Annotated in this window: 57 protein-coding genes (2 of these 57 running past the window's edge); 28 read left to right on the top strand and 29 right to left on the bottom strand. The window is 63.8% G+C overall.

What is annotated here, in order from left to right; genetic code table 11:
- The 3 genes in view from AC5Y7E_RS09470 to AC5Y7E_RS09460 are tightly spaced (each overlapping or abutting the next) and all read right to left on the bottom strand, a layout consistent with a single transcriptional unit that may run on beyond the window.
- Positions 1 to 843, bottom strand: partial view of an enoyl-CoA hydratase/isomerase family protein gene (locus tag AC5Y7E_RS09470; RefSeq protein ID WP_499919919.1) — the 5' portion only. The gene continues 9 nt to the left of window position 1, outside the view; the window shows 843 of its 852 coding nt (coding positions 1–843); the start codon lies at positions 841 to 843; the stop codon falls past the left edge of the window.
- Positions 840 to 1,073 carry a biotin/lipoyl-containing protein gene (locus AC5Y7E_RS09465; protein ID WP_499948620.1) on the bottom strand — a complete coding sequence of 78 codons (234 nt, stop codon included), beginning with the start codon at positions 1,071 to 1,073 and terminating at the stop codon, positions 840 to 842. The genes AC5Y7E_RS09470 and AC5Y7E_RS09465 overlap by 4 nt, the downstream gene beginning before the upstream one ends.
- The gene (locus tag AC5Y7E_RS09460; protein WP_499948618.1) at positions 1,070 to 3,088 is read right to left on the bottom strand and encodes an alpha-ketoacid dehydrogenase subunit alpha/beta; all 2,019 of its coding nucleotides are present in this window, start codon (positions 3,086 to 3,088) and stop codon (positions 1,070 to 1,072) included. Before AC5Y7E_RS09460 ends, AC5Y7E_RS09465 begins: the two co-directional genes overlap by 4 nt.
- A 115-nt stretch (positions 3,089 to 3,203) precedes the next feature.
- Between AC5Y7E_RS09460 and lipL the strand changes: the two genes are divergently transcribed.
- Genes lipL through AC5Y7E_RS09445 form a run of 3 tightly spaced genes read left to right on the top strand, consistent with a single transcriptional unit; the run spans position 3,204 to position 5,920 of the window.
- Positions 3,204 to 4,478: an esterase/beta-lactamase LipL gene (gene lipL, locus AC5Y7E_RS09455; protein WP_499948617.1), complete on the top strand. Its 1,275-nt coding sequence runs from the start codon at positions 3,204 to 3,206 to the stop codon at positions 4,476 to 4,478.
- A 57-nt stretch (positions 4,479 to 4,535) separates the two neighbouring features.
- Entirely contained in the window at positions 4,536 to 4,988 is a 453-nt protein-coding gene (locus tag AC5Y7E_RS09450) for a nuclear transport factor 2 family protein (protein WP_499948615.1), read from the top strand.
- The gene (locus AC5Y7E_RS09445) at positions 4,988 to 5,920 is read left to right on the top strand and encodes a TIGR03619 family F420-dependent LLM class oxidoreductase (protein ID WP_499948614.1); all 933 of its coding nucleotides are present in this window, start codon (positions 4,988 to 4,990) and stop codon (positions 5,918 to 5,920) included. The genes AC5Y7E_RS09450 and AC5Y7E_RS09445 overlap by 1 nt, the downstream gene beginning before the upstream one ends.
- Here the strand turns inward: AC5Y7E_RS09445 and AC5Y7E_RS09440 are convergent.
- The 5 genes from AC5Y7E_RS09440 to AC5Y7E_RS09420 are packed head-to-tail and all read right to left on the bottom strand — an operon-like array spanning position 5,917 to position 10,436.
- On the bottom strand, positions 5,917 to 6,315 hold the full coding sequence (locus AC5Y7E_RS09440; RefSeq protein ID WP_499948613.1) for a nuclear transport factor 2 family protein: 399 nt from the start codon (positions 6,313 to 6,315) through the stop codon (positions 5,917 to 5,919). The two genes, AC5Y7E_RS09445 and AC5Y7E_RS09440, sit on opposite strands and share 4 nt — an antisense overlap.
- The gene (locus AC5Y7E_RS09435; protein WP_499919926.1) at positions 6,312 to 6,707 is read right to left on the bottom strand and encodes a Zn-ribbon domain-containing OB-fold protein; all 396 of its coding nucleotides are present in this window, start codon (positions 6,705 to 6,707) and stop codon (positions 6,312 to 6,314) included. The genes AC5Y7E_RS09440 and AC5Y7E_RS09435 overlap by 4 nt, the downstream gene beginning before the upstream one ends.
- A complete protein-coding gene (locus AC5Y7E_RS09430; protein ID WP_499948611.1) occupies positions 6,704 to 7,876 on the bottom strand; it encodes an acetyl-CoA acetyltransferase in 1,173 nt (390 codons plus the stop codon). The genes AC5Y7E_RS09435 and AC5Y7E_RS09430 overlap by 4 nt, the downstream gene beginning before the upstream one ends.
- Positions 7,873 to 9,366 (bottom strand): class I adenylate-forming enzyme family protein, encoded by a 1,494-nt coding sequence (locus tag AC5Y7E_RS09425; RefSeq protein ID WP_499948609.1) that lies wholly within the window; start codon positions 9,364 to 9,366, stop codon positions 7,873 to 7,875. The genes AC5Y7E_RS09430 and AC5Y7E_RS09425 overlap by 4 nt, the downstream gene beginning before the upstream one ends.
- Positions 9,363 to 10,436, bottom strand: a complete 1,074-nt coding sequence (locus tag AC5Y7E_RS09420; RefSeq protein WP_499948607.1) for an LLM class flavin-dependent oxidoreductase — start codon at positions 10,434 to 10,436, stop codon at positions 9,363 to 9,365. Before AC5Y7E_RS09420 ends, AC5Y7E_RS09425 begins: the two co-directional genes overlap by 4 nt.
- 101 nt (positions 10,437 to 10,537) lie before the next feature.
- Here AC5Y7E_RS09420 and AC5Y7E_RS09415 point away from each other — a divergent pair, with 101 nt between their 5' ends.
- The 7 genes from AC5Y7E_RS09415 to AC5Y7E_RS09385 all read left to right on the top strand — a co-directional run bounded on the left by AC5Y7E_RS09415 (position 10,538) and on the right by AC5Y7E_RS09385 (position 16,989).
- Positions 10,538 to 11,365, top strand: a complete 828-nt coding sequence (locus AC5Y7E_RS09415; RefSeq protein ID WP_499948606.1) for a MaoC/PaaZ C-terminal domain-containing protein — start codon at positions 10,538 to 10,540, stop codon at positions 11,363 to 11,365.
- On the top strand, positions 11,362 to 11,991 hold the full coding sequence (locus tag AC5Y7E_RS09410) for a TetR/AcrR family transcriptional regulator (RefSeq protein WP_499919931.1): 630 nt from the start codon (positions 11,362 to 11,364) through the stop codon (positions 11,989 to 11,991). Before AC5Y7E_RS09415 ends, AC5Y7E_RS09410 begins: the two co-directional genes overlap by 4 nt.
- Positions 11,981 to 12,730 (top strand): SDR family NAD(P)-dependent oxidoreductase, encoded by a 750-nt coding sequence (locus tag AC5Y7E_RS09405; RefSeq protein WP_499919932.1) that lies wholly within the window; start codon positions 11,981 to 11,983, stop codon positions 12,728 to 12,730. Before AC5Y7E_RS09410 ends, AC5Y7E_RS09405 begins: the two co-directional genes overlap by 11 nt.
- Positions 12,731 to 12,803: 73 nt before the next feature.
- A complete protein-coding gene (locus tag AC5Y7E_RS09400) occupies positions 12,804 to 13,571 on the top strand; it encodes an enoyl-CoA hydratase-related protein (RefSeq protein WP_499919933.1) in 768 nt (255 codons plus the stop codon).
- A gap of 10 nt (positions 13,572 to 13,581) precedes the next feature.
- On the top strand, positions 13,582 to 15,222 hold the full coding sequence (locus tag AC5Y7E_RS09395) for a class I adenylate-forming enzyme family protein (RefSeq protein WP_499919934.1): 1,641 nt from the start codon (positions 13,582 to 13,584) through the stop codon (positions 15,220 to 15,222).
- A complete protein-coding gene (locus AC5Y7E_RS09390; RefSeq protein ID WP_499919935.1) occupies positions 15,219 to 15,860 on the top strand; it encodes a nuclear transport factor 2 family protein in 642 nt (213 codons plus the stop codon). The genes AC5Y7E_RS09395 and AC5Y7E_RS09390 overlap by 4 nt, the downstream gene beginning before the upstream one ends.
- A 1-nt stretch (position 15,861) precedes the next feature.
- Positions 15,862 to 16,989 carry an acyl-CoA dehydrogenase family protein gene (locus AC5Y7E_RS09385; protein ID WP_499919936.1) on the top strand — a complete coding sequence of 376 codons (1,128 nt, stop codon included), beginning with the start codon at positions 15,862 to 15,864 and terminating at the stop codon, positions 16,987 to 16,989.
- 20 nt (positions 16,990 to 17,009) lie between these two features.
- Here AC5Y7E_RS09385 and AC5Y7E_RS09380 read toward each other — a convergent pair whose 3' ends face one another.
- Positions 17,010 to 17,945, bottom strand: coding sequence for an SDR family NAD(P)-dependent oxidoreductase (locus tag AC5Y7E_RS09380; RefSeq protein WP_499948604.1), 936 nt, complete (start codon positions 17,943 to 17,945; stop codon positions 17,010 to 17,012).
- Between the two features lie 77 nt (positions 17,946 to 18,022).
- Here AC5Y7E_RS09380 and AC5Y7E_RS09375 point away from each other — a divergent pair, with 77 nt between their 5' ends.
- From AC5Y7E_RS09375 to AC5Y7E_RS09365, 3 genes are all read left to right on the top strand, one after another.
- Entirely contained in the window at positions 18,023 to 18,634 is a 612-nt protein-coding gene (locus AC5Y7E_RS09375) for a TetR/AcrR family transcriptional regulator (RefSeq protein WP_068268263.1), read from the top strand.
- Between the two features lie 119 nt (positions 18,635 to 18,753).
- A complete protein-coding gene (locus tag AC5Y7E_RS09370; protein ID WP_499919938.1) occupies positions 18,754 to 19,506 on the top strand; it encodes an SDR family oxidoreductase in 753 nt (250 codons plus the stop codon).
- Entirely contained in the window at positions 19,503 to 20,783 is a 1,281-nt protein-coding gene (locus AC5Y7E_RS09365; RefSeq protein WP_499948603.1) for a DUF427 domain-containing protein, read from the top strand. The genes AC5Y7E_RS09370 and AC5Y7E_RS09365 overlap by 4 nt, the downstream gene beginning before the upstream one ends.
- 98 nt (positions 20,784 to 20,881) lie before the next feature.
- Here the strand turns inward: AC5Y7E_RS09365 and AC5Y7E_RS09360 are convergent, their stop codons facing one another.
- Together AC5Y7E_RS09360 and AC5Y7E_RS09355 are read right to left on the bottom strand one after the other, a co-directional pair.
- Complete coding sequence (locus AC5Y7E_RS09360; RefSeq protein ID WP_499919940.1) at positions 20,882 to 21,493, bottom strand: TetR/AcrR family transcriptional regulator; 612 nt, start codon at positions 21,491 to 21,493, stop codon at positions 20,882 to 20,884.
- Between the two features lie 109 nt (positions 21,494 to 21,602).
- On the bottom strand, positions 21,603 to 23,093 hold the full coding sequence (locus AC5Y7E_RS09355) for an aldehyde dehydrogenase family protein (RefSeq protein WP_499919941.1): 1,491 nt from the start codon (positions 23,091 to 23,093) through the stop codon (positions 21,603 to 21,605).
- A gap of 439 nt (positions 23,094 to 23,532) precedes the next feature.
- Between AC5Y7E_RS09355 and AC5Y7E_RS09350 the strand changes: the two genes are divergently transcribed.
- From AC5Y7E_RS09350 to AC5Y7E_RS09335, 4 genes are read left to right on the top strand one after another with little or no spacing between them, the layout of a single operon-like run.
- Entirely contained in the window at positions 23,533 to 24,330 is a 798-nt protein-coding gene (locus tag AC5Y7E_RS09350) for an SDR family NAD(P)-dependent oxidoreductase (RefSeq protein ID WP_499919942.1), read from the top strand.
- A 32-nt stretch (positions 24,331 to 24,362) separates the two neighbouring features.
- Complete coding sequence (locus tag AC5Y7E_RS09345) at positions 24,363 to 24,779, top strand: Zn-ribbon domain-containing OB-fold protein (RefSeq protein ID WP_499919943.1); 417 nt, start codon at positions 24,363 to 24,365, stop codon at positions 24,777 to 24,779.
- Positions 24,779 to 25,954, top strand: a complete 1,176-nt coding sequence (locus AC5Y7E_RS09340; RefSeq protein ID WP_499919944.1) for a thiolase family protein — start codon at positions 24,779 to 24,781, stop codon at positions 25,952 to 25,954. The genes AC5Y7E_RS09345 and AC5Y7E_RS09340 overlap by 1 nt, the downstream gene beginning before the upstream one ends.
- Positions 25,955 to 25,999: 45 nt before the next feature.
- A complete protein-coding gene (locus AC5Y7E_RS09335; protein ID WP_499919945.1) occupies positions 26,000 to 26,872 on the top strand; it encodes an NAD(P)-dependent oxidoreductase in 873 nt (290 codons plus the stop codon).
- 164 nt (positions 26,873 to 27,036) lie between these two features.
- Here AC5Y7E_RS09335 and AC5Y7E_RS09330 read toward each other — a convergent pair whose 3' ends face one another.
- Positions 27,037 to 27,591 carry a TetR/AcrR family transcriptional regulator gene (locus AC5Y7E_RS09330; RefSeq protein ID WP_499948602.1) on the bottom strand — a complete coding sequence of 185 codons (555 nt, stop codon included), beginning with the start codon at positions 27,589 to 27,591 and terminating at the stop codon, positions 27,037 to 27,039.
- A 248-nt stretch (positions 27,592 to 27,839) separates the two neighbouring features.
- Between AC5Y7E_RS09330 and AC5Y7E_RS09325 the strand changes: the two genes are divergently transcribed.
- Positions 27,840 to 28,694, top strand: coding sequence for an SDR family oxidoreductase (locus AC5Y7E_RS09325; RefSeq protein WP_499919947.1), 855 nt, complete (start codon positions 27,840 to 27,842; stop codon positions 28,692 to 28,694).
- Here AC5Y7E_RS09325 and AC5Y7E_RS09320 read toward each other — a convergent pair.
- Complete coding sequence (locus AC5Y7E_RS09320) at positions 28,688 to 28,984, bottom strand: hypothetical protein (protein WP_499919948.1); 297 nt, start codon at positions 28,982 to 28,984, stop codon at positions 28,688 to 28,690. The genes AC5Y7E_RS09325 and AC5Y7E_RS09320 overlap by 7 nt on opposite strands.
- Positions 28,985 to 29,027: 43 nt before the next feature.
- Here AC5Y7E_RS09320 and AC5Y7E_RS09315 point away from each other — a divergent pair, with 43 nt between their 5' ends.
- Positions 29,028 to 30,326 carry a cytochrome P450 gene (locus tag AC5Y7E_RS09315; RefSeq protein ID WP_499919949.1) on the top strand — a complete coding sequence of 433 codons (1,299 nt, stop codon included), beginning with the start codon at positions 29,028 to 29,030 and terminating at the stop codon, positions 30,324 to 30,326.
- Between the two features lie 328 nt (positions 30,327 to 30,654).
- Here AC5Y7E_RS09315 and AC5Y7E_RS09310 read toward each other — a convergent pair whose 3' ends face one another.
- The 4 genes from AC5Y7E_RS09310 to AC5Y7E_RS09295 form a co-directional block, all read right to left on the bottom strand.
- Positions 30,655 to 31,647, bottom strand: a complete 993-nt coding sequence (locus AC5Y7E_RS09310; protein WP_499948601.1) for a hypothetical protein — start codon at positions 31,645 to 31,647, stop codon at positions 30,655 to 30,657.
- A gap of 32 nt (positions 31,648 to 31,679) precedes the next feature.
- Positions 31,680 to 32,858, bottom strand: coding sequence for an NDMA-dependent alcohol dehydrogenase (locus AC5Y7E_RS09305; protein ID WP_499948600.1), 1,179 nt, complete (start codon positions 32,856 to 32,858; stop codon positions 31,680 to 31,682).
- Positions 32,859 to 32,880: 22 nt separating this feature from the next.
- Positions 32,881 to 33,669, bottom strand: a complete 789-nt coding sequence (locus AC5Y7E_RS09300; protein WP_499919952.1) for an SDR family oxidoreductase — start codon at positions 33,667 to 33,669, stop codon at positions 32,881 to 32,883.
- A gap of 73 nt (positions 33,670 to 33,742) precedes the next feature.
- Positions 33,743 to 34,375 carry a TetR/AcrR family transcriptional regulator gene (locus AC5Y7E_RS09295; protein ID WP_499919953.1) on the bottom strand — a complete coding sequence of 211 codons (633 nt, stop codon included), beginning with the start codon at positions 34,373 to 34,375 and terminating at the stop codon, positions 33,743 to 33,745.
- Positions 34,376 to 34,414: 39 nt separating this feature from the next.
- Here AC5Y7E_RS09295 and AC5Y7E_RS09290 point away from each other — a divergent pair, with 39 nt between their 5' ends.
- The gene (locus tag AC5Y7E_RS09290; protein WP_499919954.1) at positions 34,415 to 35,560 is read left to right on the top strand and encodes an ABC transporter substrate-binding protein; all 1,146 of its coding nucleotides are present in this window, start codon (positions 34,415 to 34,417) and stop codon (positions 35,558 to 35,560) included.
- On the opposite strand, the gene AC5Y7E_RS09285 is transcribed toward AC5Y7E_RS09290, so the two are convergent.
- Positions 35,531 to 36,610: a dihydrodipicolinate synthase gene (locus tag AC5Y7E_RS09285; RefSeq protein WP_499920207.1), complete on the bottom strand. Its 1,080-nt coding sequence runs from the start codon at positions 36,608 to 36,610 to the stop codon at positions 35,531 to 35,533. The genes AC5Y7E_RS09290 and AC5Y7E_RS09285 overlap by 30 nt on opposite strands.
- A 139-nt stretch (positions 36,611 to 36,749) precedes the next feature.
- Between AC5Y7E_RS09285 and AC5Y7E_RS09280 the strand changes: the two genes are divergently transcribed.
- Together AC5Y7E_RS09280 and AC5Y7E_RS09275 are read left to right on the top strand one after the other, a co-directional pair.
- A complete protein-coding gene (locus AC5Y7E_RS09280) occupies positions 36,750 to 37,988 on the top strand; it encodes a cytochrome P450 (RefSeq protein WP_499919955.1) in 1,239 nt (412 codons plus the stop codon).
- A 12-nt stretch (positions 37,989 to 38,000) separates the two neighbouring features.
- The gene (locus tag AC5Y7E_RS09275; RefSeq protein ID WP_499919956.1) at positions 38,001 to 39,047 is read left to right on the top strand and encodes an NAD(P)H-dependent amine dehydrogenase family protein; all 1,047 of its coding nucleotides are present in this window, start codon (positions 38,001 to 38,003) and stop codon (positions 39,045 to 39,047) included.
- On the opposite strand, the gene AC5Y7E_RS09270 is transcribed toward AC5Y7E_RS09275, so the two are convergent.
- Positions 39,044 to 40,078, bottom strand: coding sequence for an NAD(P)H-dependent amine dehydrogenase family protein (locus AC5Y7E_RS09270; protein WP_499920208.1), 1,035 nt, complete (start codon positions 40,076 to 40,078; stop codon positions 39,044 to 39,046). The two genes, AC5Y7E_RS09275 and AC5Y7E_RS09270, sit on opposite strands and share 4 nt — an antisense overlap.
- Before the next feature lie 170 nt (positions 40,079 to 40,248).
- Between AC5Y7E_RS09270 and AC5Y7E_RS09265 the strand changes: the two genes are divergently transcribed.
- From AC5Y7E_RS09265 to AC5Y7E_RS09255, 3 genes are read left to right on the top strand one after another with little or no spacing between them, the layout of a single operon-like run.
- Complete coding sequence (locus AC5Y7E_RS09265) at positions 40,249 to 41,445, top strand: cytochrome P450 (protein ID WP_499919957.1); 1,197 nt, start codon at positions 40,249 to 40,251, stop codon at positions 41,443 to 41,445.
- Between the two features lies 1 nt (position 41,446).
- Positions 41,447 to 42,523, top strand: a complete 1,077-nt coding sequence (locus tag AC5Y7E_RS09260; protein WP_499919958.1) for a hypothetical protein — start codon at positions 41,447 to 41,449, stop codon at positions 42,521 to 42,523.
- A gap of 10 nt (positions 42,524 to 42,533) precedes the next feature.
- Entirely contained in the window at positions 42,534 to 43,628 is a 1,095-nt protein-coding gene (locus AC5Y7E_RS09255; protein WP_499919959.1) for a dihydrodipicolinate reductase, read from the top strand.
- Here the strand turns inward: AC5Y7E_RS09255 and AC5Y7E_RS09250 are convergent.
- From AC5Y7E_RS09250 to AC5Y7E_RS09240, 3 genes are all read right to left on the bottom strand, one after another.
- Positions 43,625 to 44,659, bottom strand: a complete 1,035-nt coding sequence (locus tag AC5Y7E_RS09250; protein ID WP_499920209.1) for an NAD(P)H-dependent amine dehydrogenase family protein — start codon at positions 44,657 to 44,659, stop codon at positions 43,625 to 43,627. The two genes, AC5Y7E_RS09255 and AC5Y7E_RS09250, sit on opposite strands and share 4 nt — an antisense overlap.
- 115 nt (positions 44,660 to 44,774) lie before the next feature.
- On the bottom strand, positions 44,775 to 45,569 hold the full coding sequence (locus tag AC5Y7E_RS09245) for an SDR family oxidoreductase (RefSeq protein ID WP_499919960.1): 795 nt from the start codon (positions 45,567 to 45,569) through the stop codon (positions 44,775 to 44,777).
- A gap of 88 nt (positions 45,570 to 45,657) precedes the next feature.
- Entirely contained in the window at positions 45,658 to 47,271 is a 1,614-nt protein-coding gene (locus AC5Y7E_RS09240) for a class I adenylate-forming enzyme family protein (RefSeq protein WP_499919961.1), read from the bottom strand.
- A 122-nt stretch (positions 47,272 to 47,393) separates the two neighbouring features.
- Between AC5Y7E_RS09240 and AC5Y7E_RS09235 the strand changes: the two genes are divergently transcribed.
- From AC5Y7E_RS09235 to AC5Y7E_RS09225, 3 genes are all read left to right on the top strand, one after another.
- Entirely contained in the window at positions 47,394 to 47,924 is a 531-nt protein-coding gene (locus tag AC5Y7E_RS09235) for a nuclear transport factor 2 family protein (protein ID WP_499948835.1), read from the top strand.
- A gap of 75 nt (positions 47,925 to 47,999) precedes the next feature.
- Entirely contained in the window at positions 48,000 to 49,220 is a 1,221-nt protein-coding gene (locus AC5Y7E_RS09230) for a CaiB/BaiF CoA transferase family protein (RefSeq protein WP_499920211.1), read from the top strand.
- Positions 49,217 to 50,428, top strand: coding sequence for a cytochrome P450 (locus tag AC5Y7E_RS09225; RefSeq protein WP_499919962.1), 1,212 nt, complete (start codon positions 49,217 to 49,219; stop codon positions 50,426 to 50,428). The genes AC5Y7E_RS09230 and AC5Y7E_RS09225 overlap by 4 nt, the downstream gene beginning before the upstream one ends.
- Positions 50,429 to 50,438: 10 nt before the next feature.
- On the opposite strand, the gene AC5Y7E_RS09220 is transcribed toward AC5Y7E_RS09225, so the two are convergent.
- The 7 genes in view from AC5Y7E_RS09220 to AC5Y7E_RS09190 are tightly spaced (at most 45 nt apart) and all read right to left on the bottom strand, a layout consistent with a single transcriptional unit that may run on beyond the window.
- Positions 50,439 to 51,041 (bottom strand): TetR/AcrR family transcriptional regulator, encoded by a 603-nt coding sequence (locus AC5Y7E_RS09220; protein WP_499919963.1) that lies wholly within the window; start codon positions 51,039 to 51,041, stop codon positions 50,439 to 50,441.
- A 45-nt stretch (positions 51,042 to 51,086) separates the two neighbouring features.
- Positions 51,087 to 52,256, bottom strand: a complete 1,170-nt coding sequence (locus tag AC5Y7E_RS09215; protein WP_499919964.1) for a lipid-transfer protein — start codon at positions 52,254 to 52,256, stop codon at positions 51,087 to 51,089.
- The gene (locus AC5Y7E_RS09210) at positions 52,253 to 52,705 is read right to left on the bottom strand and encodes a MaoC family dehydratase (RefSeq protein ID WP_499919965.1); all 453 of its coding nucleotides are present in this window, start codon (positions 52,703 to 52,705) and stop codon (positions 52,253 to 52,255) included. Before AC5Y7E_RS09210 ends, AC5Y7E_RS09215 begins: the two co-directional genes overlap by 4 nt.
- Positions 52,702 to 53,814: an acyl-CoA dehydrogenase family protein gene (locus tag AC5Y7E_RS09205; RefSeq protein WP_499919966.1), complete on the bottom strand. Its 1,113-nt coding sequence runs from the start codon at positions 53,812 to 53,814 to the stop codon at positions 52,702 to 52,704. The genes AC5Y7E_RS09210 and AC5Y7E_RS09205 overlap by 4 nt, the downstream gene beginning before the upstream one ends.
- Positions 53,814 to 54,248, bottom strand: a complete 435-nt coding sequence (locus tag AC5Y7E_RS09200) for a Zn-ribbon domain-containing OB-fold protein (protein ID WP_499919967.1) — start codon at positions 54,246 to 54,248, stop codon at positions 53,814 to 53,816. Before AC5Y7E_RS09200 ends, AC5Y7E_RS09205 begins: the two co-directional genes overlap by 1 nt.
- Positions 54,248 to 54,823, bottom strand: coding sequence for an FAS1-like dehydratase domain-containing protein (locus tag AC5Y7E_RS09195; protein WP_499919968.1), 576 nt, complete (start codon positions 54,821 to 54,823; stop codon positions 54,248 to 54,250). The genes AC5Y7E_RS09200 and AC5Y7E_RS09195 overlap by 1 nt, the downstream gene beginning before the upstream one ends.
- 17 nt (positions 54,824 to 54,840) lie before the next feature.
- Positions 54,841 to 55,953, bottom strand: the 3' portion of a protein-coding gene (locus tag AC5Y7E_RS09190) for an acyl-CoA dehydrogenase family protein (RefSeq protein ID WP_499919969.1). Its footprint extends 69 nt past the window's final position; only the last 1,113 of its 1,182 coding nucleotides appear in the window; its start codon lies off the right edge, out of view — the gene reads right to left on this strand; the stop codon is at positions 54,841 to 54,843.

The raw sequence follows: 55,953 nt of genomic DNA, 5'->3' as shown, positions 1-55,953 counted from the left end.
GTCTCTTGCAGTCAGCCATTCCGGCCGACGAGTCTCCACGAAGGCCTCGCGGTCGTGGCTGACAGGCCATTCCGGGGATCGCTTCTGCAGGAACGCGGTGAAGGCCTCGATCTGCTCGGTGGTGCCGATGGACGACCAGTAGCCCGTGACGTCCACGGGCGGCAGCGCACGCGCCATCTCACGTTTCATCGCGGCGCGAGCGACCGGGCCGGTCTTTCGGACTCGTTCTAGCAGGGCGTCGACTTCCAACAGCAAGGAGTCGTGCGGCACGACTTTACCGACCAGGCCGAGGCGCTCGGCCTCGGGTGCGTCGATCCAATCGTTGCCGTAGATAAGGTGATTGGCCCTCAGTGTGCCCAGCCGTTGCGGCAGCCGAGCGGCGACGAACGCTTCGTATACGCCGCGGGTGAGGTCGGGGACGCGGAATCGGGCTCGATCGGATGCGACGACCAGATCCGCGAACAGGGTCATCACCAAACCACCGCCAAGGGCAATCCCGTTAACCGCGCAGACAACGATTTTCGGTATCTTGCCGAGCGTTTCGAACGGCGTCCCGTCGTATGATTCGGTGAATGCATCCCACGTCCGGTCCGGGTTGCCCACCGCGTTCATGTCCCCACCCGCGCAGAATGCCTCGCCGGATCCGGTGATTACCAGGAAGCTCAAACGCGGCTCGTCGGCGACAATCATCGCTGCCCGCTTGATGCCGTGATAGCCGTCTGCGGTGACGGCATTCTTCTTCTCGGGACGGCTGATCGTGACGGTCAATGTGTCGCCCTGGATACGCCCGATTAGCTCTGGGGTGCCGAGGTCGACGTCGACCGATTCGGGGAGCGCGGTCACTGTTCCCCGATCACTGCGAGAAGTTCACCGACACTGAAGGTTTCGCCCGCACTGACCTTCCAGGCGACCACTCCGCTGGCCGGCGCTTCGATGTCCATTTCGATCTTGTCCGTGGCGATCTGATAAAGCGGGTCACCCTCGGAAACGTGGTCACCGTCCGCTACATAGAACTCGATCAATTCCGCTTCGGTGATCGCATCACCAGGTTTGGGCATCCGCACCTCGATCACACGATTCTCCTGACGGTTTCGACGAGTTGCGCGGCGTCCGGACGGCAAGCCGCTTCGAGGGTGGCCGCGCGCGGCACCGGCGTATACGTGCCGGCCACGCGTTGAATGGGGCTCACCAGCACACCGAACAGCTCGGTGCCCACGGCGGCGGCGATTTCGGCCCCCGGTCCGCAGAATCCGACCGACTCGTGGGCCACCACCAGGCGCCGGGTCTTGCGGACCGATTCGATCACCGCCGCCAGATCCAGCGGCACCAGCGTCCGCAGATCTACGACTTCAACCGAAACGCCCTCAATGTCAAGCTGGTTGGCTGCATCGAGCGCGGCATGGACCATGGTGCCGTACGTACAGATCGTCACATCGGTGCCGACCCGTTTGATGTCGGCCTGCCCGAGCGGGATCACATAGTCGGCGGTGGGCACGGGCCCCTTACCGCCGCCGTAGAAGAGCTTCATCGACTCGACGAACAGGCACGGATCGTCTTCTGCCAGGCATGCATTGAGCAGGCCCACGGCGTCGGCTGCGGTGCTGGGCCAGACGACCTTGATTCCGGGTGTGTGCATCGCCCAGGCCTCGAACGCTTGCGAGTGTTGCGGGCCTGCGGCTGTGCCCACCATGGCGCGGATGACGATCGGTGCGCCCTGCCGGCCGCCTGACATGTAGCGGATCTTCGCGGCGTGGTTGGCGATCTGATCCATGGCCACACCCAGGAAGTCCATGAACATGAGTTCCGCCACCGGCCGCAGCCCGCCTAGTGCCGCACCGACGGCGGCGCCGATGATGGACGACTCGGCGATCGGGGTGTCGCGCACCCGGTCGGTGCCGTACTTGGTGGAAAGTCCCGCGGTGATCTTGAACATGCCGCCCGCCGGATCGGCGATGTCCTCGCCGAGCAGCACGATTGAATCATCGGCGGCCATGGCGCGATCCAGCGTGCGGTGAATCGCCTGCACGAGACCGAGATTCTCGGTTTCTCCTTCGGGCGCCTTCGCACGCTGCGTTACGGGTGCCGCTAGTTCGGTGCCATGCGCGGCGAACACGTCGCGAGTGAGTTCCGTTACGGCGGGTGGCTCGGCCTCGCGGGCTGAGGCGAAGGCCGAGTCGATTTCTGCCATCAGTTCGGCGTCAATGCGGTCGAGCTCGTCCTCAGTGGCCAGACCGTCGTCGATGAGGCGCTGCCGGTACCGCGCGAAGGGTGGGTCGGCGCGCTTGGCCGCCAGCTCGTCAGGGTCCGCGTAGGGCATCTGGTCGCCAAAGTAGTGGCCCTGCAGGCGATATGCCACCGCTTCGACGAACGATGGGCCGCCGCCGGACCGCGCACGCTCGACGGCCTCGGCCACGGCGTGAAACACCGCGTGCGGATCCGTGCCGTCGACAGTGATCCCGGGCATCGCGTAGCCGGCGGCCCGGTCGGACAACCGGGTCGAGCGGGTGTAGCCCGCCACGGGCGTGCATTCGGCCCATGCATTGTTCTGGCAGAAGAACACCACTGTAAGCGACCACAGCGTCGCCATGTTCATGGCCTCGTGGACGTAGCCGATGCTCGTCGCACCGTCGCCGAAGCTCACCAGCACCACGCGATCACTGCCCTTGACGGCCTCTGCCAGCGCGATCCCGTTCGCGATCAGGGGGCCGGCACCCACGATGCCGGTGGTCCACGCGACCCCGTGCTCGGGGTCGAAAATGCCCATTGCCCCGGCTTTGCCCTTTGACAAACCGGTGCTTCGGCCGAGGATTTCGGCGAAGTACTTGGGTAGGTCGATGCCCTTGGCCACCACATCACCGAGACCGCGATAGGTGGTGACCAGCTGATCGTTATCGGAGAGGGCAAGGGCCGCGCCGGCCGACATCGCCTCCTGTCCCTCGACTGGCCAATAGCTCATGGCGATCTCGCCGGAGGACAGGCCTTTTCGGACGCGCTGGTCGCTGTGGTGCACCTTGCTCATCAAGCGGTATAACTCGACGGCACGGTCGCTGCTCAGGACCCGGGTTCCCATGTCTACTTGCGTGGCCATCACCACTCCTTCGCGATGCGCACTCCGTCGACGAGCATACAATACAATATGACGATATTTGTTTAGTCGTCCGATGGGCGGCTCAGACGCCCAGTTGAGGAGAACTTCGACCGCGATGCCCGAGCGACTAGCCCTGCGAGCCGGTGAGGGTCTGCCGACCCATGTGCACGGTGCCGCCGACCCTCGATTTGCCTGCGCAGTGAGAACCTTCGCCGCGCTCTTTCCCGGCCCACGGTATGGCGGTGGGGCGCTGTCTGTGTATGTCGACGGGGAACCCGTCGTCGACGTGTGGACCGGCTGGTCCGATCGCGAGGGGCGCGTGCCCTGGTCCGCGGACACCGGCGCGATGGTCTTCTCCGCGGGTAAGGGCGTGGCATCGACGGTCCTGCACCGCCTCGCCGACCGTGGGTTGCTGTCCTACGACGACCGCATCGCGCAGTACTGGCCCGAGTTCGGCGCCAACGGTAAGTCCGACATCACCGTGCGTGACATGTTGCGTCACACGACGGGCCTGTCCCGGCTCGGGACCATCACCACCGAACAGTTGCTCGATCACCGGTTCATGGAAGAGCGGCTGGCCGCCGCGCCCGTTGACCGCCTCGCCGGCCGGGCGGCATATCACGCGTTCACATTCGGATGGTTGGCATCCGGATTGGCCCGCGCGATCACCGGCAAGGGTATGCGGGAGCTATTCCGCACGGAGATCGCGCGACCACTGGACACCGACGGTATCCACCTAGGGCGGCCGCCGGCCGACGGGTCCACGAAGGCCGCACAGACCATGTTCCCGCAACGCTTTTCGGGCGGGCCGGGGGTCGGCCAGCTGATCTCGCTGATGGCCAAACTGCCGATTCCAGGCCCGCTCGGTGCGACCTACGTACCCGGTATCACCTCCCTGGTCCAGGACGACATGGCGCTGCTGGACAGCGAGATTCCCGCGGTGAATGCGGTGGTGACCGCGCGGGGGCTCGCCAAGATGTACGGAGCGCTCGCCAACGGCGGAAGTATCGATGGGCAGCGATTCCTCTCGGAGGAATTGGTCGGGTCGTTGACAGGCAGGCGCAGCTTTCGGCCGGACCTGAACGTCTTCTTCCCGATGTCATTTCACCTGGGCTACCACGGATCACCGGTGCCGGGCCTACTGCGGGGCTTCGGGCATGCCGGACTGGGCGGGACCATCGGCTGGGCCGACCCGATCACCAAAAGCTCATTCGGCTTCGTACACAACCGGCTGCTGACACCGATGGTCGCCGACCAACTGCTCTTCGTGCCGCTGCTGATACCGCTGCAGCGTGGCGTCAACGAGACACACGACAGTGACCTCGTCACCGTGCCAAGCTTCGGCGCACGAACCTCCGACGAGGCGCGCACCGAAACCGCCGGGCGCTGACCCGACAAGCTCAGGCGGTATCGTCTACGGGTCTCTATCGGCCGGCACGGGAAGCAGATGGATATCTCGCGGGCACTTCCCCATGCGGAACTTGAAGCGCTGTCCCGCAGGTATGCGGCGGCGGTCGATCGCCGAGATCGCGACGCGCTTCTGGCGGTGTTCGCCCCCGACGCGTCCATGCTCGTCGAAAGACCCGGGCGCGAACCGGGAACGCTGACCGGTCACGGCGAGATTCAACGGATAATCGGCATCGTCGCGCGGTGGCCACGCACCGCTCACCTCATTGCACAGGGCCTGTATGTCGTCGAGGGGGAGTCGGCGGTCGGCGAAATCTACTGCACTGCCAATCACTTTCGTGGTGGCGAGCCGGACGGGCAGAACCACGTCATGCACATCCGCTACCTGGACAAGTATTCGCTCGACGGCGGTCTGCGGTGGCGGATCGCGCACCGCAGGGTCGTCGTCGATGCCACCGAGGACCGGGCCGCGTCGATCGGAGGACTCAGTTGATGGCCCCGCTACAGCTCTCGATGGGGATTCCGTCGTTTTCCGCAGCGGCACCGCCGGATTGGGAACACCTGACGGATTGGGCGCAACTGTTGGAGGGCGCTGGATTCGACCGCCTGCTGGTCTCGGAACACGTCGCGTTCGGCATGAACATGGACGCGTACGCGGATCCACGGACGGGCGGAACAATAGGTGGTCGCCAACCGACCGGTCCGGACGGGCACTGGCTGGAACCGCTCACGACGCTGACCTACCTGGCGGCAAAGACCGAGCGAATCCGGCTGGGCACAAACATTTTGCTCGCCGCGCTGCGTCCGGCCGCGGTCCTTGCGAAAACCCTTGCGACCATGGACGTTCTGTCCGGTGGCCGCGTCGATGTCGGGGTGGGCGTCGGCTGGCAGCGTGAGGAATACGACGCGGCTGGAGTGGACTTCGACCGACGCGGGGCGATCCTGGACCAGACGCTCGAAGTATGCCAGCGGCTATGGCGGGAGAACGAGGTGAGCTATCACTCAGCCGGTTTGAGTTTTGAGCGGATTCACCAGATGCCCAAACCAGTGCAGCCCGGCGGAGTACCGGTCTGGGTGAGCGGGACGGTGAACCGAGCGGTCGCTCGCCGGCTCGCTCGCTTTGGACGGGGGTGGATCCCGTGGGGTCCGGATGCGCGGGATGTCGCCGCGGGAATTAGTCGAATGCGCGCCGCGGTCGAGCGCGCCGGCGGCGACCCGGACGGGTTCGGTGTTGCCGGGACGCTGCGCATGCAGACGAGTGCCGATGGCCGGCTCGACCTCACCGCGGTCGCCGCGGGAGCGACCTCGCTGGCGAACGCCGGCGTGACCGACCTGCGAATGACGCACTGGCCCTTGCCTGGCGCGAATCGGGATCGCGACATCCCCGCACTCGTCCAGGCGGTCCGTGACGCTGTCGATGACTAGGGCGTCCGGATCGACTCGAGTTGCGCAGCGAGCAGCATCCGGTCGAAATAACAACGTTCCAGGACGAGATCGGGCCCGCGGAAGCCGAAGAGGTTGACGCTCAACATGTCGAGCGGTGTGCCGGGTGCGGTCGTTCGGGTCTCCACGACCAGACCGTTGTCCCCGTGGTAGATCGCCTCCGCGGCATATCGCAGCATGGGGAGATCCACCCACTGCTGCAACAACATTGCGCGGACCGCCTCGCCACCATCGAAAACGGTTCCCGTAGGGATGATCTCGTAGCGCGGATGGGTGAAGGTGGCCATCGCCGCGTCCAGGTCGCGCGCATTCTCGGCCGCGACGTGCCGGAGCACGACCTCTTCGCGGACGCGCCGCAGCGCGGTATCAGGACTCACTTCGTTTCGAAGACAGCGAGATTGCGGCCGTCCTCGAGCGGCACCCACGCCACGGTGACACGGTCACCAACCGTCGGAGGGGGACCGAACACGTTCGACATCATGCGGACACCTTCGTCCAGATCGACGAGCACCACGGAGTACGGCACCTTGTCGGCAAGGGCGGGGAGCGCGGCGCGGTGGTGCACGCTGACCGCGTAAACGACCCCGTCGCCGCTCAACTTCTCCCACTGCAGCGACGACCCGCCGCAGTGCGGACAGACGAACCGCGGGTACCAGACGAGCCGCGAGCACGATTCGCATCGTTGGACCGTCAGCTCGCGACGCCGGGTCGCGTCCCAGAAGGGCGCGGATGCCGGGCTGGGCGGGGGGACGGGCAGCGTATCGGTCACAGCGTCGCCTCCGTTCCCAGAATCACCGTCGAGGTGGCTGAGAGCACCCCGCCGGTGCCGTGTGCGACAGCCGTTTTCGCTTCTGGGACCTGGCGTTCGCCACATTCACCGCGCAACTGGCGCGTGGCCTCGACGAGCAGGAAGGCCCCGAACGCCCCGGGGTGGGTGTAGGCGAGCCCGCCGCCGGAGGTCTGACCGGGCAGCGTACCTCCGGGTCCCAACGCGCCGTCCGCGACAAACGAACCCCCTTCGCCCTTCGGGCAGAAGCCCAAGTCTTCGAGCGCCAGCAGCACCGTGATGGTGAACGAGTCGTAGAGCTCGACCACATCGATGTCGGCCGGGTTGAGGCCAGCTGCACGGAAGGCGGCTGGCCCCGAAAGGCCACCTGGGGAGACGGTGAGGTCGGGCATTTGGGAGATCATCGCGTGCGAGGCCGCCGACGCCGCACCCAGGACGAAGGCCGGCGGTTTGGCCAGGTTGCGGGCGCGCTCGGCGCTCGTGACCACCAGTGCCGCGGCGCCGTCGGTGACTAGGCAGCACTCGAGCTTGTGTAGCGGTTCGGCAATGAAGCCGGAGTCCAGGACGTCATTCACGGTGATCGCCTCGCGCAGGTGAGCGCGCGGATTCATTACCGCCCAACGCCGGGTGTCGACGGCGATCTGAGCGAGCTGAGCGGCGGTGGTCCCGAAAGTGGCCATGTGGCGGTTGGCGGCCAGCGCGTAGGCACTGATCGGGAGCATCACGCCAAACGGGTTCTCCCACTCGAGCCGCTCGGGGGTGGCGAAGACGCCAAGACCTTTTTCGCCTCGCTTTCGGGCGGCACGCGGTGTGGATGCATAGACGACCACTACCGTCTCGGCTTCACCGGCGGCGATCGCCGCGGCGGCATGCTCGACGTACAGCCCGTAGCTGGCGCCCCCGGTTTGAGTGGCATCGGTGAATCGTGGTGTTATTCCCAGGTATTCGGCCAGTTCGACCGAATGCATGAGCGCTCCGCCGGTACAGGTGCACAGGCCATCGACGTCCCGCAGCGACAACCCGGCATCGGCCAACGCCGCGGTGATGACGCGCGCTTCCAATTCCCGCAGCGGAACGTCAATCACACCGGTCGGCGAAACCTCGTCGGCTACACCGACGACGGCCGCCGCCCCTCGGATGTCGATTGTCAACTCCGCACCTCTTCGAATAATTCACGCACGCCGGGCTGGCTGACCTTGAGCGAGGGCGTCCGTGGCAACTCATCGACGATGACCAGACGGGCCGGAACCTGGTAGCGACTGACTCGTTCGCGCACATAGGCCAGAAGATCCTCCGATGTGACCTGACCACCGTGGACCAACTCGACTGCTGCGACCGGCACGTGGCCGAGCCGCTCGTCGGGCAGACCGGCCACACCGGCGTCGCGCACCGCCGGATGGCTGCGCAGGACCTCGACGATTTCGGCGGGCGTGACCTTGAAGCCACCGCGGATGATGACGTCGTCGATGCGCCCATCGATGAACACGAAGCCGTCGTCATCGACACGGCCGAGGTCGGTGGTCCGCACCCAGGCGCCCCCGGAGGTACGGACCTCGATGCGACCCTGTTCACCGGCCGGCATCTCGCTGTCGTCTTCTATGGACATGACGCGGATTTCCCGGCCCTGCTGGGGCCGTCCTACGCTGCCGCGTTTGGCTGCGGCCCACTCCCGATGTAAGGCAAGGTTCCAGCCCGCCACTCCGCCCGCGAATTCCGTTGCGCCGTAGGATGGCAAGACCGCAACGCCGTAGCGCTGCTCGAACTCCTCTTGTATATCGACGGGCAGATGCGCGGTGCCCGAGGTCACCACCTCCACGCTGGAGAACACCTCAGGCGCCACTCCGGCGTCGAGCACCATTGACAGCGCCGACGGCACCAGGCTCACGGCGCGTGGCCGATGCCGGACCACCAATTCCACGAAATCGGGCACCCGGAATCGCTCCATTAGTGCGATCTTTCGGCCCTCGCAGACATTGAGCAGCGTGCGAAACAGTCCCGACATGTGCACCAGCGGCGAGCCGACGATCGCGACGCCGGAACGCAGTCTGAGTTCCGGCCGGTGCCCCGAACTGTAATGTGCGCTTGCCGCGGCGACTGTGTGCTCGAACGTGCTGTAGGACAGCGGGATTCGCTTCGGGGGACCGGTAGTGCCGCTCGTCAGCATCTCGACGGCGATACCAGCGGTCTTGTTTCGGAACGGGCCGGATCCAGGATCTTCGAGGCCGGCAACGGTAGCGCAGTCGGCGGGCTCGGTCATCACCTGCAGCCCCATCGCCCCAGCGGCGGCGCGGATGACTCCGGTGCGCTGCCAGTCGGTCGGCACTGCGACCAACGCAGGCAACCTCAACCCACGGATGTCCGATGCGAGTCCGGCGTCGCCGTGTGACGGGTTGATCGTGACGATGCAACCGTTGGCCAATAACACGCCCAGCATCGCCCCGACCATCGCGGGGTGGTTACGCAGCACCAGGCCGACAGCAGACCCCTCGTCCAAACCTACTGCTGTCAGCTGGCTTTCAACTCCAGAAGCGATGTCTGCCAGCGCCTGCCAAGTCGTCCAAGAACCCTGGTACTCGATGGCGGGTGCCCCGGGGTCGATCGCCAGAACCGCCCGGATGCGGTCGGTCAGCTGCTGGCTCAAGCCGCCGCTGCCGCGAGCTCGGTGGCCGCTGGGATCACCTCTTGGGCGAACAGCTTCATCGACTCATAAACCTTTGCGCGATCCATCGCCCCGCCTCGCGACATGCGCAATATGATGTTGCGCCAACCCATGTCGATGACAGTACGCATCTTCTCCACGATGCGCTCCGGATTACCCATCAGCGTCAGGTGTGAATTCAGCACCTGCTCGTAGCTCTGCTTGTCGTGCTTCTCGAACCAGTCCGAGTAGGCCTTATAGTCGGCCGGTATCTCGCCGCCCCGCTCGAAGGGGCTTGAATACTTGCGGTGCGTCTGGATGGACAGTTCGACACTCTCGCGCGGATAGCTGCGTGCGAATGCGTCATCCTCGTGGCAGAACGCGTTGAGCAGCGCCCACACGTTACCGGTGGCTGCTTCGAGTCCCTTCTCGGACTGCACCTTCAAGTAAATATCCAGCGCCCCCTGTAGGTCCGGGTCGACCTGGTAGGGGTTACCGATGATCGCACCGAAGCCCTTCTCGGCGAGCCACTCGAAGCTTGACGGCGTCTTCATCACCGTGCCCCACACCGGAATCGTTTGCTGCGCCGGTCGCGGATAGATGGTCACGTCCTCGAGCTGGAAGTACTTGCCGTCATAGCTGACGTTTTCCTCCGTCAACAGCCGGCTGACGATGTCCACGCACTCCTGGTAGCGGCTGGTGGCCTCGTCCATCGAGAGGCCGAAACCCTTGAACTCGTGCGCCTGGTAGCCGCGGCCGAAGCCGGCGTCGAAGCGTCCGCCGGACAAAACGTCGACCATCGCTATGCGTTCTGCCAGTTGGATCGGATTGTGGAAGGGCGCGACCATGCAAGCGGTTCCGATGCGGATGCGTTCGGTCTGCGCAGCGATCGCCGTAGCCACCTGCGGAAGGTCGGGAAGCATCCCGTATGGCGAGAAGTGGTGCTCGGCCAGCCAGACCTCGTCGTAGCCGAGCTCCTCTGCCCAGCGCGCTTCCTCCAGCACGTTGGCCAGCACCTCTCGCTCGCTGAGGTGGTTGGGCTTGTCGCCGAGGATGAACACGCCGAACTTCATATCGGTCCTTCCTTCTGACCCCATTAATATAGTTGCAGTTACTGCCACTATATTGCACGATTGAACATATATCGTCAATCCGTTCAATCCAAGGAGGTGCCGTGACCCTCTCCGACTCCGTGGTCGGAACCGCTCTGAGGCCGGCGTCATTCACGTGGGATCAGACCGACGTGATCCTCTACGCGTTGGGGGTTGGCGCCCGCCCACCCGCCGAGTTGGCACTGCTCAATGAGGCTTGCGGTCCTGCGGTGTTGCCCACCTTTGCCCTCATCGCCAACTGGTGGGCAGTCAAGGATCTCCGCAGTGTTCTCGACCTCGGTACGTTTCCGATCGTCCACTCGGCCCAGTCGCTGGAGTTGCATCGGCCGATCACCGCCAGCGGCGACCTGTCAGTGCAGGCTCGGGTGTCGTCGGTATGGGACAAGGGCAAACACGCCGCCGTCGAATTGACCAGCCGCGGGGTCGACGCGGACGGAACCGTCTTTGTGGCCCGGTCGCAGACCATGGTCCTTGGAGCCGGGGGATTCGGTGGCGAGCGGGGACCCTCGGCCGAGCCAGATCCGGATGGGCCGCCGGACGAAGTCTTCGACGACGTGATCCGGCCGGAACAGGCCGCGATCTATCGACTGTCTGGCGACCGCAACCAGCTCCACATCGACCCGGCTGCGGCCCGCAAGTTTGGCTTCGGCGACGTGTTCCTGCACGGGCTGTGCACCCTCGGATTCGCCGCACGCGCGGTGATCAACGGAATCGGCCACGGCGATCCACAGTCGTTGACATCCTTGAGTTGCCGCTTTGCCAAGCCGGTCGGACTCGATGCTTCGCTGCGCACTGAGATGTGGCGAACTGGAGATTCCGTGCGTTTCCGGACACTGCAAGGTGACATCGTCGCGTTGAGTTCGGGAACTGCGACGCTGGCAGGGGGATGACCATGGACCAACGGCGGGCCCGCGGATTGCGTAACCGACACGCACTCATCAACGCGGCGATCGAGCTCTTCGCCACCCAGAGCTACGAAACGACCACAATCGAGCAGATCTCGACCGCTGCAGGTGTCGCGCCGCGCACGTTCTTTCACCACTTCGCCACCAAGGACGACATACTGTTCGACGGCTACGCCGATCGGCTCCAGGAGGCCGCCCGCCGGTTTCGTGCCGCACGGTCGAACTCCTTGTGGGACGCACTTGCCGAAACCTCGTCCGCGGTGGCGGAGGCGATCATCGAACAGCCCGAGATCTTCCTGGTCCGCGCCACCATGTACCACAACGTGCCATCGCTGCGCGCAACGATGTTGCGGATCAACGAAGATTGGATCGATCAGCTCACCGCCGAAGTGGCGCGGTGGCTGAACAGCAATAAAGAGATGGACTTGAGGCCTCGCCTCGCCGCCACGCTGACCAACAGCGCCAACCGCGCGGCCATCGATGTGTGGGTGGCCGGCGGTGGTCGGGGAAATCTGCCAGAGCTGATGGCCGAAGCCGTTGAATTCGTGCGGCCATCCATCGTTGCGATCGAGCGCGCGGCAGCGACGAGAGGGGGACAGCGTGTCGGTTGAATCTCGTCCGCTGGCGGTCGTTACGGGGGGAGTGCGTGGCATCGGTGAGGCCATCGTCGCCGAGTTGATTTCCGCCGGTCATCGCGTGGCCGCGGTTGACATCAACACGAAAGCCATTGCCCGAGCCCAGGTTTGCGACGCGGCGCACTCGGGCGATCTTATCCCCATGAACCTCTCGATTACGGATCGTGGCGCCGTGGAGGATGCGCTGGGCAACCTCGCCGAGGAGTACGGACCCATTCGTGCATTGGTGAACAACGCCGGGATGACGCTGCCCGGAACGTTTCTCGAGCAGAGCGACGAGGACTGGGATCGCATCGTGGAAGTCAACCTCAAGGGTACGTTCATCATGGCGCAGGTTGCGGCCCGGCAGATGGTAGCCGAAGGCGGCGGGGCGATCGTCAACATCAGCTCGGTCTCGGCCCACGGCGTGCGCACCGGTCCGCCGGCCTATGCCGCCGCAAAGGCGGGCGTGGAGGGACTGAGCCGGCTGATGGCCGTCCAGTTGGGCGAGCACGGGGTGCGGGTCAACACGGTTGTTGTCGGCACCACGGCGACGCCCTGGCTAGTCGGGCGCAAGACCGAGGAAGAGCTGGCACAGATGCGCCGGAGCACTGTGACCGGGCAGTTGGGCGAACCGGCGGACGTTGCCGGTGTGGTCGCATTCCTGTGCTCGCCGGCAGCCAAACACCTGACAGGCCAGCTGATTTCGGTGTCCGGGGGCCAGTGGATGCCATAAAAGTCTCGGATGAGACGATAAGACAAATACTGCTATAGTGTTTAGCTGCTACAGATCGATGCCAGGGGACGCCGTGGAACTGAAGAGAATCCTGTTCGAGGTCAGCGAGCACGTCGCCACGATCACCATCAACCGCCCGGAGCGGCTCAACGCTACCGACGATCTGACCCGCACCGAGCTCGGCAATGCGTGGGCGCGCGTCCGCGACGATCCCAACGTTCGAGTGGCCATCATCACCGGAGCGGGGGACCGCGCGTTTTCCGCGGGCCAGGACATTCGGGCAACGGCAGAGGGCGGCATCCGCAACAAGATTCCCGGTTCTCGGCTTCACCACAACGTATGGAAGCCGGTCATCTGCGCTCTCAACGGGATGGCGGTCGGAGGCGCTCTGCATCAGGTCGCCGACTCCGACCTGATCATCGCAGCCGAACATGCCGAACTGATCGACACACACTTGGCAGTCGGCAACGTGTTCGCGCTCGAACCCGCGGTGCTATTGCGCCGAATGCCACTGTCGATGGTGATGCAGTTGGGGCTGATGACCAAGCAAGGGCGTATCAGCGCACAACGAGGTTACGAGATCGGCTTGATAAATGAGGTGGTACCCGCTGACCGACTGCAGCAGCGCGCCAGGGAAATCGCTTTGGAAATCGCGAAACTCTCCCCGGCAACTGTGCAGGCGTCCATCAAGGCGATGTGGGCCAGCCTGGATGTCGGGCTGCGCGCGGCCAATGACGTTGCCTACCGCTACGTGCTGCAACACCAGCTGACCCATCCTGACTACCGGGAAGGGATGCTCGCGTTCGCCGAAAAGCGTGAACCGCGCTGGGTGGTGGAATGACTGTCGCGCCATGAGTCAGTCCGCACGGAAGTTCAGCTATGACCCGTTGCCGTACGCACCGGTGCTGCCGGCGATGCTGGCCAGTCTGGTTGCTGACTATGGCGACAGCGACTTCATCGTTTCCTCGGTCGGTGACGGCATCGTCGAGCGGATTACCTACGCGGAAGCCGATTCCAGGTCGGCTGAGATGGCCCGGCGACTGGTTGCGGCGGGAGTGACCAAAGGTGTCCGCGTCGGAGTGATCGCACCGAATGGGCCCGATTTCGTGGTCGCGTTCCTGGCAGCCACCCGCATCGGTGCGGTCGCGGTGCCCATCAACACTTTCTTTCAGCCGCCGGAGTTGAGGTGGCTGCTTCGCGACGCCGACATCCACACCCTGTTATCGGTCGACTCACTGCTCGGCAAGGACATGCTGGCGCGGGTCACCGAGGCCACGGCTGAGGTCGCGGTCATGGGCGCGCCGCTGACTCTGGAACGGCTGCCACAGTTGCGCAACATTTTTGGGCTCGGCGGCACCGAGCGCTCCTGGCCTAGTGAGTGGCCGGACCCGGTGCCCGAAGCGTTTCTGCGCGCGTGCGAATCTACCGTCCGCCCATCCGACGATTTGGTCGTCATCTACACATCGGGAAGCACCTCGGACCCCAAGGGCGTCATCCATACGCACGGCACCGCGATCACACACTCTCGCTTCGTCTCCACTCAGCACGAGTGGAAGCCCGACGACCGGGTCTACATCCCGATGGTGTTCTTCTGGGTTGCCGGGTTGGTATTCGGTCTGCTCGGTCCGATGCAGACCGGCGCCACCATTCTCACCGAACACAAGTTCGACGCCGGCGACGTGCTGCGCCTGCTCGAATCCGAACGAGCCACTTACGCAACGGGATTCCCACATGTGGGCCGCGCACTGGCGAATCATCCCGAATTTGCGTCGATCGATCTGTCAAGTCTGCGCGCGGGGTACCACCAGGTCCTGCTACCGCCGGAACTGCGCGCGGCTGATCCATCACTGCTGGTCACACAGTTGGGAATGACCGAAACGTGCAGTTCCCACACCTGGTGGCCACCGCACGAACCGGTGCCCGATAGCAAGCGCGGTTCGCTCGGGGTCTCCGCACCCGGCTACGAGCACAAAATCGTCGATGAATCCGGAGCGGAGGTCCCCAACGGCACCATCGGGGAAATCTGTGTGCGGGGAGTGGCGATGATGCGCGGCATGGTAGGACGGCAGCACAGCGACCTGTTCGACGCCGACGGCTGGTATCACACCAAGGACGCCGGATACCTGGACGACGACGGATTCCTGTTCTTCACCGGACGCACCGACGACATGATCAAGACCTCGGGCGCCAACGTCGCGCCCGTTGAGGTCGAAGCGGTGATCACTAGCGTCGACGGCGTCCGAATCGCCTATGTCGTCGGCGTTCCGGACGCGGAAAAAGGCGCGGTCGTCTGCGCCGTGGTCGTGCTCAATCAAGGGCGCCGCATGTCGCAAGACGAACTCGTCGCCGCATGCCGAACAGAACTCGCGGCCTACAAGATCCCGAAGAGATGGGTGATCCTTCCCGACGCCGATCGGCTGCCGTACACCACCACCAACAAGATCGACAAGAACCGGTTGGCGCAGCTACTGGAGTCCGGGGAGTTGGCGTGACGGACTTAGAAACGCGCGTCGCCCGGTTGGAGGCCATCGACGAGATCCGGCAACTAGCCGCCAAGTATGCGGTGGCTTTGGACATGCGCGACTTCGATTCCTTGGCAAACCTTTTCGTGGACGACATCGGCGTGCCGGGCAAGGGTCGCGGCCGCGCGGCGATGCGGGAGTGGTACGACGCCCAGATCCGGCGCTCGTTGTTGGGCAGCGCACATGGTGTTCTCGGCCACATCATCGACGTGCACGACGCCGACAACGCCAGTGGACTCGTCTATTCACGCAACGACTTAGAGACGGAGTCGAACTGGGTCATCGAGCTGCTGGCCTATCTGGACAGCTATGAACGGCGGGACGGCCATTGGTATTTCGCCCGCCGGACACCGCTGTTCTGGTATCAGAGCGACATAACCGACCCGCCGGTCGGGCCACGCAAGATGCGCTGGCCCGGTACCCCGCATCACGACGGCGCATTCCACGACGCCTTCCCATCGTGGGAGGCGTTCTGGACCGCCGATCCCGGACGCTTCGACGCGCCGGTCCCGGCCCCGGCCGTCGTCGGCGAGTGGTTGCGCACCCTGCGCCGAGGTGTTGCCGTCCCTCGCGTCGACCCCACCGGCCGTGGCGCAACGGAGACTTGAAATGCCCGGCAATCCTACGAGTTTCGCGTTCACCGATGAGCAGAACGAACTGCGCAATACCGTGCGCTCATTCCTAATGAGCAAGGCCAACGAGGCCGAGGTGCGTCGGCAGATGGAATCGCCGAGGGGCTACGACTCGAATGTGTGGGCTCAGATGTCTGACCAGATGGGCCTGGTGGGGCTGGCCATCCCCGAGGAATTCGGCGGCCAGGGCTTCAGCTTCGTCGAACTCGGAATTGTCACCGAGGAAATGGGCCGGGCACTGCTTCCTTCGCCCTATTTCGCGTCGGTCGTGCTGGCGGGCAACCTGATCATGCATTCCGGCGACGACGCCGCCAAGAAGCGATATCTGCCAAACATCGCGTCCGGCGGCACCGTCGCGACGGTGGCGGTCACCGAAGAGTCGGGCCGCTGGGAAGTCGGCGCGATCCGGACGCGGGCACGCAGCACAGACGACGGTTGGGTGTTGGACGGAACCAAAGCGTATGTGCTCGACGGTAGTAGTGCCGATGTAATTTTCGTTGCGGCCCACACCGATGCGGGCTTGTCGCTCTTCGCAGTTGACCGCTTTGACAGTGTTGTTCGCCGGCCGCTGTCGACCTTGGACCAGACCCGCAAGCAGGCGCGCATCGAGTTCAACGCAGCGCCGGCGTCGCTGATCGGCCGCGAAGGTGAGGCGTGGCCGGTGCTGATGCGGACCCTGGCGCTCGGCTGTGCCGCGCTGGCGACCGAACAGGTCGGGGGCGCACAGCGCTGCCTCGAACTGGCCGTCGACTACGCCAAGATGCGCAGACAATTCGGCAAGCCGATCGGATCTTTTCAAGCCATCCGCCACAAGTGCGCCGACGTCTTGCTAGACGTCGAATGTGCCCGCGGCGTAGCACATTACGCGGTGCGCGCAGCAGCGCAACTCTCCGACGAGCTGTCGGCGGTGGCATCGTTGGCCAAGGCGTGCAGCTCAGATGCGTATGCACGCGCCGCCGCGGTCAACATCCAGATTCACGGGGGGATCGGCTTTACCTGGGAGCACCCCGCGCACCTGTACTACAAGAGAGCAAAATCCTCCGGCCACCTGCTGGGCGATCCCACATTCCACCGGGGACTGCTCGCCGGTGAGATCGGAATCTGAGGTCGGCAAGCGCGAGCGCCTCAGAAGTCCGTGCCCCCGTCGATGTTGATGGCCGCGCCAGTCATGAAGGCTGCGCGCTCGCCGAGCAGGAAGGCGATCAGCTCGCCCGCCTCGGCGGGGCGGCCTCCTCGGCGAAGGGCGACCCGCATATTCCAGTCCGGATTGCTCGCCAAGTGCGTGTAGATCGCGTCCTCGAGTGGCACGTCGTATTCCGCCGCGCGCTGCGCGCGAATGAAGTCGTTCACCTCGGTGTCGAACAGCCCCGGGCATACGGTGTTCACTCTGATGCCGTCGGGACCGTGCGTTTTGGCCAGGATTTTTGACAAGGTCAGCACCGCCGCTTTCAGCGCGTTGTAGGGCGGTATCAGGATCTTAGGCGCCCGTACCGAGTACGCGGCGGTGGTCACTATCGTCCCGCCGCCGTTGCGCTGCAGGTGGGGGATGGCAGCGCGGCAAGAGCGGACGGTAGCCATCAGGATCAGCTGGTAGTAGCAGTCCCACGAGTCGTCGCCGTGTTCGAGGAACGGTCCCTGCTGGTTCATCGGGCCCGCCGTAATGGCCAAACCACGAAGGGGGCCCAGGCTTGCGGCCGCGTGATCGATAGCCTGGTCGACGCCGTCGCCGGTTGCGGCGGCGTCAACGGCGATTCCGACCGCACGGACGCCATGCTCGGCGCTCAGTTGCTCGGCGCGATCGCGGGCCCGGTTACCGTCGCGAGCCAAAAGCGCGACGTTGGCTCCGTTTTCGGCGAGTTGCTGGGCGGTGGCGAAACCCATCCCGGTGGTCCCGCCGACGAGAACGAAATTGCGCCCCGCCACGCCTAGGTCCAAGCCCCCGCCCCTTCCGTGCGATCGAACCCTGACGCAAGGCGTCCGGCAAAGGCCCATACTAAACAAAAGTACGGGAAATGTAGAAATGACCACTAATCTGCTTGCCAGAAGCGCGATCATGGGCATGGATTGAACATAAAGGGCAAATTTGTCGCGTAAGATGGCTGTTTCGGGTGGGGCGGCTATCACGGCAGAGGAGCGAAATGTCGACGGAACGGGCCACTGCCGAGCTGGACTCGGCCGAGGAGTTCGATCGCCGGGACCAAATTCTGGGGGCGGCGAACGAATGCTTCACCCAGCTCGGGATCGCGCGCACCAGCGTGCAGGATGTCGCGCGGACGGCCAATGTGTCGCGGGGCACGGTGTACCGCTACTTTGAGGACCGCAACGTGCTCATCGAGGCCGCCATCGAGTTCGGGGCACAGCGGTTCTATCGCGAAGTCGCGGTGGCGATGGCCGCGAAGGCGACGCTGGCCGAACAGGTTGGCGCGATGGCCGAAACCCACGCGAAGATACTGATTGACCACCGCACTCGAAACCGATTGATGGCCGACGACGCCGAGCTGATGCGACACATGATCTCCGATGGAGACACCGCAGTGCGCCGCACGACGGCATTTCTGATGCCATACGTTCGCGACGCCCGGGAACGCGGCGAGATCGGCGCCGGTGTCGATGTGACGGCCGCCAGCGAATGGCTGGCGCGCATCATCTACTCGTTCTCCACAGTCAACGAGGCGCAGACATTCGACATGTCCAAGCCGGCGACTGTGCGGCGCTACGTCGAAACTTTCGCGATCAACGGTCTCCGCTGATCTACGTCCTGCGCAGACGGGCTTTGGCGCAAGTGAACAACATATGTACTAGTGTTCCCCGAAGGCGGATGCGGCCTGACCCGCGAACGTGAGAAGAGGGCGCCATGAGTGAGCGGACTTTGGCCGGCAAGCGCGTCGTGGTCGTGGGCGCATCGGCCGGGATTGGGCGGGCTTTCGCGGTGCGTGCGGGTAAGGAGGGCGCGGAGCTGCTCATCGCCGCACGCCGACGGGATCGGTTGGAAGAGGTTGCCACCGAGGCCGGCTGCGGCAGCGCCGTGATCGCAGATGTGCGCAGCACGGAGGATTGCGCGCGTCTCGCCGATGTCGCGCGAGACGCCCTGGGGGGCATCGACTTGCTTTTCATATCGGTGGGTTATGCCCCGCTGCGCATGTTCGCCGATACCTCCGCCGATGACTGGCTGGACGTAATGCGTACCAACGTCATCAGCGTTCATCAAGTGATCAAGTCATGCGTGCCGGTGCTTGCGCCCTCTGCAATCGTCAGCGCCCTGTCCTCCGAAACAGTGGGTCAGCCGAGGACCGCCCTCGGTGCCTATTCATCCAGTAAGGCCGCGCTGTCGGAGAGCCTTAACGCTTGGCGCACCGAGCATCCGAGTTTCCGGTTCTGCTGCATTACGGTGGGAGGAACCGTGCCCACGGAGTTCACCGCGGCCTTTGACCCCGATCTACTGGGGGTTGTCGTCCAGGATTGGATCGCGCGCGGTCTGCTTCAGGAGGAGCTGATGACGCCCGAAGACGTTGCCGACGTGCTGGCAGGCGTTTTCGCGAGTGCACTGAACTCTCCCGCCGTGGGCCTCGAGCAGCTCGTCGTCCGTCCGCCGTCGTCGATGCGTAGGGCCGTGACGGCATGACAGCGCAAGTCCAATCAGCGTGGCCCGATCACCCCGAATACCGAATCGAAGCAATCCCGTGCCCTCATACCGGTCAGGTGTGGTTCGGCGATGTACTTGTCGCCGAAAGTGACCGTTGCCTCGTGGTCACCGAGACCGACCACGACGACCGGCTGTACTTCCCCGAAGCTGATGTGCGGTGGGAACTCTTCGCGCCGTCGGACCACACTACCGTGTGCCCCTTCAAAGGCCGAGCAAGTTACTGGACGTTGTCAAGTGCTGACCCCGCAATCGAAAACGTGGTGTGGACATACCGCACCCCGTTGCCTGAAGTGGCCGCGATCGCGGGGCACGTCTCCTTCTATGACGACGGATTGCGTGTCGTCGTCGTCGAACACTGGCCTGACGGCTCGAAGGTTCCTGTCACGTTCCCACTTTGGGGAGACGCAATTGAGCTGCAGAGGCTGATCGATGTTCAGCCTGTGCAGAACGGCTGTTTCGTTGGGGCGGCTCACGGACCCACCCGCCGCAACGTTGTCGAGGGTGGACAACTCCTCGCCGAGGCCATCGTCGCCGCATCGAAAGTGCTTCCAGAGCAGAGAGTTACGTCGGCATCGATGGTCTTCACCAAGGCGGCGTCGTTCGATGCACCGGTGGACCTGACCGTCGATGTTCTCCGCCGCGGCAGAACATTCTCGTCGGCCGAAGTGCGGGTGTGTCAACACAGCGTGCTACGCAGTGCAGGAATCATTCTCGCGGACTCTGGTGCCGGCGAGGTAATGCGGGACACTGAGCGGATGCCGGACGTGCCGGGACCCGATGCGGCGGTGGCTTTTCCGGGCTTCGGGATGACCGGGCGCGAAATCCGTGTGGTCGACGGGGCCTATGATCCCGACCCCGAGCGGGTCGGACCGCCGGTGATCAATGCGTGGCTCCGATTTCGCGAGGCGCCGCGTGAACGCTATTTAATGGCCGCGTTGCTTGCTCAGTCGACGACGCATTGGACCATCGCGGCCGGCATGCTTCCCCACCGGGGACTAGGTGAAGCTCGCGCGCACGTCAGCCTTTCGACGGGGATCATCAAGGCCACCATCGCGTTTCACGACGAGTTCGATATTGACGACTGGTTGCTGTACACCAACCACGCTTTCTGGTCGGGGCGCGGGCTGGTGCAGGGCGACGGGCGGGTGTTCAGCCAAGACGGTCGGCTGGCCGCGTCGTACACGATCCAGGCGATGGTCCGTGAATTCGCGGCCGATCCCGCCGCCATGGGGCACGACAGCCGAACGGCTATGTGATCGGCATAGGGATCGTCGCCCGTAGGCGTCCGGGTACGCGTCAATGCACCACAGCCGTTTTGGTGCGTGGCGAGGTGAGCTGCGAGTAATGCCTTCCCTCAGCGCAGGCCGTTGATGGCAAATTTCTCTACATAGTCGCGGACCGTTTTTGGCTTCGTCATATCGAAGCTCAGTCCCTGATTGACCGTCGAAAAGGAATAAATGATGCGCGCGAGCCACTCGCTGGCCGCCGTGATGTTAATTCCTGATCCGACCTCACCTCGTTTTTGCGCGTCGCGCACGTAGGGTTCGAGAAACTTTGTCGTGCGCCGGACCGCACTGTCGCCGTCGGAGACCATGTGTCGCATGAGCTCGGCGTCATCGGCCATGAGTCGATTGCGGGTTCGGTGTTCCAGGAGGATCTTTGCGTTCGTTTCGGCCATAGCGCCGAGCTTTTCAGCGAGCGTGGTTTTCTTTTCCATCGCCGCGGCGACCTCACGGTAAAAGCGTTGAGCTCCATGCTCGATCGCCGCCTCGATGAGCACGTCGCGGTCGACGAAGTACCGATAGATGGTGCCCCGGGAGACCCTGGCCATCCGCGCTACGTCCTGCACGCTGGTGCGCTGGATGCCCAGTTGTGTAAAGCACTCATTGGCGGCGTCGAGAATCTGTTCGCGTCGATCGAACTCGTCGGCGACCTCTGTTTCGGCAATTGCTCGGTCAGTCGACATGTCGTTCCTCCGCGTGCGGTGCCTATATTCCCAGCTCTTTATGCTACGTGACACCCGGTGTCGGGCTCCTGAAGCGCGCCAATCGCGCTAACGACACGCAGAGCAAAACTCACCCAAGAAAGGTGGTCTTGGTGTCGAGGTACTCCATAATTCCTGCGCGCCCGTTTTCGCGGCCCAAACCCGACTGCTTCATCCCCCCAAACGGGGCGTGCGGTTGCAGCGTCCAGGTGTTGACACCGACGTTGCCTGCCCGCAGGGCGCGGCTCACTCGAAGCGCTCGGCCGACGTCGCGGGTGTAGACCGCGGCTGCCAGTCCGTATGTGGTGTCGTTCGCCAGCCGAATGGCCTCGTCCTCGTCGCCGAACGGGATCACGCACAACACGGGTCCGAAGATTTCGTCTCGGGCCACGGCCATCGAGTTTTCCACATTGACCAGCACCGTTGGGGCGACGAAATTGCCGGCCGTTGGGGCGCCTTCGGCGCGGCCCCCGCCTGCCGCGACTTCAGCGCCCTCACTGATTGCGCTGTGGATGTGGCCGAGCACCCGGTCCATGTGCTGAGGGCTGATCATCGGTGCCGCCGAGACCGCGGGGTCGAACGGGTCACCGAATGTCGCGGCCGACGCGAAGCCGATTAGCGTGTTCACGACGTCGTCGTACACGTCGCGGTGCACCAAGATCCGAGACTGACACACGCACACCTGGCCCGACAGTCCGAGAAATGCGTTGCCCGCGGCGATCCCGACAGCCATGCCCAGGTCCGCGTCGGGGAAGATCACTGCCGGGCTTTTACCACCCAGCTCTAACGAGACTCGCCCAATTCGGGCGGCCACGGTGGCCGCGATCGCACCACCCACTGCCCGGCTGCCGGTGAATGACACCTTGTCAACTCGAGGATCGTTGACCAGCGCCGTACCTACTGGGTCGCCGGGACCGGTCACCACGTTGAACACTCCCGCCGGGAGATCGGCTTGAGCAATCAGTTCCGCAATGCGCAAGCTGACCAGCGGGGACAGCTCCGAGGGCTTGGCGACCAACGTGCAGCCCGCCGCCAATGCCGGGGCCACCTTCTGGGCGAACAGGCTCATCGGGGCATTCCACGGTGTGACGATCCCAGCGACTCCGATGGGTTCGTGCGTTGTGAAAGTGAACGGTTGAGTGGGTTCCCATTGTGGGTACGTTTCGCCGGTGACCTTGTCCACCCATCCCGCGTAAGTGTCGAACAGGTCTGCCGGATACTCGGCTCCCATTTGGTAGAAGCCAGAGAACGAACTCGGCGTCGCATTGTCCAGGGAGAGCAGGGTATTCAAGTTCGCGGCGTCAGTACGGATGAGGTCGGCGATCTTACGCAAATACCGCGCGCGATCCTTGCCCATCATTCGCGGCCAGACACCGTCGTCGAACGCCGAACGCGCTGCCGTCACCGCCGCGTTAACCGCGGACCTGTCGGCGTGTGGTGCCTGGAAGACCATCTCGCCGGTCGCCGGGTGAATGTGGGGGATCGGATCGGCGGCTCCGTCCAGCCACGAACCGTTGACGAACATTTGGGATGGCGGCAGCGTCGCGGAAGACAGATATGGCAGGACGGAGATTGCGGTCACAGAACTAAACAGTAATACATCATATGTATTGTTGTATATTCCCGAAAACCAGGTGGCCGCATGGGGTCCGCCGCGGCCGCGAACTTGCGCTCTTGGCGGTGGAGGCTCTGGTGCGCCGATGCGGCGGCGTCGCCGACGCAAATCGGTAATCAGCGCTGTTACAAGCGAACTGGCCGCTAGTCAGTGTGTAGCGCCAACGCCATCTTGGGGCAGATGGCGGCCGCTTCACGAACAGCGGCTTCGCGGGCAGGTGGAACTCTCCTACGGGAACCTGGGCCAGAACGTCATCACTCATGTCCCTCCTGCTACGGGTTCCGTGATCGCACCAACTACGACAGCCGCTTGGACCCAGCCCCACTAGGCACGGCGGCGAGGATCTGCAATTATTGAATAATAGAACGTCTGATGTTCCATTGTTACATAGCGGCAAGGAGTGGTTTTGTCTCGTTTGGAGGACAGATACGCGCTGGTCACGGGCGGGGCTCAGGGGTTGGGAGGAGCGATTGCTGAGGAGCTTGCCGGTCTGGGCGCCCATGTCACTATCGTCGATTTGAACGAAGAGAAGGGTCAGGAGCGCGTAGAGCGGATTCGTGCCGACCAGGGGCGGGCCTCCTTCATCAAGGCCAATGTGGCCCACCGGGAAGCGATTGAAGCCGCGGTGCATCAGGTGGCTGATACCGGGGACGGCCGGATCGACGTCTTGGTCAACGCGGCCCAGTTCTTCGCCATGCCCAAGGCGCTGGAACTTGTTACCGATAAGGATTGGGAACTCTCAGAGGCCACCGGGCCCAAGGCGACCTTCCGGTTCATGCAGCTCTGCTTTCCGTTCCTCCGTGAGTCCGGACGGGCTTCAGTGATCAACTTCGTGTCAGGGTCTGCTCTGGCCGGCATTGCCTACACCGCCCCCTACTCGGCGGCCAAAGGCGCGGTAGCCGCGCTGACCAAGGTCGCCGCGAACGAGTGGGCTCGCCACCGCATCCGAGTAAATGCGGTGTGCCCGTTTGCCCTGACCGAGGCCCAGCAAAAGATGATCGGCACCGAATGGGACAACTACACGCGGACGGCAGCCGCCTCGCCGATGAAACGCGGCGCTGATCCCGTTGAGATTGCGCCGGCCGTGGCTTTTTTGGCGGGAGACGACGCAGCATTCGTGACAGGCACGATACTGCAGGTCGATGGTGGCATGACCGAGCTATCCACGGTGGACTACTCGCAATCGCCGGGAGTCTTTGGTTAACAGGCTGATTCGCCCGACAACACATGACGCACATGCCAGAAGCTCACCGTCCCGCTCCTGCGCTTACCGCGCTGAATCGGCCCTTCTGGACCTCGGGCGCGGACGGAGTGCTGCGCATGCAACGCTGCACCTCCTGCAGGCGGCTCTGTCAGCCGCCCTCGCTGTTGTGCCCTCATGACCATGCGGCGACCGAATACGTCGAACTCAGCGGCCGGGGGTTTGTCGAATCCTGGACGGTGAATCGTCATCAATGGTTCCCCGGGTTCCCGCCGCCATACCTCATCGCGTTCGTAAATCCGGTCGAGGACGAACGGGTGCGGCTGCTGACCAACCTGGTGCACGTCGAACCTGACGACGTCACCCAGAACATGCCGGTGCGCGTCATCTTCGATCGATGTGTAGATGGTGACGACGAGGTGTTCATTCCGTTGTTCGAACCGGAGCGCTGATGACTAAGGCGTTGACCGAGCGGACCGTCATCAGCGGCATCGGTCAGTCGGCAATCGGTCGTCGACTGGGGCGGGATCCGCTGGAGCTCACCGCCGAAGCATGTCTGGCCGCAGTTGCCGACGCCGGTCTGACGTTGGCCGACATCGATGGCCTTACAACGTATCCCGGTAGTTCCCAACCGGGCCTCGGGTTCTCTGGGGCGTCACTGCGTGACATCCATGACGCATTGGGAATCGAGCCGAATTGGGTCGCAGGGGGGGTGGAGTCCCCGGGTCAGCTCGGCGCGGTGGTCGACGCCATGCTCGCTGTGGCGGGCGGGTTGGCCAACCATGTGCTCTGCTGGCGCAGCATCTGGGAGGGCACCGCGCAAGGCGCCGGCCGACGCAAAGGATACGGTTCCGGGGGCGGCCGTCCAGGCGGAATGCTGGCCTGGCAGATTCCTTTTGGTGCCACGGCGGCTAACTTGGCGGCCCTGCAGATCCGCGCGCGGATGCTGCGATACGGGCTTACTCGCGAGCAGCTCGCGTCGATCGCCATAACGCAACGGAGTCACGCCGCTCGCAACCCGTCGGCGGTCTACCGCGATCCGCTCGACCTCGAGACCTATCTCAACGCGCGAATGGTCTCCGACCCGCTGTGCATGTTCGACTGCGACATCGCCTGTGACGGCGCCACCGCATTCGTCGTCTCTTGCGCCGAGCATGCTGAGGGGCTGGACCACCCGGCGGTGACCGTCGAGGCGGTCGACTGTGCTCACCACGACCGCTTCACGTGGGAGGGCGGTCAAGACATCACCCGGATCAGCTCACGATGGTCCACGATCTGGGAGCGGACCGACTTCACCGCCGCCGATGTCGACGTCGCCTCGCTGTATGACGGGTTCAGTGTCTTCGTGCTCTGCTGGCTCGAGGACTTTGGTTTCTGTCCCGTCGGAGAATCCGGCGAATGGGTTTCGGACCCTCACCGCATTTCGCTCGGCGGAGAGTTGCCCCTTAACACCGGCGGAGGGCAGCTATCGGGAGGACGCCTGCACGGCTTCGGGCATCTGCACGAAGCGTGTTTGCAGATTCGTGGCCAGGCTGGAGAGCGACAGGTCCACGGTGCCAAGCTGGCTGCGGTAGGCGTGGGAGCAGCCAACAGCGGCACGACGGCGATGTTGCTGCGCCAGGTGTAAGAATGCGAATAGCCACACGGTCATCAAGTCCGAGGAGGAATGTCGATGGCTGAGACTCATGCACCCAAGTTGGGGTTCATCGGCCTAGGGAATTTGGGTGCGCCGATGGCCAGGCGGCTCGTCGAGTGGCCCGGCGGCCTGGTTGTTTTCGACGTAAGAGCCGACGCCACAACGCCGTTCGCCGAAGCCGGTGCCGAGGTGGCCCGGACCACGAGCGACGTGGCGGTCGCCGACATCATCAGTGTCATGGTGCTCAACGACGAGCAAGTCCGCGACGTGGTGGCCGACCTCACCGCTCACGCTCAACCGGATACCGTCATCGCGATACATTCTACGATCAACCACAACACCGCGTCCGAATTGGCAGAAGAACTCCAAGTCAAGGGCATTCAGCTCATCGACGCACCGGTCAGCGGTGGTGTGGAGGCCGTCAAGACGGGTGAACTCGCTGTCATGGTGGGCGCAGACCGGGAGACCTACGAGCGCGTCAAGCCGGCGTTCAAACAGTGGGCGTCGATGGTCGTCCATGCCGGCGAGCCGGGCGCCGGCACGCGAATGAAACTGGCGCGCAACATGCTGACCTTCACTTCCTTCGCGGCCGCTTGCGAGGCGATGCAACTGGCCGAACGTGCAGGCCTCGATGTTCAAGCGTTGGGCCGAATTGTGCGTCATACAGACACACATAGCGGTGGCGCCGGCGCCATGATGTTTCGCGACGACATGAGCCGCCCACTCGACCCGGATCATTTCCTCTACCAACCGTTCACCCACACCTGCGCGCTGGGCGAGAAGGATCTCAGTCTGGCGCTGCGGCTTGGCAGGGAACTGGACGTCGATCTACCCCTGGCCGAAATCGCCTTACAGAATTTGGCGGAAGGACTCGGAGTTCCACACTCGACTGTCGCGGATTCTCCCTGAACCGGTGACGCGCTCAATACGTTTGTCGCAGATGAGAATAACGAGTGGTGGCGCCTGGACTTCACTCGTCGCGAAGCAACACCGTCGCCGGGGAGAGCGGGCCGGCGCGGGATTGACCTAGCCTGCATGTCTGTCCCGTTCGGAGTCACTTTCAGGTGATCGGGTCAGCGCGTCGAGAGGCCATTCATCAATGCGTCTATTAGCCCGTCATAACGTCTGATCGCCTCGCCTGCGGTCGATGTGACGCTGAGCATGCGATATAGCGTGGCTCCAATCAATGCGTCAGCGGCAGCCTCGATGTCGGCGTCGACGCGAATTTGACCCAACGAGATGCCGGTGTGCAACCGCTGCATCACCGCGGCGTGGAAGCGGCTAGTGAGTTGTTGGTACAAGGTGTCGCGGTCTCGAAGGTTCTCAGCGGCGGCAGCGGCCAGAGCGCGGACGAGTGCGATGTTCTCAGGGGCGGCACTGAGCGCGGCGGATTCGTGCATCCAGGTCCTCAGATCTTCGACCGTGTCTCCCGTATCTGGAAGTGTGAAGTCGGCTTGCGCATAGGCCTGCATTACCGCTTCGGCCACCAAAGGAGCTTTCGACGGCCACCGTCTATAAACCGTTTGCGTTCCCACTCCGGCATTGGCAGCGACCTTGTCCATAGACACTCCGCTGTACCCGACTTCGACCAGAAGGGTGCGCGTGGCGTCGAGGATGGCCTCATGCACGGCCGCGCTACGCGGTCGCCCTCGGCGGGGTTGGCTCACGTGACGACCCTAAAACAAATCTTGGGCGTCCTGACTCTTCTACGTCTGGGCGAGGCGGCCATGTACATCGGCAGCACAATGTGTCACTATTTACGAGAAAAAACATCTCGTAAATAATGGGGGGCCCGGCCAGCCAGGCGTTAGACCGTGACCGAGCGGGGATGGGTTCGCCTCGAAGTGGGACTTCCCGCCGAGCGGAAAGGTCGCGAATGCGCGAACTGTGCGTAATCACCGGAGGCGCGGGTGGCATCGGCCTCGCCGCGGCGAAGATCGTTGGACGCGACCACTCGGTCGTCATCTGCGATGTCAGTCCAACCCGCCTCGACGTGGCCACAACGGAGCTGCGGGACCTCGGCGTCGAGTGCAAGCCCGTCGTGGCTGACCTCACCAACCGTGACTCAGTCGCCGAGTTAGTCTGCGAATCAAAAGCATTCGGTACCGTTGGCTCGGTCATCCACACCGCTGGGGTGAGTCCCAGCATGGCTTCGGCCGAGCAAATCATCCGGATCAATGCGCTGGGCACGGTCAACGTGAACGAAGCCTTCTACCGACTCGTGGAGGAAGGCTTTGCGATCGTCAACGTTGCGTCGATGGCGGCGCACACCTTTCCGCGAGTCTTAATACCCAAAAGGCGTTTCAAGCACGCGCTGCGTGACCAGGACGTCTTCGTGAAGAAGATGACATCGGCGTGCAACGTCGTGCCCACCAAGATGCGGCCAGGGTTCGCGTATTCGATCAGCAAGAACTTCGTAACGTGGTACTGCTCCTCACAGGCAGCCAGGTTCGGCCAGCGCGGCGGAAGAATCATCTCGGTATCTCCTGGCGCCATCGACACGCCCATGGGCAGGTTGGAGGAACGAGCCGGCTCGGGGGCGATGTTGAACTACGCCGCGTTGAAGCGGTTCGGCAGACCCGAGGAAGTCGCAGAACTATTGGCATTCTGCGCGGACACCAAGGCCAGCTATATGACTGGCGTCGATATCGCCTGCGACGGCGGCGTTCTCGCAGCGTTCACGATGAGAGACATGATCGCCGTCGCTCGGAACACCCCGCAACTTCAATGACCGACACAACTACTCGTCGTTCGGGAAGAGGCCGCGAACACCGCGTCGCGGTCATCGTCACCGTTGTCGGTGTCGCGCACTTTCTCGTTCCACGGTTCTTCGACCCCATCAACCGCGTCGGCTTTGGCGAACACGCGCGCATGTTCACCTACATCAACGGTGCCATCGAAACGACGATCGGGGTCATGATGGCGAATCCTCGAATGAGTCGGCAGTTGACCATCGTATCTGCTTGTTACGTCATTCATTTGACGAACAACATCGTCCACAACCAAGTTCGAATTCGGCACGGATGCAGTCAGGGGAGCCGGGGGCTCGGGTAAGGGGAACGAAATGTCGATCGGTCAGACCGCCCAAGGGGTTGCCGAAGCCATTTGGCCTTTCAGTAATGCCGTCCGGATGAACCTGGCTGCCGCGATACGCACCCGCCGGCGCGGCTACGACGCTTGGACCGGCGCGGTGAACACGGACTTTGACCCACAGAATCCGATCACCGCTGCCCAACCATTCGACGCCTACCGCGCCCTACACAGAAGTGGCCGGCTGCACTACAACCCCAGGCGAGCCACCTGGATCGTCAGCCGACTCGACGACGTGCGAGCTGCACTGCGCGACACCGATCAGGTCACCAGTACTCAAGGGGTCACCCGATTGAGAATGTCGGCACCGCTCGCGGTTCTGACCGACGGCGAAGAACACGCCCGACTCCGTAAGCAGATCCAGCCGGGATTCAGCAAGGGAGCCATGAGCGCTTGGCAGGGAATCGTCGAGAAGCTAGCCGCGGAACTGGTCTCCGACGTGTTGAACAACCCCGGCTGCGATGTCGTGCAGCACCTGGCGATACCGATGCCAATCCGCCTGATCGCTCAGATCCTCGGGGTACCCGAAGACGACGTCAATGACTTCCGTCGGTGGTCAGAAAACGCCGTGAAAGTCATGGAATTGACCCCAACACGCGCAGGTCTCACAGAGGCAACCAGATCAATATCCGCAATGGTGGCGTTGCAGCGCTACTTCGTGAAGCAATTCGCACAGGGCGCACTCAAAGGATCGGGCACTGTGCTGGGGCGGCTCCTCGAACACAACACCGATGGCAACCTCACCGATCGTCAGCTTTGGATCATCGCAATCCACCTGTTGATCGCCGGGAACGAAACAACCACGAACCTTCTCGGTGGAATGTTCGACACTCTCGCCCATCACCCCGATCAGTACGACTTGATACGCGCCAACCCCGACCTCATCCCGATCGCCGTCGAGGAGCAACTCCGCATCACGACGCCAATACAGAACCTCTACCGTTACACCCGCGCGGACTATCAAATCGGGGGCATCACCATTCCCGCCGGGTCACGCGTGCTGCTCTCCTTCGGAGCTGCGAATCGCGACCCCGCAGTGTTCGACGAACCCGACGAGTACCGTGCTGACCGCAACCCGCGAACCCACGTCGCCTTCGGCTACGGCCCACACATGTGCATCGGCGCACCGCTTGCTCGAATGGAAGCCCAAGCCGTGCTTCGACAACTCGTCACTCACGTCAGTCGCCTAAGCCCCAACGGCTCGACCACCTGGTCGACCCACAGTTCACTACGCGGCCCGACCCACCTACCGATCCACCTGACGCCAGCCTGACCAACCCTTTCGGGCGCGAGCACAGACCTGCGCCGCCCGCCTCTAAAGTTACTGATCCGATGGGCACGCCGATCTGCGCGGCGGACCTGAGAGGCCGCACGGTCCGGCCTGTCGTTGATGCCATCAACGCCTTTCGCGTATCCGCAGGTCATTTCGCGTCATTTGGCGTCGCTTCGCGTAAAGATTCCGACATTCCCACAGGTCAGTGTGCGATTTCTTTGGCGATTTCGATTCCCGGCAGCTCCACTGAGTATTAGTTGGTCAACACCCTAAATGGGCGCGTGGTGACCCACGATCGACTCGCCGAGGCACGCGTCGCTGTCACAGTTCAACGACCTCTGGCGAGCCGGAATCGCTGCATCATGAAGTCCAGGATCTCCGTTGTGAGCATCCCTCCCGCGTATTCCACCCAGCACCAGCTGCGGGCCGGCTTCTTACCCGTCGAGCTATCGGTGAGCCGTCCGAAGTAATGGATGTAGCTCCCGGCGGTGTCGAATTCGAATGTGTAGGAGTCGAGTCCGATCGTGGTGTCCAGCCTCACCAGGTTTCCGTCATCGTTGAATGTCGGGGTGGCGGCGATGTCGTCGTGGGCCGTGGTCACTCCACCCTTGACCTGGTAACCCGGGCCGAATGCCAGCCCGTCACGCCCCTGCCAGAAGCAACCCCCGCCGCATTCGCCGTCGTCGTAGGTGTGCAGCCACGACACCCACATGCCTTGTAGCCGACGCACGATCGGCAACTCCGGATAGACCTTTCCGGCTGGCCCATAGGCGTAATCCTGGTGCAGATAGCCCGAAACCTCGACGCCCTCGATCGTTCCGTGCGCCGCCAAAAGCTCGTGGCGGTAGTAGACCTCGTCCGCGACTCCGTCCTGTGTGGGTACATGGACGCTAAAGACGTCGGTGACATTGCGGCCGTGCATCTCCCAGCGACCGCTGGCGTCGTACCAGTGGAAGCCAGCTGTGTCTCGCTCGATGCGACCGCTGTAGTAGCTCAGTTGAACCTTGTCCGGCCCGTCGACATATTCCATCGGTTCGAACCAGTCGATCGAGGAGTATTCGTCGAAGAGGTGCGGCGGATCGGGGTCGAACGTCGGCGGCAGTTTCTTGAACCCGGTGATCGGCGAAACGACGTGGGTCATGCCGATGAGGAAGTCATCGGCCCCGCGTAACCCCCAGTAAGTCTGGCCGGACGCGTCAGTCACCACCGCGCCTATCCACATCCCCGCCAAACTGGCGCCGAGCCCCGGCGCCCACGCTCGCCGGTAGAAGTCAAGCGTCGGCGCCTGCACTCGAACGTCGAAGTCGATGTGGTCCATCATCATTACCCTTGTGGCCGGTCAGCCGAAGTCGGTCACTTTTGGGGATTCAGATCAAAGTCGATGACGCCGCGGATATTCCGTCCGGCGCGAAGGTCTTTCATCGCTTCGTTGATGTCGTCGAGCTTGTATCTCTGCGTGATCAGTTCGTCGAGCTTGATCAGGCCCGCCTCGTACATCGACACTAGTTTCGGCATGGCTTCCCGCGGGTTCATCTCGCCGTAAAGCACACCCTTGAACGTCTTACATGAGCTGATCATGTCAGTAAGGACCATCGGCACCATCAGGTCGGTGATCTTGGGCATTGCGGTCAGCACGCACGTTCCGCCCTTGCGTAGCAACATCATTCCCATCATCACCATGTCCACGGGCACCACCCCGGGCGTGAGAATGACCCGGTCGGCCATTACCCCCCAGGTGATTTCTTTGACCAACTCCAGTGCGGCGCCGGTGTCGATGGCGGTGTGGGTGGCGCCGAACGTCGGTGCGATTCCGCGTTTGAACTCGTTCGGGTCGACGGCGATGATGTGCTTGGCGCCCGCCACTTTCGCGCCTTGCACGGCGTTCATGCCGATACCGCCAACACCGACGACGACGACCGTGTCGCCCGGTTGGGTGCCGGCCGCGACCGAACCGGACCCGAATCCCGTTGTCACACCGCAGGACACCAGGGAGGCGGCCTCCAGGGGTATCCAGTCATGGACTTTGACCAGTGAGCGCTCGGATGCCACTACGTACTCCGAGAAGGTGCCGACCTGCATCATCGCCATGAGGTCCGCGCCCCCCAGATGGCGACGTCGGGTGCCATCGGTGGTCATCGCCTTGTCGTAGATGTCGGCGCCCACGTCACACAGGTACGTGTATCCGGTCGCGCACCATCGGCAGCTGCCGCAGGCGGGGAGGAACGAAATGGCCACGTGGTCACCGGGTTGCAACGTCTTCACCCCGGGGCCGACCGCTTCCACGACACCGGAGCCCTCGTGTCCGCCGAGCATGGGAAACCACTCGGGCACGCGGAGCCCCGACGCCCGCATCATCTCTTCCATTTCCTGACTGGGCACGCTGTCGCCGGTGTAGAAGTGCTCGTCGGAATGACAGATGCCGGCATACGCCATCTTGACCAGGACCTCGCCCGCATGTGGCGGATCGAGATCGACCTCGGTGACTTCCCAGTCCACACCTACACCGTGCAACACGGCCGCTTTTGATTTCATCGCGGTTTCCTTCAGATGTCCTTCACCATTGTCGAAGTTCCTTGACCGCATCGGCCGGTCGGGGAGCGAGGGTCAAATAAGGGATGAAACTGCTACTGCCGCACTGGAGTACGGAATGCACGACACCGACGAGGTGGTCGGCGTCCACCAGACCGCCCTGCATATAGCCGTGCTCCATCCAGTATCTGATGGCGGTGTCCAGAGCCTGTGGATCCCAATTCTTGTTGAACTCGGTCTGTGAGTCACCGGAACCACCGAAACTGTCGCCCACCGCCAGTCGGGTGAAACCGATGTTCGGGTGTTCAATGCGCCAGGCCTCGATGAGCTTGTCCAACGCGGCCTTTGTGACGGCGTAGGCGCCCAGCATCGGCCAGGGTGTCGAATACGACGCGCTCAACGACGACAGGTACACCGCGGATCCCCCCGACGCGGCCAGGTGCGGCGCGGCGGCGGCGGTGACGAGCGAGGCGCCGGTCACGTTGGTGGCGAACAGTTTCGCCCATTGCTCGCCGCTGACGTCAGCCAGCGGTGCGAGGATACCCATACCGGTGGTGTAGACGAGCGCGTCCAAACCGCCGAAGTTGTCGACGACTTCCGCGACGGCCCGTTGACAGCTGGCCGCGACCGTGACGTCGCAGGCTACGGCCGCGGCGCCGTTCTGCGCTTCTTTGGCCGCGTTGACCAAACGGTCGCGGCGTCGCGCGAGGAAGGCCACCCTGGCACCGCGCTGGGCCAGGCCGATGCCGATGCAACGGCCCAAGCCCGCTGAGGCTCCGACGACGGCGACTCGCACTGCGGGCTCGTCAGACATGGTCTCCCTTACGCAAGGTCGAGAGCGAGGCTATCAGACTTTAAGAGTGATGATATGCAGTAAACGGTAACGATCATTTCCGCAGTACCTTTCGCGGCTCTACCGCGAAGCTCAGCAGGAGACGGTCAAGCACCTTGGCTGCTCGCTGGCGGGCCCGGGAAGGTTGCCGGGCGTGCGCGACGAGGAGCGCGCCCTCCTCGAGCGCGGCGACCACCATGTGCGTCAACTCGCCGACCGGCTGCTCGTCGATGACGCCCTCGGAAATCGCTTCCCGGACCATTTCATTGATGAGCGCGATGCTGTTGTCCTCCTGGATGGCCCGCAAGGTCTGCCAGCCCAGCACCACGGGGCCGTCGAGCAGCATCACGCGCTGCACCTCGGGTTCGAGCGCCGACTCGAGAAAGCCATGAAGACCGGCCGAAAGCCGCGCCCACGGATCGTCACCACGCGGTGGCGAGGCCAGCGATCGCAGTGTCAGGTCGCGTTCGACTTCTTCGAAAACCGCGCGAAAAAGTTCGGCCTTGTCCTTGAAATGGTGGTAGAAGGCGCCGCGGGTGCCCACGCCGGAAGTGGCGACAAGTTCGCCGATGCTGGTGTTGAAGTATCCCTTGTCCACGAACAGGATCCGGCCGGCGTCGATGAGATCTCGTCGGGTCTGATCGCCTCGTGCCCGGCGCTCAGTGTCGGTGCCACCGCGTTTGGCCATGTTCGCATCGTAGCAACATGCATCATGTATGTTGCCGGTATGGCCGACGAGAAGGTTCGCGCGTACGGTTCGGTGGTCCCGATGAAAGTCGGTTTGCTCAACGACTATCCGACGAAGACTGGGACCGAGAACGACACTCTCGACACACTGCGGTTGGTGTTCGACGAGGCGGTCGCCTCCGGTCTGGTCGACCGGCCGATAGAACTGGTGGAACGCCACGTGATCGGCCTGCCCAACGGCACATATCACGCCGTGGAGACCGCCTACGACGAGCTGGTGGCCGAGGGGTGCCTCGCGATCTACGGTCCGTATGTCTCCGACAACGCGGTGCCATTGGCCGCGCACGCCGATCGAGTGGCCAAGGTTCCCAATATCATCCTGTCGGGCTCCGAGGGGGCGCTCGGCGAGTGGACATTTGCGCTCAACAACGGATCGATGCCCGAAGAGCCGGTGATGCTGGCCGCCGTGATGCTCGGGGACGGCCGGTCGCGGATAGCCATCGCCTACGAAGCATCTCTGATCGGTAAGGAGTACCTCGCGTTCGCCGAAAAGGCTTATTCCGCCGCCGGATTGAAGGTCGTGAGCACGGTCGCGATACCTCAGGTGGAAGCCGACAAAACTAGGGTGGTCGAGGAGCTGCGGAATGCCGAGCCAGACGCCCTGGTGCATGTCGGGTTCGGCCACGGGCTGTGGGGCTTCACCGACGCGCTGCTGGCGGCAGGATGGGACCCGCCGCGGTACACCACCACGGCATTCGAGATGGCGCACATCAACGCCGAGTGGATGCGACAGCTGTCGGGCTGGGTCGGGCTGGACAGCTACGACGAACGCAACCTCGTGGGGCAGGCGTTCCTGGATCGTTTCGAGGCCCGGTTCGGCCGACGGCCGGCACATTCGATGCCCGGCCTGACGCACGACGTGGCAACCGTGATAGCGCGCGGCCTCGCGGCGGCCCGGCCGTTGACCGGGGATGGCGTTAAGGACGGCATCGAGCAGGTCAAACTCGTCCCGTCGGCCAGTGGGGCGCCGGGGACGTTTTTGCGATTCGGCCGCTACATCCGGCAGGGCTGGATGGGCACGGATTATTTGATCGCCCGCCGGGTGCTGCCGGACGGTTCGGCGCACGTGTTTCACGCTGCGCCCAGCGACCACATCTCACGCGCGGTTGGTGTCGGCACCCGCTAGTTGAATCGCACCGAACACCGGGGCGGTGACGACGCCCGGTGCCGCACCCAGCACGTCGGGAATCGCGCGGACCGCCCCCATCGCGATCATGAGATGCCCCGGCTCGGCGTGCGTTCCGGTGGGCGGCTCGTCGTCCCATCCGACATCCAGCTGCAACTCAAAACTGGGCTTTCCCTTGATGACGGCCCGGATCAGCGGCGCCTTTTCGCCCGGAGCGAGGGGCTGTAGGCCCCACTGCGGGAGGTCGCGGGTAAGGACCCACTCCTCGTGGATGGCGAGCAGTGGTCGGCCAGACCAATGTCCAACCCACGAGAACCGTTGTCCCACGACAGTTCCCGCTTCGATGGTGCCGGCGCGGACGTCGAGGTCGTGGGGAAGTGTCGTGGCGTCGACCGAGACGTCGACATGTGACAGCGTGATCCCAAGGACGTCGGCGGTGGCGTTGAGCGCCTGGCGATAGGCCAGGTCGAGTTTTTTGATGATCGGGGAATCAACGCTGACATCTTCGGGCGGTCTGCCCATGCCCATCAGGTCGACGAGCATCGATTTGCTGTCGACCGCAGACACGTCGGTGGCCTCGTAGAGATCGATCCGGTCGATGGTCTTGGACAGCGCCGTCACGGTGGCGATCAGGCGTTCGAACATGAAGCCCGGATTTTCACCCGCCGCATGGAAGCGGGATCCGCCTGCGCGACAGGCTGCGACAAAGGCGCGCTCGGTGTCCGCCCCGTAGGTGGCCAGATGGTTGTATGAGGTGGTTGTGATGACACTGGTTCCCGACGCGAGCAGTCGGCAGATATCTTCGGCGTTGGTTTCGACGGCATGTGCCTTACTTGCCGTGTGGATGACGACGTCGGCGCCCAGCGCGAAGATCTCCTCCTTGTCCGATGTGGCGAGCACTCCGGTGGTGGGTGGCAGCCCGCACAAGGTTCCGGCGTCCTGCCCGGCCTTGGCGGGGTCGTACACCAGCACACCGACCAACTGGTAATCGGGATTCTCAATCAGTTCCTGCAGCGCGGCACGGCCCACCGCGCCCGTAGCCCATTGCACGACTCGAGTTGCCAATCGAACGCTCCTGATTGCTCTTTCGGCGATCCACAGTTGTTGGTGCCCTCAACCTACATCATGTAGGTTTTCAACCAGCAAGGTGTATGTTGCGCGAGCCTAAGCACCAGTGAGGAGTCGTCACATGGCCGAGCCGGCGACTGTCGAGGAGCTCGAACAGAGCATTCGAGACGCACAGGACAGATTCAACCAAGGCATGGGTGCCGACGGCGACGCATCGCCATATCCGATGCTCAAAAAGCTTCGCGCACAGAATCCGGTGCACGCCGGCTGGCCGGAGATGGGGATGGTCGGCAATTCGGGTGACGGGCCACCAACCTTCACCGCCTACACGTTCGACACCGTCAAGGCAATCTTCACCGACAACATCACCTTCAGCACGCGCTGCTATGAAGATGTCGTCCGGCCACTCCAGGGTCCGACGATCCTGGAGATGCAGGAACCCGAACACGCGGTCTACCGCAAACTGCATGAGTTCGCCTTCGCGCGCTCTTCGATGAAGCGCTGGGACGCCGAACTCGTCGGCCCCTTAGTGGACAAAACCATCGCGAAATTCAAGGACGCCAAGCGCGCCGACCTCGTCGACGCGGTTTTCATGCCGATCCCGGTGCGGGTGATCGCGGCACTGCTGGGCCTTCCGGATGCCGATGTGCTGCAGTTTCACCGACTCGCCATCGACCTGCTTGGCTTCCGCGGGAACATGGAATGCGCGTTGCGCGCATCGGCCGAGATGAAGGAGTACTTCGTCGGGATACTTGCCGACCGACGCAAAGCCCCGAAGGACGACATGGTTTCGATCCTGGCGGGTGCCGAAGTCAACGGCGTAAAGATGTCCGACGAACAGATCTACGGTTTCATGCGCAACCTGCTGCCGGCCGGCGCGGAGACGACCTCGCGGTCGACGGCCAGTCTTGCCCTGGCGCTCTTGACGCATCCCGACCAACTCGACGCCGTCCGTGACGATCGCACCTTGCTACCTCAGGCCATCGAGGAAGGAATCCGCTGGGAAACCCCGCTGCTCAACTTCATGCGCGAGGTCACCTCCGATACCGAGATGGGTGGCATACACATTCCCAAGGGCGCGACCATGATGCTCAGCCTGGGCAGCGCGAATCACGACGAAACGCGATGGGACGAACCCGAGAGGTTCGACATCTTCCGGGAACGCAAGCCGCACATCGGCTTCGCTCACGGAGCGCATGTGTGCCTCGGTATGCACCTGGCCAGGCTCGAGACGACCAAGATCTTCAATGCGATATTCGATGAACTCGCCAATCTGCGGCTCGACCCGGACGCGGCGCCGCCGTACATCACCGGCACGATGTTCCGTTCCCCGCCCCGCCTTGACGTCGTGTGGGACTGAAAGCGATATGCCATGACACGGGTGATCCAGTGGGCGACCGGCGTTACCGGGATGATGTCGCTTCGTCACGTCATCGAACGGGCGGATCTGGAACTGGTCGGGGTGCGCGTGTACGACCCCGCGAAGGCGGGTGTGGACGCCGGCACGCTGTGCGGTGCGGGCGAAGTCGGACTTCGCACCACCGCCGATCGCGACGAGATCATCAGCACTGACGCGGACGTGGTGCTCTACATGGGCAAGGTCGAGATCGATACGCCCGGCTGTTTTGCCGACGTGTGCGAGCTCCTCGCGTCGGGCAAGAACGTCGTGGCCACCGGGAGCCGGTTCATCCATCCCCGGTCGCTGCATGCATCGCTGGCAGACGCCATCGAGAACGCCTGTTGCACAGGACAATCCTCGTTCCTCGGAGTGGGCTTATATCCCGGATTCTTCGGCGAATCACTCACGCCCATCCTGTCGCGACTCACCGCGCGCGTCGGGCGGATCAGCGTCCGTGAGGTGCTCGACTACTCGACCTACGCCAGCCACGATCTGATCTTCAATGCCATGGGTTTCGGACACACGCCCGACGACACGACGCCGCTGCTGACCAACACCGAGTACGCGGCGAGCGCCTGGATCGGCAGTGCCAGTGTGCTCGCGCAGTCGTTGGGGCTGCAGATCAGGTCCGTTCGGGGTTTCCGCGACGTCCGGACCACCCCGCGGGCGTTGACGGTGGCCGCCGGCGAGATCCCCGCGGGCACCGTGGCCGCCATGCGATTCGGTGTCGAGGTCGACTGCGGCGCAACCACATTGGCGGTCGAGCACCTCACCCGCATGGCAGATGACCTCGCGCCGGAGTGGCCGACCGATATCGGCTACGACGTGAGTTTCGACGGCGAGCCGAACCTGAGGTGCCACCTCGTGATCGGCTCGCACGACGAAGACCACTCCAAACAAGGGTGCTTGGCCACCGCGATGCATGCGATCAACGCGATACCGATGGTCGTGGCGGCCGATCCGGGCCTCTACGACATTTCCACGATCGCCCCGTTTGTCGCGCACTGGACAAACGGCTAGAGCGCACCCAGACTTCGATTGCCGAAACCGGTGTAGCTGCGGATCAGCGGAAGATCGGCCATGGTCGCGAACCCTGCCGGCGCGGCGCACACGGCTGGGATGGCGTTGACGACCTGCATGGCGACGGTGATCAGTCCAGCTCTGACGTGCTCCTCGATCGAGGCCTCGCGCGAAAAGCTGGCCAGGGGAAAGAAGTGCGTACGCATGGATGGATCGCCCTCGATGGTCAGCGTCCAGCCGTCAAGAGGTTTGGGCCAGTGCTCCGGGTATTCACCGCCGAGCGTCCATAGCGTCTCGAACTCGACTAGCGTCTCGCCGTTGCGATGGCCGACGAAATTCCATCGCTGCCCGGCGGTGGTGCCGGCCGCGACAACGTAGTCGAAGATCTGCAAGTCCTTTGTCGCGGGGACGGTCTCGAGCGTGACTGAGACATCGTCGATGTCTGCGTTCAGGGTGTCGGAGATGAACCAGGTCTGCTCGACGAACAGTCTCGTCAAGAACCTGAGGTACTCGTTGGCTGTCGGCGTGACCTCCTCGATTGGCCGACCGAACCACATCCCGTCGAAGGTGATCTCGGTGCTATCCCACAGCGTCCAGTCGGCGCGCTCCTGCAGCGTGATCCGATCGATCGTGCGGCTCATCCCGGACAGCGCCAGGGGCAGCACGCCGGACAGGTTGCCTGGATTCAGGCCGCTGCCGTGGATGGTGCTATTGCCTTTGTCGCATGCGGCCTGCAGGCGCACGCGGTCGGCTTCGGGGATGCGTCGCGGGTGGAACAGGAAAGCTGGCGTTGCCACGTTCTTGCCGCTCTCCAACAATGCACAGACATCGTCGATACTGGTGAAGGACGGTGCGTACAACACCAGGTCGGCGTCGAGCGCGAGGATCTGAGCGACATCGGTGGTTGCGGTGACGCCGATCGGCTCTCTGCCGACCAGGGTTCCGATGTCTACGCCGTTCTTCGCATCGGCATAGACCCGCGCGCCCACCAACTGGATGTCTGGCCGGTGATCGAGGATGGTCGTGACCATCTCGGTGCCCACGGCGCCGGTGGCCCATTGGATGACTCGTAGCGGACGGGTGCTGGCGGTCAAGCATCGCTCCCTTCACGTCCCCATCGCGGACCCTCAATGTATCGGTCGCATCGATGTTCGTAAGGCAAAAAGTCGTTACGGCAGCCGATAACGCCTATTCTCGTCCTGTGACATACAGGGTGAAGGTTGATCCGTACTACGACCCTTTCGACTTCGAGATCGACGACGACCCGTATCCCGTGTGGAAACAGCTGCGTGATGCCGCGCCGCTCTACTACAACGACAAGTACGGCTTTTACGCGTTGAGCAGGCACGCAGATGTCGCGCGCGAGTTGGTGAATTGGAATGACTACCGGTCCGGTAAAGGCACCACCATCGACATCATCCTCAACGGGGTCGAGGTGCCGCCCGGGATCATCCTGTTCGAGGACCCGCCGATTCACGATGCGCACCGGCGATTGCTGGCAGGGGTGTTCACGCCGCGTCGGATGGCGGCCATGGAATCGCTGGCCAGGGAGTTCTGCCGGCGCGCGCTGGAGCCCCTTGCGGACGCCGACACATTCGACTTCATCGCCGACCTCGGCGCGTGGATGCCGATGCGCACGATCGGGTACCTGCTGGGCATACCTGAGGACAGGCAGATCGCGATCCGGCGGAACACCGACCGGCTCCTCGAATTGAAAGACGGCGGGCTCGTCCAGGTGGCCGATGACATGCTGACGCGTCAGGGATCGATGCTGGAGGAGTTCATCGACTGGCGCTACGACCACCCCTCCGATGATCTGATGACCGAACTGGTCAACGCCGAGGTCGAGGAACCGGACGGTAGCCGCAGGCGGTTGACTCGTGCAGAGGTGCTGACCTACACGGGCACTGTCGTGGGCGCCGGCAACGAGACCACGACGCGGTTGATCGGCTTCGCCGGGCAGCTGTTGTCCGATCACCCCGACCAGCGCCGAGAGCTCGCAGCGGATTTCAGCCTGATTCCCGGGGCGGTCGAGGAAGTGCTGCGTTACGAGGCCCCGTCACCCGTGCAGGCACGCCATGTGGCCCGTGACGTCGAACATTATGGGCAGACGGTACCCGAAGGGTCGGTGATGTTGCTGCTCAACGGATCCGCGAACCGCGATGAACGCCAATTCGTCGACGCCGACCGATTCGACATCCACCGGCGGGTGGCACATCTGTCCTTCGGGCACGGCATCCACTTCTGCCTGGGCGCTGCGCTGGCGCGGGTGCAGGCACGCATCGCGCTTGAGGAAGTGCTCACCAGATGGCCCGACTGGGAAGTCGACTACCACAACGCCAAGCGCGCTCACACCACCAGCGTCCGCGGCTGGGCGAGCCTGCCAGTGCATGTCTGACATGACGAATACCGTTGACAGCAACCCAGATTCTCGCGCCACCGATGTGACCAGGCCCCGGTTGCCGCGGTGGCCGGCACGGGCGGGCTGGGGGCCGTTCATCGTCGCCTACCTCGTCTTCGCAATCGTCACCATCGCGACGATGCAATCCGGTCTGCACGGGGACCCGACGAGGACCAATGCGAACCCGAATCCTGCGCCCTATCCACCGTTTCTCGGCTTCGACAACTGGCCGCTCGCCGTGTCTATCAGCTCGATTCCGATGGCGATCGGCCTGGTCGCCACGCTGGTATGGCTGTCCTATACACAACGCAAGGTGCACTGGGCGGTGGTGATCGCCTTCGCCGGGTTGATCACCGGCGCGCTCGATCCTCTGGCCAACTGGGCAACATTCGCGATCTTCGATCCGCGCATGCTGCACTTCCCGCTGACCTGGCCGTACGTCAACATATCGCCGAATCTCGAACCGGCGCTGGCATTCCTGGGCGGCTATGCCGCCTACTATTTGCTCACCGGCCTCGCCATCCTTCAACTGCATGACCGAATCGTCGATCCGCTGATCCCGCGGACGAGTTGGCTTGCGCGCCATCGGCTTCTCTCGGTGTTCCTCGGCGCGGCCGTCATCGCAATTCCCCTCAACGGGCTGGTTCAATTCACCTGGATGAGGTGCGGCATCTTCTTCTACACCGAAGCCGTCGGCCCCGTGCTGCGCGTGGGGCATGTCTATTTCCCGCTGATCATGGCGGTGTACGACTCGTTCATCTTCGCGATGGTCGCGGTGATGTGCGTTCGCGACGACGAAGGTGAACTGTTGCTGATCAGCCGCATCGCGCGGTGGTTGCCTGCGCGGCCGGGGCGCCCGAAGCTGACGTTGAGTCGACAGTTGCTGATCTCGGTGACGGTGGGCCTGGTGTCGTTCGCAATGCCGCTGGCGGTGCTCGCCGGCCTGCGGGCGGCAGGATTGTCCAGGCCCGCCTATGACCAGAACCCCTATCCGAGTGTCAAGGTCTACGACCCCTACGGCCATCTGCAGAACGCGGGCAAGCCCGGGCCGTTCTATCGAAATGCTAAGGAGTAGTGAAACATTGGTGACTGAAGGCAAGGGACGCTACCGCGTCGTCCACGTCGGCACTGGACTGACCGGTCGCGAGGCGTTGCGGGCCATCATCGACGATCCGCTGCTGGAACTCGTGGGCGTCAGGGTGTCGACACCGGAGAAGGTCGGGGTGGATGCGGGTCAACTCTGCGGGACTGCGGATGTCGGTGTAAGCGCAACCGGCGACACATCAGCGGTCTTGGCGCTGGCTCCGGACTGTGTCGCCTACTGCGCGACGGCGGTTCGCCGCGAAGAGGAAGCCATCGCCGACATCGCCGGCTACCTCGAGGCGGGCATCAACGTGGTGACGTTCGCGACGATTCCGTTGGTCTATCCGGCCGCGGCGCCCGCCGCCTGGCGGGGTGCTCTGGAAAGCGCTGCGAATAAGGGGAACTCGACGTTTTATGGCACCGGCAGTGAGCCGGGTTTTATCAGCCTGAACATCCCTACCGCTCTTCTGGCGGGAGCAGGTCGGGTCGACTCGTATCGAATGGACGAATACGCGCTCGATCTGGACAAGGCGTATCCGATCTGGGACGTCCTGCACGAGTCGATGGGCTTCGGGAAGCCCGACGGTCATGTGCCGGTTCGCATCGCCTCGGGAAAGGTGAACAAGGACTGGGACACCGTGGTGCGCTACATCGCGGACATCCTCGGAATCGAGCTCGACGGGATAGAACTGGATTGGGAGACGCTGCTTGCGCCGACGGATCTGAAGACCGCATTGGGAGTCATCTCCGAGGGAACGATCTGTGCCCATCGTTGGCAACTCGCCGGGGTGGTCGGCACGAGACCGGCTGTCGCAGTTCAATACTTCGCGACAGTCAGCAGCACGCCCTGGCCGGACCGCTGGCCGAAGCCGGCCCGTGAGGGCGAAGGCGGCATGGTGTTCCGCATCGAGGGCAGCCCCAGTATGAGCCTGGAGCTGCATCTCGAGCAGTCGGCAACCGATCGGGCGAACCCGGGTGTCGCAGTCACGGCGATGGCCGCGGTCAACGCGATTCCAGCCGTCGTCGAAGCGCCGCCTGGCGTGATTGCCAATCCGCTGTCGGGACCCGCGATCGTAAGCCGGCAATCGCGCGTCTAGGCGACCTCTATTGCGTTGAGCGGTGCGGTGATCGGCAGGTCCAGCGACGTCGCGATCCCCGGTGCAGCGTCGACGACATAGGGGATGGCGTTGACGACGCGCATGGCAGTTGCCTCCATTGCGTTGTCGTTGGCCGACTCTGGAGTGTCCTCGGTGCCGAGCCGTAGGTCGCACTGCATATGGGGCTGGCCCTCGATGATAAGGCGGTAGGTGCCGTTGGGTGCTGTCGCCCACTCCGGGGCCAGGTCGGGCGCCATGCGATTGATGTGTTCGATGGTGATTACCGGCTGACCGTTGACCACGCCGGTGGTTTCGGCGCGGACGGCGCCAACCGTCCCGGCGGGAATGACCCCGCACGCCACATGCAGATCGCGCGGGGCGATTACGCGTTCGTAGGACTCGGTGACCTCGTCGAGCTCAACGCCGAGCGCCTTGGCGACCAAGCCGATGGGCGGCCCCCAGGCGAACTGCTGGGCACCCTCGAGTTCAAGCAGCGGAGTGAAGTCGAGCGGCTTGCCGAATCCCATGGCGCTGACCATCAGGTCCTGATTCGGATAGGCCGAGTAGTCGAAGATCTCCTGCGCGCGAATAGATCGGATCGTGTTCGACAGGGTCGTCAGCAACACCGCGAACTGGTCACCGGCGAAGCCCGGCTCGATACCCGAGGTGTAGATGGTCACCCCGCCCGACAGGGCCGCCTCGCGCACCTGGCCGGCCAGCTCGGGAATCCATCTGTCGGGGAACATCATTCCGGGTGTGTTGGTCGTGACGACGTTGAGCCCGCCGCCGAGCAGACGCACGTAGTCGCGCACCGCGGCGGCATCCATCTCGGCGCTGGCCGCACCGTAGACCACGCAGTGGGGTCTCAACGCGATGATCTCGTCGAGGTCGTTGGTCGTCGTCACTCCGATCGGACCCAGTCCGACGATCTCGCCCGCGTCGCGACCGGTCTTGTCTGCGCTGTGCACCCAGACCCCGACGAGCTCGAGATGCGGACGCCGCACGATCGCCCGTATCGCCAGGCTGCTGATCCATCCGGTGGAGATGACCGCAACGCGTAAGGGCTTGGTGGTCATTGGCGTCGCTCCTCGTCGCAGTATGTTGCCCACCGCGGATTGGGCGGTTTCGAGTTCGGTCCCCGAAGTCTCATGCGCGATCCTTTCCCGGCCAGCTGCCGACAAGCGCCGGACGCTTGATGATTCGGGGCGCGAGATGCACGATCTCGCTGATCACCGTCGGGTTGGCGCGTGAAATGGCGATGAGGGAAAGCATGGCATTGGCCACGTCGTCGACTGTCGACATCTCGTCCGGAATCTGACCTTCGTGTGCCCAGGCCCGGTATAAATTCGCCAGCAGGTCACGATCGGCTCCGCGGAGGATCTCGGTGTCACAGGTGGGGCCGACACTGACCCGGATGACGGCGAGATCGGGATGTTCGGCTCGCCAAGAACGCAGGATCTCGTCGAGCGCCGCCTTGCTCGCGTGGTAGGCGGCCACGCCCGCGCGAGGCCGGCCAACGTCGTGGCTCGACGCGACGATGACGACCGCGTCGTCCGCCAGATGGGGGAGGGTCGCACGCAGCACATGTGAGGCGCCAACGGCATTGACGGCGTACGCATGCAGCCAGGTCTCGACTTCTGTCTCTTCAATCAGCGCGAACGGCACGACGGCACTGGTGAACACCACCGCGTCGAGCTTGCCGAACTTGGCCGCGACGTCGCCCACGACGGATTCGATGCCACGCGGGTCGGACACGTCGAGCTCGTGCGCCGAGCCGTGCAGCTGATCGGCCAGTTTCGCAAGGAGGTCCAGCCGCCGCGCGGCGAGCGCTACGTGGGCGCCCCGGGAATGGGCGGCAACGGCCAATGCCTGTCCGATGCCCGACGATGCCCCGATGATCAGCATCCGCGTCCCTGCAATGCTGGAGTGCCGGTCGCTCATGAATCGCTCCCTTTGTGCCGTAGTCGAGGCAATTCTCGCATGTGAGAATGAGTATTCTCCGCGAGGGTCGGCTGCAGTCGATTGACGTTCAGCGGCGCACCAGCAGTCCGCTGAGCTGCTGCGCCAGCTCCACCTTCTTGAGCTTTCCGGTCGCGGTGAACGGAAGATCCCGCTTCGAGGTTACCCAGATGACCTTCGGCACCTTGTATGCCGCAAGTCGCCCCCGCAGTTGCACTCGTAATGACTCGCCGTCGAGCGTCGAATCGCCGTGCGGCACCACCGCCGCCGCGACCACCGTTCCGTCCTCGGGGCTTTCGGCACCGACCACATACGCTTCGAGCACGCCGTCGCAATCGGCAAGGGCCAGTTCCACTTCGCTCGGTGTGACGTTGGTTCCGCCGCTCGTCTTGATCAGGTCTCCCAACCGGCCGGTGAATGTGATCCAGCCGTCGTCGTACTCGACGCCGCAATCACCGGTCCGGTAGTACCCGTTCGCGGTGAACACATTCTCGCGCTCGCACTTGTAGAGGCGCTGCATCAATGAGTAACCGCGGACCCAGATCTCACCTTTCGTCCCGACCGGGACCGGTACGCCGGTCTCGGGATCGACGAGGATGTGGCTCAGACCCTCGATCGAAAACCCTCCGGTCTCAGCTCGATCCCGCGGCTGTGGCGGATAAGGGTCCACGCCGATGTGGTTGCCGCACAGTTCTGTCATTCCCAGGGCATTCGGCCCCTTGGGTCGCCGGTCCGGCGGCACCATCGCGGGCATGCTGGTGCGCTGCACCGAGCTCAGGTCGCGCCCGGCGAAATCTGGATGCTCCGACAAGGTCTTGCCCTGCTGTGGCCAACCGAGCGCGATCGTCGCGCGGTACCGCTCCATCAGTTCCAACGCGTCAGCCGCATCAAACGCCGGCTGAGTGACAAGCGTTGCGCCGTGGTGAATCACGGCCTGCAACCCGGTGATCAACCCGCCCACCCAGAAAAAAGGCATGGCGGTGAACAAAACGCTCTCGGCGGTGATGCCGTACTGGAAGGTGAGGTTGTAGCTGTGGCGAACCAGGGTGCCCTGGGTGTGTACCGGCGCCTTCGGGTCGCCAGTACTGCCCGAGGTGTAAATGATCATCGCCTCGTCCGCGGGGGTCACGCAGGACTCGACATCGAGAAGGAATTCGGTGTCGATGGCCGCCGGTAGTTCCTTGTCTGCACATGCCGTCGCCCAGGGCCGGTCACACGGTCCCCACACTCCGATCGTGCGCAGAAACGGCGTCTTGTGCAGGACGATGCGGCCCGGTTCATGCTGTTCGGCGAGCCCGGGCAATGCCTCCTCGAGTCGTTCGACGAAATCGTGGTTGCGGAAGGCGGACCATGCCAGGACCGCCTTGAGGTCAGCGTGACGGGCGGTCCAGGCAAGTTCGGACGTCTTGTAGAACGTGTTGAGCGGAACAGCGACGGCGCCGATGCGGGTCGCCGCGAACCAGGCGAGTGCCCATTCCACGCTGTTGGGCATCAGAATCCCGACGTGGTCTCCCTTTCCGATGCCCTCGGCGAGCAGTGCCATCGCCAACTGCGATGAACGCAGGTCGAGCTCGACGTAGGTCAGCACGTGTCCGCCGGCGATCAGGAATGGGTCATCACCGAAACGCTCTGCAGACGATCTCACCAGGGCGGGGACCGTAGGCATGATCGTCGGGAAGGGCATGTGGTTGCCATCCTCTACAGGTTCATTGGGCCTCAACAGAATAGTTGCCTTTCCGCCAAACGAGAACACCGGTTCTCGACAACTCTCGGCGAACTACACTGCAAACCATGGCGCCGGACCGTCTGGATCGGATCGAGTCCAGTTTGGCGATCAGTCAGCTGCCGAGTCGCTATGCCATGGCACTGGATGCCCGCGACGTGGACGCGTTAGTGGCGCTTTTCGTCGACGAGGTCGACGCGGGTGCGCAGGGCCGCGGCCGGGAGGCGTTGCAGCGCTGGTATGACCGGGTTCTGCGGCGGTTTTACCGCAGCATCCACCTGATCTGCGGGCATGAGTTCGATTTCATCGACGCTGATCATGCGACCGGATCGGTGTACTGCCGCGCGGAGCACGAGGACGGTGACGGGTGGTACGTGATCACGATGCGCTACGACGATGTGTACGAACGACGTGACGGTCGGTGGTACTTCGTCAAGCGGCGTGAGCATCCGTGGTACTCCGTAGACGTGACCGAACGGCCCGGGCCGAAGTTCCTTCGGTGGCCGACGGACGTACCGCTTCGCGCGGCCATGCCACAACGGATGCCGAGCTGGCGAGCGTTCTGGGAGAAGGGCGATCCCGAGCAACCCGGGCGCCTCTCGCGGAGCCCGTAGTCCGTTTACAATGGAGTTTGAAAGTGACATTCTCATTTATGTAAATGGTAGTTATCGCAAGCTTGGGAGGGCGTCATTTCCGACGACAAGGTGCTCAGCGGAGTTCGTGTGCTGGAGGTCGCCGCGTGGACGTTCGTGCCCTCGGCCGGGGCGGTCCTCGCGGAGTGGGGCGCAGAAGTCATCAAGGTCGAGCCCCGCGACGGCGGTGATCCCCAGCGCGGGCTGGTCACGATGGGAATCGTTGACGGCGGCGGCGGGTCGGTCAACTACATGATCGAAATCCCCAACCGGGGAAAGAAATCCATCGCAGTGGATCTCAGCACGCCGGCCGGCCAGGATGTGGTGCGCGAACTGGCCAAGACCTGCGACGTGTTCTTGACCAGTTACCTGCCGGAGCGCCGCAAGAAGCTGGGCATCGACGTCGAGGACATCAGAGCGGCCAACCCGAGCATCGTGTATGTGCGGGGATCGGGGCACGGGCCGAAGGGGCCGGATGCCGACAAGCCTGGCTATGACGGTGTGTCCTACTGGGCGAGGGGCGGCATCGCCACCGTTCTCACCGAAGACGCTGATGAGTTGGTCCGCTCGCGGCCGGCGTTCGGCGACCTGCTCGGAGGGATGACGATTGCGGGAGGCATCGCCGCCGCGCTCTACAAAAAGGCGACGACCGGAAACGGCTCGGTGGTCGACGTCTCCCTACTCGGGTTGGCCGCATGGAACCTCAGCCCCGACGTCGCGGTCAGCCAAATACACGGTGGCAGCGCCATTCCCAAGTATGGGCACGCCGATTCACCCAACCCGCTGGTGGCCACCTACCGCACTAACGACGATCGTTATGTGCAGCTGATGATGCTGCAACTGGACAAGTTCTACGCCGAGGCGATGCGAGTGATCGGTCTTCCCGAGTTGGTGGACGATCCGCGATTCGCCGATCCCGCATCGCGGTTCGAGAACCGAGTCAGGCTGGTCGCCCTGCTGGACGAGGCGTTTGCCAAGCGCACGTTGGCCGAATGGCGCGAGACGCTGGCGGAGCTCTCCGGGGCGTGGGGAATCGTGCAGACACCGGCCGAACTTTGTCAGGACCCCGCCGTCGTCGCCAACGGCTACGTCGCGCACACGCAAACCGTCAGCGGAGCGCCATTTTCGTTGCCCACCAACCCCGTTCAATTCGACGAGCGATCGGTTATCCCGCCCGGAGCGCCCGAGCACGGCCAGCACACCGAGGAAGTCCTGATGGACGCCGGCATCGACTGGGACACGATCACGAAGTACAAGGAATCCGGGGCCATCCTGTGAGCTCGGCCGTCGCTATCGAATTCGACCCGTTCTCCGCCGACTTCTTCAACGGCGCCTACGACACCTACCGACGGCTTCGCGACGAGGCGCCCATCTATTACAGCGCAAAGTGGGACTTCTGGGCGCTCACCCGATACGAGGATGTAGCACCCGCGACGAAAGACCACGAAACGTTTTCGTCGGCCAAGGGCGCGACGCTGGACATGGTCAAGGCCCACGACGACGCCATCCCGGTGCCCAAGGTGATCATCTCCATGGACCCGCCCGAGCATCAGAAGATGCGCAGGCTGGTCAGCAACGTGTTCACCCCGCGGTCGATCGCGGCGTTGGAAGACATGGTGCGGGACAAGGTTTATGAGCGCATCGAAGCACTGGATCCGGCGTCCTTCGACGTCGTCGCCGACTTTTCGGCCCTGTTCCCCAACGAGGTCATCACCACGATGCTCGGCGTGCCGAAACAGGACCGCGACCAGATCCGCCTCTGGCTGGATTTGCTGCTCGAGCGGCATCCTGGCGAGATCGCCACCACCAAGCAGGGATACCAAGCCTCGGTGAGCACGGGCCTGTATTACTACGACCTGGTGCAGCAGCGGCGGGCCCACCCCGAAGATGACATGATCAGCCGTTTGATCGAGACCGAGATCGAACGCGACGGCGTGGTGGAAAAGCTCACCGACGTCGACATCACGGGCTTTGCAACGATGCTCGGAGGGGCGGGCGCCGAAACGGTCACCAAGTTGGTGGGCAATGCGATGGTCGCATTCGCCGATTTTCCCGACCAGTGGCGCAAGCTTCACGACGACCGAAGCAAGATCCCGGCCGCGGTGGAGGAGTTGCTGCGCTACGAGGCGCCCTCGCAGTATCAGGTCCGGACCGCCACACGCGACGTGACGTACTACGGGACAACGATTCCGGCGGGCGGCCCGGTACTCCTGGTCACGGGTTCGGCGACACGCGACGAGCGCATGTTCGACGACCCCGACCGGTTGGACATCGATCGAGACCGCAAGATGGGCTTCAACCTTGCGTTCGGCTACGGAATACACAGTTGCCTCGGTGCGGCGCTGGCCCGCATGGAGAGCCGCATCGCGCTCGACGCGTTGTTGGACCTGCTTCCCGAGTACGAAGTCGACCGCGACGGCCTACAGCGGGTGGCGATGGCGAACGTATGTGGCTGGTCAAATGTCCCCGTGCGGAGGGCTGGCTGAAGCCTGCCGTTTAGCGCCGGCGCCCGCCGCCGTCGACGAATCCTTTTACGACATAGGCCCGCACGAAGCCGGCCACCGCGTCGTCGTTGCGCATATCGATCGTCGGTGACGGAGTCGTGAACAGCGAGAAAAGGATTCGAGCAAACCACTCGGTCGCAGTGGGGATGTCGAGATCACTCCGGACCTCGCCGGTCAGCCTGGCAGCCGACACGTACGGCGCGAGGAACTCGGTGCATTCCTTGAGAAGCATTGCGGCGTTCTTGGTCATCATCAGGCTGACTTCCGCCTCGTCGAAGTACGCTTCCGGCTCGACGACGCGCCGCGCCTGGCTCACGAAGACGGCGGCTTCCACCAGCCGGCCCTCCAGGGTGCTACCGCCGCGGCGGTCGATCGCCTTGGCCATGTTGCGGTAGAACCGCTGCGATGCGGCCTCGGCGCAGGCTTCGACGATTGTCTCCTTGTCCCGGAAGTATTCGTAGAACGTGCTGCGGGACACGTCGGCCGCCCGCGCGATGTCGACGATGGTCGTCTTGGCCAGGCTCTGGGTCCGGAAGCAGGCGAAGGCCGCCGCGATGATGGCAGCGCGGGTGTCGGTCGCGGTTGCCTGCGTCATGGAGGACTCCTTTCTGGCTTCCGTTGAGAGTAGCGGTGTTGCGACTCAGCGGTCGGGCGAGAGGATCAACCCGCTGGTCGGGACGCCGGTGCCCGATGTGACCAGGACGTGTTCGACGCGGTCGACTTGGTTGTGGGACGTGCCGCGCACCTGTCGTACTCCCTCGGTGATCCCGTTCATCCCGTGGATGTAGGCCTCGCCGAGCAGGCCGCCGTTGGTGTTGATCGGCATCCGTCCGCCCAACGACAGTTCGTCGATCGACACGAAATCCTTGGCCTCGCCCCGTCCGCAGAACCCGAGTTCTTCGAGTTGGGTGAACACGAACGGTGTGAAGTGGTCGTAGAGGAACGCCGTCGAGATGTCATCCGGTTTCAGCCCGGAGTCGCGCCACAGCTTGTCGCCGACCACACCCATTTCGGGTAGCCCGGTGATCTCTTCGCGGTAGTAACTCGTCATCACCTCGCCGTCGTAGGCAGCGCCTTGGGCGGCCGCGGTGATGATGGCGGGAGGGTTCGGCAGATCCCGCGCCCGCTCGGCGCTGGTGACCACCATCGCGACGCCGCCGTCACTTTCCTGGCAGCAATCGAGTAGACGCAGCACAGGTTCGATGATCCAGCGCGATTCCTGGTGCTGCTCAAGGGATATCGGCTTGCCGTAAAACCAGGCATCCGGATTGTTGGCGGCATGCTTGCGGTCGATGACCGAGATCTTGCCGAAGTCGGCGTTGGTGACCCCGTAGGTCGACATGTACCGCTGAGCATGCAGGGCGACCCATGCGGCCGGTGTCATGAACCCGAACGGGGCGTACGGGGCCATCCACAATGGCGTGACACCGGGTTGGCGTCCAGCGCCGCCGAAACGGAAGCCGGAGCGCTCGTTGAAGGCTCGGTAACACACCACGGCCTCGGCGGCACCGGTCGCGACGGCCATTGCGGCCTGCATCACGGTGCCCGCCGCTGCTCCGCCGCCGTGCGGAACCCTGGTGAAGAACGAGAGGTTCTCGATGCCGACGTTGCGGGCGACCTCGATCTCCTCGTTCTCGTCGACGGTGAACGTCACCATCCCGTCGATATCGCGTGGACGCAGGCCCGCATCGTCGATGGCCGCCTTGACCGCCTCGCAGGCAAGCTGCATTTCGGTGCGGCCAGACTCCTTTGAGAATTCGGTATGGCCGATACCGGCGAGAGCGGATTTCCCGGCGATGCCCGCGCTCACGCATCGACCCCGTCGAGCAGGCTGAGCACCGCGGTGCCGGAGACATGGTCACCCAGACTGTTGCTGCCCTTGAAGGTGACCTCCACCAAGCCCTCGCCGTCGGCCGATGACTTGTCGGTGACGCTGCCCTCGAAGCGCAAGGGATCGTTGGGGTAGGCGGGAACACCGAGGCGAACGGATAGCTTCTTGATCATCGCCTCGGGTCCGGCCCAGTCGTGCAAAAACTTCACACACAGCCCGTTGGTGGTCAGGATGTTGAGGAAAATATCCTTGGAGCCTTGAGAATTGGCGAAGTCGCGGTCGTGGTGCACCGGCATGTAGTCACGCGACGCGATGGCGCCCGCGACGATCAGCGTGGTGGTCACGGGCACGTCCATCGGTGTGACCTCGTCACCGACATTGACGGTGTTCCACGCCAGGGTCGTGGTGCGCTTGATGGTGGAGGTCATGTGCCGCTTCCTTCCGCATATGCATTGCCGAGCCGGGCCAGTTGCTGTGATGCCGACCCGAGTGCGAGTTCGTTCTGCTTGGCCCACAAGAAGTAACGGGACAGCGGGTAGGTGACATCGATTCCCATGCCGCCGTGCACTTGCTGGGCCGAGGAGGCGACGCGGGAGCCTGCCTCGGCGGCCCAGAACTTGGCGATGCGGGCCTCCCGATCGGCCGGTCGTCCCTGGGCGATCAACCATGCCGCGTGCCACGTGGTCCACCGGATGGCTTCGACGTCAATGAACGCGTCGGCGAGACGCTGCTGGACGGCCTGGAAGGATCCAATCGGGCGGCCGAATTGTTCGCGCTCGCTAGTGTACTTGGCGGCCAGTTTCAAAGCCCGTTCCACAACGCCGATTTGGATCGCACACAAGCCGACGAGGGCGCGGGTGTAGAGCGAGCCGACGATATTCCCCGCGTCGTGCTCAGTGAGCCGGCGGCCGATCGCGCCGGTCAAGTCCACATCGGCGTGGGGCTCTCCGTTGGTGGTGCGCACCGGCGCGACAGTCACGCCGTCGGTTCCGGTGTCGACGATGAATAGGCCAGGACCGTGTTCGGTCTGCGCCGACACCACGATGGCCGCGGCGAGTTGTGCCGCGGGCACGAGCTCCTTGTTGCCGTCGAGCCGCCATGCGTCGCCGTCGGATCGCGCGGTGATACGCGGTGTGGTCGGGTCGGAGTTGCCCGGTTCGACGAGCGCCGCGGTGAGGATCGTGCTGCCGTCGACCACACCGGGCAGATACCGTTGCTGCAACACGGAATCGCCGTGCCGTGCAATCGTATCCGCGCCCAGAAGGAGCGTGGCGTAGACGGGTACCGGCGCGACACTGAACCCGACCTCGCTGAGCAGCACACCCAACTCGAGGAATCCGCCGCCGCTGCCGCCCACGGATTCGGGTAGCGCGATGCCGAGTAGATCCGCGGACGCGAGTTCGGTCCACAGTGCGGCGTCGTAGCGCACCTCGCCGGCCTCCAGGTCGGTCAGATGCTCGGGCGTGGCGCGGTGCTCGAAGAGCTGGCGCGCAACTTTACCGACGGTCTCTTGTTCTTCGGTGAAGGTGAAATCCATTATTTCCGGTCGCCTTCGGTCACCCGGCCGGGCCGGAACTGGTGCAGCACCAGCTCGTCGCCACTCGGCAGTGCTTCGAAGGTCTTGTAGAAGACCTCGACGGGCATGCCGACCTCGATGGCGGTGGGTTCGATGTCGCAGAGGTTCGACACGATGCGTACGCCCTCCTCGAGCTCGATGAGCGCGACGACGTACGGGTACTGAAGAAACGGCAGCGGCGGATACTGCGGCATCACGAAGCTGTACACCGCTCCGCGACCCGAAGCCACGACGTAGTCCCACTTCAACGACTGGCACTTGCCGCACATCGGCCGTGGCGGGACGCGCAGCGTCTGGCAGTCCGCGCAGCGCTGGATGCGAAGTTCGTTGTCTTTCAAACCCGACCAGAAGAACTCGGTGTCGGGACTAATGGACGGCGCGAGTCTGCTGGCCATCAGTCCCCAGCCGTTCCGGCGGGGGCCCCACCCGTCTTGAATCGCAGAGTGCGGAACCACTGGCGGCCGATGACGTCGCCATTCTGGTCGCGGTAGGTGGTCACCCAGGTGACGAAGAAGCCGTTGCCCATCGCCGTCTTCTTCTCATCCGAGATCGAATCGAACACCGTCTCGGCGGTGATTTGGTCTCCGACCCGCGGATAGCGTTCGATCTCGAACTCGGAGTTCGTCGCGATGATGCCGGTGTAGCCGGCGTCGGACAGGAACTGCAGTGGGTTGCTCTTGATTTCGATCGGCACACCACCGCGCTCGCGAATGCCCGCCAGCTTCGGTGGTGGCATCGTCCAGCTCTGCAGCATCACCGGTGGCGAGACCAAGCCGCCGTAGCGGGAACTGCTGGCAAACTCCTCATCCAGGTAGGCCGGGTTCATGTCGTCCAACGCGTGCGCCCAGTGCCGGATCATGGCAGCGTTCACCGGATCTGGTGCGCGCGAGGGCTTGCCGACTCCGTCGGTGGGGGTGCCGATCAGCGCGTCGAGGCGCTGGCGCAGATCGTCTTTGGTCAATTCGGTCATAGGTGTCGACACTCCTTTCAGGAGGCTCGCACGTCGCGGGGTGCGCGTGGCATTCCGAGGCCGGCCATGGCGATGATGTCGCGTTGCAGTTCGTTCGCACCGCCGCCGAAGGTGTTGATGACGGCGAATCGGTAAGCACTCTCCAGCTCGCCCTTGAGCGGAGCCGACGTTTCCTTGCGCAGGCCGGCTTGGCCGACCACGTCGAGCAGCTCGCGGGCCACCTGCTGGGTGAGCTCGGTGCCGAAAACCTTTGCGGCGGAAGCTTCGCCCATGCCCAGGCCACCCGAGCTCATGTTGGTGTTCACCCGCAGGTTGAGCAATCGGTAGGCCGCGACCTGTGCCTCCACTCGTGCCAATGCCTGTTGGACCCAAGGCTGGTCGATGACGAACCCGTCGTCGAGTTCCGTGGTCTTGGCCCATTCCAGCGTCTTGCTGAAGAGCGGCTCCAGCGCACCGAGATTGCCGAGTGCGGCGCGCTCGAGGTTCAGCTGGTTGGTCACCAGCTTCCAGCCCTGGTTCTCGCCGAGGACGATGGCGCTCTCCGGGACGCGCACATCGTCGTAGAAGGTGTAGTAGGTGGAGACACCGGGCATCGTGTGCAGTGGTTTCCAGGAGAAGCCGGGGGCGTTGGCGGGCACGATGAACACCGTGATGCCCTTGTGCTTTTTGGCTTCCGGATCGGTTCGGGCCGCCAGCCAGATGTAGTCGGCGAATTCCGCGCCGCTCGTGAACATCTTGGAGCCGTTGATCACGAACTCGTCGCCGTCACGCACAGCGCTGGTCCGTAGGGAGGCCAGATCGCTTCCTGCGCCGGGCTCGGAGTAGCCGATCGCGAAATCGACGGTGCCCTGCAGGATCGCGGGAAGGAACTTCTGCTTCTGCTCCTCGGTCCCGTACTGAATAAGCGTGGGGCCGACCGTGTTCAGCGTGATCATCGGCAGTGGCGCATGGACTCGGCGTGCTTCCTCGCCGAAGATGTACTGCTCGAGCGCAGTCAGCCCGCTGCCGCCGTACTCGACCGGCCACGCGACGCCAAGCAACCCGGCCTCGCCGAGCGCGCGCCGACACTCGGTGATCGCGGCGCCACCCTCCAGCAACCCCGCGACCGCCTCGCGCCGTTCGGGCGTCAT

It is taken from the genome of Mycobacterium sp. NGS17, assembly GCF_059813205.1.
The sequence above is the reverse complement of the archived record's forward strand: the minus strand, read 5'-3'. Positions and strand labels throughout refer to the sequence as shown.

What these genes read in the sequence shown, in the direction of transcription:
- AC5Y7E_RS09295 (WP_499919953.1), bottom strand. Translation starts at nt 34,375, where the DNA reads ATGGCCAAACGCGGTGGCACCGACACTGAGCGCCGGGCACGAGGCGAT.
- AC5Y7E_RS09375 (WP_068268263.1), top strand. Translation starts at nt 18,023, where the DNA reads ATGTCGACGGAACGGGCCACTGCCGAGCTGGACTCGGCCGAGGAGTTC.
- AC5Y7E_RS09385 (WP_499919936.1), top strand. Translation starts at nt 15,862, where the DNA reads ATGCCCGGCAATCCTACGAGTTTCGCGTTCACCGATGAGCAGAACGAA.
- AC5Y7E_RS09335 (WP_499919945.1), top strand. Translation starts at nt 26,000, where the DNA reads ATGGCTGAGACTCATGCACCCAAGTTGGGGTTCATCGGCCTAGGGAAT.
- AC5Y7E_RS09340 (WP_499919944.1), top strand. Translation starts at nt 24,779, where the DNA reads ATGACTAAGGCGTTGACCGAGCGGACCGTCATCAGCGGCATCGGTCAG.
- AC5Y7E_RS09305 (WP_499948600.1), bottom strand. Translation starts at nt 32,858, where the DNA reads ATGAAATCAAAAGCGGCCGTGTTGCACGGTGTAGGTGTGGACTGGGAA.
- AC5Y7E_RS09280 (WP_499919955.1), top strand. Translation starts at nt 36,750, where the DNA reads ATGGCCGAGCCGGCGACTGTCGAGGAGCTCGAACAGAGCATTCGAGAC.
- AC5Y7E_RS09260 (WP_499919958.1), top strand. Translation starts at nt 41,447, where the DNA reads ATGACGAATACCGTTGACAGCAACCCAGATTCTCGCGCCACCGATGTG.
- AC5Y7E_RS09300 (WP_499919952.1), bottom strand. Translation starts at nt 33,669, where the DNA reads ATGTCTGACGAGCCCGCAGTGCGAGTCGCCGTCGTCGGAGCCTCAGCG.
- AC5Y7E_RS09460 (WP_499948618.1), bottom strand. Translation starts at nt 3,088, where the DNA reads ATGGCCACGCAAGTAGACATGGGAACCCGGGTCCTGAGCAGCGACCGT.
- AC5Y7E_RS09205 (WP_499919966.1), bottom strand. Translation starts at nt 53,814, where the DNA reads ATGGATTTCACCTTCACCGAAGAACAAGAGACCGTCGGTAAAGTTGCG.
- AC5Y7E_RS09410 (WP_499919931.1), top strand. Translation starts at nt 11,362, where the DNA reads ATGACCATGGACCAACGGCGGGCCCGCGGATTGCGTAACCGACACGCA.
- AC5Y7E_RS09200 (WP_499919967.1), bottom strand. Translation starts at nt 54,248, where the DNA reads ATGGCCAGCAGACTCGCGCCGTCCATTAGTCCCGACACCGAGTTCTTC.
- AC5Y7E_RS09220 (WP_499919963.1), bottom strand. Translation starts at nt 51,041, where the DNA reads ATGACGCAGGCAACCGCGACCGACACCCGCGCTGCCATCATCGCGGCG.
- AC5Y7E_RS09245 (WP_499919960.1), bottom strand. Translation starts at nt 45,569, where the DNA reads ATGAGCGACCGGCACTCCAGCATTGCAGGGACGCGGATGCTGATCATC.
- AC5Y7E_RS09445 (WP_499948614.1), top strand. Translation starts at nt 4,988, where the DNA reads ATGGCCCCGCTACAGCTCTCGATGGGGATTCCGTCGTTTTCCGCAGCG.
- AC5Y7E_RS09290 (WP_499919954.1), top strand. Translation starts at nt 34,415, where the DNA reads ATGGCCGACGAGAAGGTTCGCGCGTACGGTTCGGTGGTCCCGATGAAA.
- AC5Y7E_RS09195 (WP_499919968.1), bottom strand. Translation starts at nt 54,823, where the DNA reads ATGACCGAATTGACCAAAGACGATCTGCGCCAGCGCCTCGACGCGCTG.
- AC5Y7E_RS09450 (WP_499948615.1), top strand. Translation starts at nt 4,536, where the DNA reads ATGGATATCTCGCGGGCACTTCCCCATGCGGAACTTGAAGCGCTGTCC.
- lipL (WP_499948617.1), top strand. Translation starts at nt 3,204, where the DNA reads ATGCCCGAGCGACTAGCCCTGCGAGCCGGTGAGGGTCTGCCGACCCAT.
- AC5Y7E_RS09395 (WP_499919934.1), top strand. Translation starts at nt 13,582, where the DNA reads ATGAGTCAGTCCGCACGGAAGTTCAGCTATGACCCGTTGCCGTACGCA.
- AC5Y7E_RS09325 (WP_499919947.1), top strand. Translation starts at nt 27,840, where the DNA reads ATGCGCGAACTGTGCGTAATCACCGGAGGCGCGGGTGGCATCGGCCTC.
- AC5Y7E_RS09240 (WP_499919961.1), bottom strand. Translation starts at nt 47,271, where the DNA reads ATGCCCTTCCCGACGATCATGCCTACGGTCCCCGCCCTGGTGAGATCG.
- AC5Y7E_RS09310 (WP_499948601.1), bottom strand. Translation starts at nt 31,647, where the DNA reads ATGATGGACCACATCGACTTCGACGTTCGAGTGCAGGCGCCGACGCTT.
- AC5Y7E_RS09365 (WP_499948603.1), top strand. Translation starts at nt 19,503, where the DNA reads ATGACAGCGCAAGTCCAATCAGCGTGGCCCGATCACCCCGAATACCGA.
- AC5Y7E_RS09380 (WP_499948604.1), bottom strand. Translation starts at nt 17,945, where the DNA reads ATGCCCATGATCGCGCTTCTGGCAAGCAGATTAGTGGTCATTTCTACA.
- AC5Y7E_RS09315 (WP_499919949.1), top strand. Translation starts at nt 29,028, where the DNA reads ATGTCGATCGGTCAGACCGCCCAAGGGGTTGCCGAAGCCATTTGGCCT.
- AC5Y7E_RS09360 (WP_499919940.1), bottom strand. Translation starts at nt 21,493, where the DNA reads ATGTCGACTGACCGAGCAATTGCCGAAACAGAGGTCGCCGACGAGTTC.
- AC5Y7E_RS09210 (WP_499919965.1), bottom strand. Translation starts at nt 52,705, where the DNA reads ATGACCTCCACCATCAAGCGCACCACGACCCTGGCGTGGAACACCGTC.
- AC5Y7E_RS09345 (WP_499919943.1), top strand. Translation starts at nt 24,363, where the DNA reads ATGCCAGAAGCTCACCGTCCCGCTCCTGCGCTTACCGCGCTGAATCGG.
- AC5Y7E_RS09270 (WP_499920208.1), bottom strand. Translation starts at nt 40,078, where the DNA reads ATGGTCACGACCATCCTCGATCACCGGCCAGACATCCAGTTGGTGGGC.
- AC5Y7E_RS09275 (WP_499919956.1), top strand. Translation starts at nt 38,001, where the DNA reads ATGACACGGGTGATCCAGTGGGCGACCGGCGTTACCGGGATGATGTCG.
- AC5Y7E_RS09420 (WP_499948607.1), bottom strand. Translation starts at nt 10,436, where the DNA reads ATGAAGTTCGGCGTGTTCATCCTCGGCGACAAGCCCAACCACCTCAGC.